The following is a 57671-nucleotide window of genomic DNA, read 5'->3' as shown; positions in this document are numbered from 1 at the left end:
GGGCGTGCAAGGCGCTGAGCGTTGATCGCACCAGCGTGCGCTACCGGAGTGTACGTCCCGATGACGCCAGCCTGCGGGAAGCCATGCGGGCCGTGGCCGGCGAGCGCCGCCGCTTCGGCTACCGGCGCATCCACGTCATGCTGAGGCGCCAGGGCATCGTCATGAACCAGAAGAAGCTGCGCCGGCTCTACCGGGAAGAAAAGCTCCAGGTGCGCCGGCGCGGGGGGCGCAAGCGCGCGCTTGGTACCCGGCGTCCCATCCTGGTCCCGGATCGGGTCAACGTCCGCTAGAGCCTCGACTTCGTGTCGGACGCCTTCACGGACGGACGGCGCTTCCGGGTGCTGGCCGTGGTCGACGACTTCAGCCGGGAGTGCCTGGCGCTGGTGGCCGACACCTCGCTCTCGGGCCTTCGGGTGACGCGCGAGCTCGACGCGCTGCTCGCTATCCGGGGCAGGCCTGCGACCATCGTTTCCGACAACGGCACGGAGCTGACCTCGATGGCTGTTCTCAAATGGTGCCAGCAGAGCGGCGTCGAATGGCATTACATCGCTCCCGGCAAGCCTATGCAGAACGGTTTCGTCGAGAGCTTCAACGGCCGCTTCCGTGACGAATGCCTGAACGAGACCCTGTTCTCGAGCCTGGGCCAAGCCCGTGCCGCCATCACCTCATGGAAGGAGGACTACAATGTGAACCGCCCCCACTCAGCTCTCGGCAATCGATCCCCTGCCGAGTTCGCGGCAACAATCGCACTGGAAACCGCGGCCGCCTGAGGCCAAAATCAACCCTCGGACTCTCCCCTAAACCGGAGGAGAAAAGGGTCTCAGGTCAAGTCAACACAAACGAACGCGCCAAACCGATGAGGCGCGGAGGTGGAATCTACAGGAGAAGGCCGCTTTTACCGCCCAAGAAACTCTCCAATCGCGCCATGGGGGCAGCGATCTCGATGCCGCGCGCGGCAAGCCAGGCGTCATTGTAGAGCGTGGAAGCGTAACGCTCGCCCGAGTCGCACAGAATGGAGACGATCGACCCCGTTCCGCCGGAAGCCGCCATCTCCTCTGCCAGTCTGAGCGCCGCGTAGACGCTGGTCCCCGTGGAGCCGCCACAGCGGCGGCCGAGCATGTCGCTGATAACGCGCATGGTGGCGACGGACAACGTGTCCGGAACCGTGATCATCCGATCGACCACGTCAGGAATGAATGAGGGTTCGACACGCGGGCGGCCAATGCCCTCGATGACGGATCGGCAGTGCTCCACCTCCATTACCGATCGATCCTCGTAGTGCCGATGGAACACCGATTCCGTGGGGTCGGCGATGCAAAGCCGGGTTGTGTGGCGCTGGTAGCGTATATAGCGCCCGATCGTTGCCGAGGTGCCGCCGGTGCCCGCGCCCGTCACGATCCACCACGGCACGGGATCGGGCTCGTGCGACATCTGGCTGAAGATCGATTCCGCAATGTTGTTGTTGCCGCGCCAGTCAGTCGCGCGCTCGGCGAAAGTGAACTGGTCGATGTAGAAGCCACCCGACTTGCGGGCGAGTTCGGCGGCCTCGCCATAGACGGTCTTGGGATTCTCGACGAGGTGGCAGCGACCACCCTGAAATTCGATAGCCGCGATCTTCTCCGGCGAGGTGGTGCAGGGCATCACCGCCACGAAATCGAGGCCGATCAAGCGAGCGAAATAGGCTTCCGATACCGCGGTCGAGCCGCTCGACGCCTCGACGATGAGCGTCTGGGGCCCGATCCAGCCGTTGCACAGCGCGTAAAGAAACAGCGAGCGTGCGAGCCGATGCTTGAGGCTGCCGGTCGGATGGTTCGACTCGTCTTTCAGATAGAGTGTGATCCCGGGTAGCGCGGGAAGCGGAACGCGGATGAGATGCGTGTCGGCGGAGCGATTGATGTCCGCCTCAATGCGCTGAATGGCGGTGCACAGCCAGTCGCGCGGCTGCGAGCTGGAGTGACATACAGGGTGAGGCGAGACCTGGGTGAGGTTCGTCATTTCAGACTCTCAGGTTGCAGACCGGATGAAGCTTGGAAGAGGTTCATGGCTTCGCCAAGTGTGCCGGCGCTGTGCGGCGCTTTACGGACGCACAGCAGATGGCTCCCGAGTCCGTCCCGGGAGTGGCGCTCGACCAGACTTGCGCCCCGCCCGCCATGGCCGGTTCAGATCGAACAAGCCATAGCGAGCGTTGGCTCCCGCATCACACGACGAGGTGGTGCCGACAGACTTCAAGCAGGTACGTGGGCTTCCTTTGCCTCGCCGACCTTGTTTGCGTCATGCGCGAACACCTGTTCGCCGCCGATCCATGTCTGGTTCGGCATCATGTCGCGCAACATGTCCGCAGGAACGGTCAGCGGATTGTCGTCGAACACGACGAAATCGGCGAACTTACCCGGCTCTAGGGAGCCGATCTCGTGCTCACGTCCGATCGAGCGCGCCGCAAAGCGGGTATACATCCGTAGCGAAGTCATCACGTCGAGGTTCTCGCCGTCCTTGAGCGTCTCGCCATTGTTCATCTCGCGCGTCACCATGGCCCAGATGCCGAACATGGGAACGTGCTGCTTCGGGTGAATGCCGATCGCGTCGGAGTTGCCGGGGACAGCGAACTTCTGGTCCATTACCATCTGGCGCATCGGGAAGACGTCGGCGCCGCGCACGGGACCAAGGTTCTTACGATAGCCGGCGGCCGTGGTGTAGATGAACGGCGGCTGCGGCACCGGCAGTACCCCCAGTTCCGCGAAGCGCTTGGCGCGCTCGTCCGTCCAGAGGCAGTTGCCGGCGTGCTCAATCCGGTGGACCGCGCCGTTCGCGGCCTTGCGCTCAGGCAGTGCGGCAAAGGCGTCCAGGACGACGTCCTGCGCCAGATCGCCGATCGCATGGACGCAGATCTGATAGCCCGCGCCATGCAGCTTCTTGACGATTTCCGCGAATTCCTCAGGCTTGAAGGACAGGTGCCCCTTCAGATCGCTATCCCAATAAGGCTCGTACATCGCCGCAGCGCGGGAGGTCAGGCCGCCATCGATGAACATCTTCATTCCGCCAAGCTTCAGCCTGCTTGGGTCCGCTTCGGCGAAGCGTGCGCCGATTTTCCCGGACAGCGCCTCTTCCAGCGGGCAGACAGAGGGCACCTTGGGATAGAGTGCGACGCGGATCTTCAGATCCTTGCGCCGTTCCATTTCAAGATAGGCGTCGACGCCGCCGCGGAACAGAGTGAATTCGGTGATCGCCGTGACGCCGTTCTCGAGAAAGCTGGCCTGAGCATTGGCGAGGGCGGGGCCGACCTCCTCGTAGGGCCAGTCCGGCGCGTTCAGCGCGTGCCACATGTCGTTGGATACACCGTTCGGGACACCGTTCGCGTCGCGCTCCAGATAGCCGCCGTCGGAATCCGGCGTGTTCGCGTCGACACCCAGAACCTCAAGGGCCTTGGAGTTGAAGACGTTGATGTGGAAGCTGAAGCGCACCACCACCGGATGCTCGGTGCTTGCACGGTCGAGATCCCAGCGAGTGGGATAGCGGCCTTCGGCAATGTGCTGGTTCTGATAATGCATGCCCTGGCCGAGGATCCATTTCCCCGCCGGCAAGGTCGCCGCCTTCTCGGCAAGACGCTCGACCATATCGTCGATGGACTTCACGAGCGGCGGCTTGACGTTGACGGCGATGTTCCAGCCATAGGCGATCATTTCCATATGGGTGTGGGCATCGATCAGACCGGGAACCACGGTCTTGCCGCCCATGTCCACGATGGCTGCGCCCTTCGCCTGCTCCTCGGAAGGATCGACCGCGACAATTCGGCCGCCGTCTATCAGCAGGGAACTGGCCGTGGTTTCGGCCTCGTCCATGGTCAGGATGGTGGCGTTGGTGACGAGGATCTTCCCGGTCGGCAGGCCGCTCACCTTCGTAGATTTCAGGTCGGCGATATCTCGGTTGCTCATGGGTCAGTTCTCCTTGGGCCAAGCGCCGCCGGATTGGCTCCGGTGCAGTGGCCTGATTTGGATTGATGAATGTGCGGGCGCCCGACGTGCCCGCGGGAAGTTGTGTCAGCCTTTGCTGAGAACGGTCCGGATGCCGACGAAGCGCTCGACCAGCAGCACGAGGACAAGCGCGGTGAGCGAGCCAAGGCTGGCCACGGCATAAAGGCCTGGCGTGTTGGAGACTTCGGCGCTGCCGAACAGATACACGGGGAAGGTGGTCATCTTGGATCCGGCGAGGAACATCGTCACCGCGACATCCTCGAATGACATGATGAAACTCATGAACATTCCGGCGATGATGCCGGGCCGCATCAGCGGAATGATTACCCGGATCAGCGTCATCAGCGGGCCCGCCCCAAGTCCGGCCGCCGCCTCGTCATACTGGCCGCTGAGCGCCGAAAGGCGGGCTACGGTCGGAACGAGCACGAAGGGGAAGGTGTAGATCGTGTGGGCGATCAACAGTCCGGTGAAGGTGCCAACCAGCGGAACGGCAAGGGCGCCCTGCCAGAAATAGAAGTACTGAAGGATGGCGACGCCGAGAATGATCGCGGGAAACTGCAGCGGGCTGCGCAGAGCCGCCTCGATCAGCGCCTTGCCGCGTAGGTTGCTCTTTACCATCGCGATCGCTGCCGGCACGCAAAGCAACGCCGATAGGATCGCACAGCAGAGGCCGAGCACGAGGCTTCGCAGGAACGTGTCGACGGCCACCTGGGGGATCTGCATATAAGAGACCAGCGACCAGTCCCGCGGCGGAAAGATCACCGTCGTCGAATTGAACGAGACGACCACGACCACGAAGAGCGGCATCACCAGAAAGGCCACGGCCAGCACGGTCAGCGCATGCATCGCGCCACAGAGCCCCGCATCCACAACGCGTGCGATCATGTTTTTCATGATGAAGAACCCCTCGCTCGGACGTTGCGGCGCCAGTGGGTAAGCAGAAGGATGACGATCGCGACCGCGCTGATCATCGCCACCAGCATGACCGACAGCGTCGCGGCGTAGCCGAAGTCGAAAAGTACCTGCGATGCCTGCTGGATCTGGATCGCGATCACGTTCACACGGCCGCCGCCGAGCAGAACCGGCGTGGTGAAATAGGCGGCGGTCGCCATGATCGCGATTAGCCCCACAGGGACGGCGTTCATCCAGGTCATGGCCAAGTGAACGGTCAGGAAGGTCTTCCAGCGCGACGCGCCGAGCCCGATTGCCGCCCGCTCGAAATCACGCGGCAAAGCCTCGATCACCGGAATGAGCCCGACCATCACCACTGGCACTTGGATGTGGATCATCCCGATCGCGACCGCGGTGAAATTGTTGATGAGCTGTAGCGGCTGCGAAATCAGGCCGATGGTTATCAGGGCATTGTTGATCGGCCCCTCAAACCCCAGCAGCACGCGCCAGCCCAGTGCACGGGCGATGGTGCTGGTGAACAGCGAGGCGATAGCCGCGACAAAGATGATCTTGCCGATGACGGCGTTCCGCCGCACGACTTGGAAGGCCAACAGATAGCCGAGGACTAGCGAGACAACGCCGGTCAAAATGCTCAGGAAGAGCGTGGTCGACAACGAACGGAGAACCGAAGCCGACCGCAACGCATCTGTGAAGTTGCGAAGCGACAGGGCGGAGGCGCCACCTGCATCGACGACCAGGCTGCCGCAGAGGAAATGCAGCACCGGGTAGGCGAAGAACACGACAAAGAACAGGGCAAGCGGGATGATACCCAGCCTGAACAGGGAGGACGAGGCGGGGTTCATTGCCGATCCTCCGGCAAATCCGCCGGCAGCAGGCGCGCATCCTGCGGCTGGAAGCTGACGAAGACGTCGGCGCCTTCTTCGAACACGGCATGTCGGTGCTGGACCGCGAGCAGGGAGCCAAGTCCCGGCGTTTCCAGCCGCAAATGGGTGTTCACGCCATAAAACATGCGCTTCACCACCTTGGCCGGTAACGCGCCCGGCCCGCAACTGAGGGCACAGGTGATGTCTTCCGGGCGCAGCGACACATAGCCGGCATTCGCGCCCGGCAGACTGCCCTCCACCTCGAACTCATGGCCGGTCTGTGTCATCCGGACCCGTGCCCTGTTGCCGTCGCGCGTCAGCACCTCGACCGGCAGCAGGTTGGTGGCGCCAAGGAATTCGGCGGTAAAGGCCGTCTTTGGCGCGTGGTAGAGCCGCCAGGGGTCGCCCGCATCGACGATGGTTCCGCCACGCATGACGATGATCCGGTCGGACATCGCCATGGCTTCCCGCTGATCGTGAGTCACGAGAACCGTGGTGAGCTGTAACTCCTGCTGCAGCGCCCGGATCTCTTCCTGCGCCCGTTCGCGCAGCTTGGTATCGAGCGCGCCCATCGGCTCGTCGAGCAGCAGCATGGTCGGGCGGATGACGATTGCGCGAGCCAGCGCCACGCGCTGCTGTTGACCGCCGCTGAGCTCGAACGGGTAACGCTCGAGATAGGTATCCATCTGTACCATCGCGAGGGCCTCGATGGCGCGCCGGCGACGCTCCGCCTTGGCAACGCCCCGGGTTCGCAGCCCGAACTCGACGTTCTCGACCGTGGTCAAATGGGGAAAGAGCACGAAATTCTGGAACACCATGCCGATGTCCCGGAACTGGGGAGGGGTGGAGGTGATATCCTTGCCATCGATGCGCAGCGATCCGCCAGCCGGCTTCAGATAGCCGCCAATGGCGCGCAGCAGAGACGTCTTGCCGGACCCCGAAGGGCCGAGCAGGGATATCAGTTCACCCTTCTCGATCGTCAGGTTGAGGTCGTCGATCGCAACCCAGCCGCCATAGGCGATCTTCAGGGAGTCGATCTCAAGTCTGCTCATTGCCACGCCCTCGTCGGATGCGCTTGTTGCTAGGGTCGCCAAAACGTTCGGGTGGCGTGCGTTTACGGGACTTCAGGACCGGGGCCGGCAACGGACGGCGGCGTCTAAGGGCCGGCCGTTGCCGCTTGCGGGATCGTCAGCGAAGAATGCCCGCCCACTGCGTGGTCCATTCACGCAGGTTGGCGAGGAAGGCCGGATAGTCGGGAAGGAACAGCTGTGAAGGATCCTTGATGATCCATTCAGCGGACGACGGATCGGCGGCCACTACGGCGTCGATCGCGGAAGAGGTCGGTGGCGTGCCGGCGATAAAAATGAACAGCGGAACCGAGGCCTTGGCAGCTTCGTCCGACAGGAATTCGTTCATCATCAGCTCGACCAGCTCCTTCTTGGGCGAGTTGGCCACAAGGACGAGGTTGTCCGGGTTGATCAGATCGGAATAGGTCTTGCCGTCCGAGTTGATGTCCCAGTGGGCATAGGCGACCGGGATGCCCTGCTTCTTTAGCGCGAGGCACCGGCCCTGGTTGTTGCCGACCGTCAGCCACACGTCACCCGCCGACATCGCCGCGTCCATGTCACCGGATGAGTTGAAGAAACCGTAGGCCTTCACCTTCGACGACAGCTTTTCGATGGTCGCGGACACGTTGCTATAATTGCCACCCGCCGACTTCGCGATGGCCGGGGCCGTGATCAGCCACTGTGCCGCCGTGGTCGAGGGGAACATCACGCGTCCCGCCAGCGCCGGATTGGACCAGACGCCGATGTCGTTAGGCGTGGCCAGTTTGAGCTCTTCGAACTTGTCAGTCCGGTAGCAATTGCCATAGCGGTAGGCCATGCTCGGAATGCCCGACGCGATCTGCAGGCTCTTCGGCACCTTCTTCATGTTGGGAATCTTGGCCGGATCCACCTTGCCGACGACACCCTCCTGTATCCCACGTGCGAGGTTCGCGGAATCCATCAGCATGACGTCGATGTCCGGGTTACCGCCGGAGGCGCGGATACTGGTGATGTTCTTCGACGGGCTGGACGGAATCCAGTTGATCGTTATGCCGGTACGATCGGTGAAGTGTTTCCCGAAGCTCGCGGCCCATCTGTCATTGAACGCACTTGAGTATCCCGCAAAAGAGATGCTCTGACCCGCGAAGCGACGGATATCGCCCGCATCTTGCGCCAGCGTGCCATGGGTCGCACTGAGCACCAGCGCCACCGACAGCCCGCAAAGGCGAAGCCTCGCCATTGAAAGGTAAGAAGAAGGTTTCTCATCGTTCATCGATTTATTCCATTCCCCTGCTGGTGCTTTCGCACGGTTTTACTAAGTGCCGTACTCCTCGTCGGTCACTGCGCCCTGCCAGTCGACGTTGCCGAAATGCAGGGCGATCTGAGTGACGAGACCGGTTTCACTGGCGCCGTGCCAATGCTCGACCCCCGGCTCTGTCCAGACGACATCGCCCGGATTGAGGATGACGCGTTCGCCGCCACGTTCCTGGATCCAACCTTCGCCGGAAACCGTGTAGATGAACTGCCCGCCTTCATGGGTGTGCCAGTGGGTGCGGGCTCCCGGCGGGAACATGATGTTGATCACCCGCGCGTTGCCGGCATTGAGGAGGATGTCGGACCAAACATCGCCCGTATTGGTCGCCGACCGAAGACCGGACGGCTCACCGTTCCGAATGGCCTTTCCGTGATACATATTTGATTCCTCTGCATTTTCCGTCCCGGACCCTCAGGTCACCCAGACGGACGAGTTAGTGCGCCGGGCGGAATTCGCCGAGCATCTTCCGGCTGGCGTTGTAGCCAGTCAGTCCGCTCATGAAGTTGCCTGGCCAGTTGCCGACGCCGCACATGAAGAGCCCCTCGATCGGGGTCGTGTAGTTCGAGCATCCCGGCATGGGGCGTGCGTCGAAGATGCGTCCGGGCACGATGTCGCCATGGGCACCGTTGCCCTCGGCCATGCCGTAGTTCTGCTCAAGGTCGACGGGCGTGTAAACGCTGATACCGTCGATGATGTCTTTGATGTTGCCGATGTTCCGGCTGAGCGTCTCGACAACGGCATTGCCGAGCGCCTCGCGCTGATCGTCCCAGCTCCCCTCCGCCAGATGGTAAGGGGTGCCGCGCACGCTCAGGCTCATGAAGTGGCAGCCGGGCGGGGTCATGTCTGGATCCGCGGCAGACGACACCACGCCTGAGATCGTTACCTGCTGCGACCAGCGGCCCATGGTGGCTTCGTTGTAGCTCTCCTGAAGCACGTCGATGCTGGGAACCACGCGGAAGTTTGTGCCGAGAAACTGAGTGTTTTCGTCGTCGGTCTGCGCGCGGTTGAAACGCGGCGTGCCCTTGAGAGCGAGGTGCACCTTGGAGGACGAGCCATGCATGGTCAGCTTCCTGGCCCGCTCCTCGACCTCGGGCGGCAGCTGGTTCGCAGGAACCAGTTTGGTCAACACCGTCTTCGGATTGATGTTCGCCAGTACGCGCGAAGCCTCGATCTCCTCGCCGGTTTCCAGCAAGACGCCCCTCACCTTGCCATTGTCGCAGAGAAGCTCGCGCACCGGGGATTCAAGGCGGATCTCGACGCCCAGGCTCTCATTGGCCCGGGCCATGGCCTGCGTGACGGCGCCCACACCGCCGATCGGCGACGCATTCTTCATCATCAGTTCGTTGCTGTCGAAAGCCACGCCGCTGCGGCGCATCGATTCTTCCTGCAGCGGCCGCTGCAGCAGTATGTAGCCGCTGCCCGGCGTGCGGGGGCCGACGAGATTGGTCGCCATCGCGGTGCCGGCCAGAAACGCCTTCAACCACGGCGATTTCAGGTGGCGGTCCAGCACATCGCTGACGCTGCCGAACATGACAAGATTGAAGGCTTCTTTGTCGGCGGGCTCCACGAAACGCGCCGCGACCTCTTCCAACGAGGGCGCGGGATCGTAGAACGACACGCCCATCTTCCTTGCCACGTCCTGATAGAACTGCATCACGTCGGCGAAGCCCTGCATGTCGCCAGGCTCGGCGAGCCGCTCCATCTCGGCCCGGCGACGCTCGCGCTCGGGCCACATGACCAGCGCATCGCCGTTGGAGAACAGGGTCAGCGAATTGAGCGCGGGATGGGTCAGCCTCAGCCCGTGTTTTTCCAGCTCCATATCGCCGACGATGCGCGGATCGAGGCTGTGGCAGGAGTTGGCGATGCTGCTGCCTCGGTAACCTGGGAATACTTCCTCGGTGATGCAGGTGCCGCCGACCTGGTAGCTTCGCTCCAGCATCAACACCTTCAAGCCCGCCCGCGCGAGATAGAAACCCGCGACCAGCCCGCTATGGCCGGCGCCAACGATGATCACATCATATTTCGACATTTCTGCCCGTCTCGATCTCGGCCAGTGTCGCCAGCGTGGCGACAACGCGCATGATGAAAATTCAATTGATTACAACGGCTTGATAGTGCGGGAGGCGATCCGCCAGCCGCGGGGGGCCTTCTTCAGAATGTCGGTGTATTCAGCCACGGCGATCGACTTGTCGGCCCGCTGGGACAGGGCCTTGCACAGCGCCTTGACGGTTCCGTCCTCACTGCCGGACAGCAGAAGATTGGTGATGTGGTGGCTGAGCGACGGAGCCGGAAAATTCCGGAACGCCGTCTTCAGCTCTTCCAGCCCGTTCGCGGTCAGGCGTCCGGGGTTGCTGAACTGGATGTCTTCAGCGAAAACCTCGCCCATCCGGTCGTATTCTTTGGAATCGAGTATGTAGGCGACCTTGTGGAGGATGTCCGTGATATCGATCCGGTCAATCTCGGCAATGCGTGCCATGTCGTTACGTCCGTAATTGCTGGAATGTTTCGGAAAATTCGGCCGCGACACGCTTGGTCGCCTCGATCGCGGCGACCAGAGCCTCCTGGCCAAAACGATGATCAGGGATGACGGCGGCGAGGGCGCCGACCAGCTTGCCCCGGATAAAGACGGGAGCCGCGACCGACCAGGAACCGCCGGTGGATTCATGATGGCTGAAGCCGTAGCCCTGCGTTCGGGTCTGCGCCAATTCCGCCTTCAGCTCTTCCACCGTTCGATCTTGCTGGCCGGGAATTTCGAAGCTCACCATGTCTCCAAGAACTTCGTCGACGGCCTCATCCGTGCTGAAGGCCAGCAGCACCTTTCCCGCCGCACCGCGATAGATCTTGCCCTTTTCGCCAGTCAGCCGAACGCGTCGGACCAATTGGCTGGACTCGGCTGAATCGATGCAAAGGCGGTCATCGCCAAACTGCACGAAGAAAGCAGAGGTCTCGTCCAGCTCGGTGCACAGGGCGCTGGTCGATTCCGCCGCCAGCATCCGCAGCGGCGCCCAGCGATCCGTCTCGTGCAGCAGGGTCGTCAGGGCCAGCCCCGGGACATAACGATTATTGCTTCCCTGAACGGCGAAGCCGTGAGCCACCAGCGTCCCGAGCAGCCGCGACGCCGTGCTCACACTGATGTTTGCCGCTGCCGCCATCTCGGAAAGGTTTTTCCCCTTTCGATTTAGGGCGGAAAGCAGGGCAAGCGCCCGTGCTACGGAGCGCACGCCCGACTTGTCGTCACTGCCCGATTTATCTTCGTTTTCCATTTGGCGAAAACCCGTTTTCATTTTCTACGCTATGAGCCGCCACTCTGTCTTGTCAACCGATTTCCTCTCTGCGAAAACATGATTCCGTACAGTGGAAACTTTTCAATCAAAACAGCCCGCTTTTGGGCAGAGCCGAGTGAAGTCAGCCATGCCGGACTATCCCGACACCCAACTCTTGATTGGCGAATCCTGGTCGGACTCCTCCACAGGAAAGACCATCGAGGTCGTGAACCCCGCGACCGAAGCCGTCATCGGTCACGTCGCTCACGCTGGCAGGGACGATCTCGACCAGGCGCTCGCAGCCACCGCGCACGGTTTCGATATCTGGTCAGTGACCTCCGCCTTCGATCGATCGAAGCTGATGCGCAGGGCCGCCGAGCTGCTGCGGGGACGTGCTGATCGGATCGCTGCGATCATGACCCTGGAGCAGGGCAAGCCATTGGCCCAATCGAAGGCTGAGACTCTGGGCGCCGCCGACACGATCGACTGGTTCGCCGAGGAGGCGCGGCGTACCTACGGCCAGGTCATTCCCGCCCGAGGCGCCGGCATCACCCAGCTCGCGCTCAAAGCGCCTGTGGGGCCGGTCGCGGCCTTCACGCCGTGGAATTTCCCGATCAACCAGATCGTGCGCAAGCTCTCGGCCGCGCTGGCGGCGGGATGCTCGATCATCGTCAAGGCACCGGAAGAAACCCCGGCCTCACCGGCCGAACTGATCCGCTGCTTCCTCGAAGCGGGCCTGCCGGCCGGCGTGGTCGGCCTTGTCTATGGCAATCCCGCCGAGATTTCCGAGTACCTGATCGCCCATCCGACGATACGCAAGATTTCCTTCACCGGCTCGACGCCCGTCGGAAAGCATCTGGCGGCACTGGCGGGCGCCCATATGAAGCGCGCGACGATGGAGCTCGGAGGCCATGCGCCCGCCATCGTCATGGAGGACGCCGATCTCGGCCTCGCCATTCCGCAACTTGTGGCCCAGAAGCTGCGAAACGCAGGTCAGGTCTGCGTCTCTCCCACGCGCTTCCTCATTCAGGAGAGTGTCGCCGACGAATTTGTCGAAGGCTTCGTCGAGGCGGCCGGGAATGTGGTGGTTGGCGATGGATCCAAGCCGGGCGTCGAGATGGGCCCGCTCGCCAATAATCGTCGCGTCTTCGCCCTGGAGGCGATGATCGCCGACGCCGTTGATCGTGGTGCCAAAATCGCCCTCGGTGGGCGGCGGATCGGCAACAAAGGGTACTTCTTCCAGCCTACCGTGCTGACCGACGTCCCGACGGACGCGGCGATCATGAATGACGAGCCGTTCGGCCCCGTAGCGATTATCAACCGCTATGGTTCGCGCGACGAGATCCTCGCCGAGGCCAACCGCCTACCCTTCGGGCTCGCGTCCTACGCCTACACGCGTTCGGCTGCGCATCAGGAAGCGCTGAAGTCGGTGCGGGCAGGGATGATGAGCGTGAACCATCTCGGTTTAGGCATTCCCGAGCTGCCCTTCGGCGGTATCATGGATTCCGGATATGGCTCGGAAGGCGGTTCCGAGGCGATCGAAGCCTATCTCGATACCCGCCTCTTCACGACGGCTAATCGCCAGTGAGTTGAAAATCGTTGCTGCCAGTTCATCATTCCGGTTCGTCGAATACTCGGCATTAAGGCGACTTTAGGGGCGGCAGGCAGCGCAGCGGCTGCTTTGGCAATCACTTAATGTCCGCTTCTGTGAAGGGTTTCGGATGCCGGCTCGATCACGACGGTTGGTCTGGGCACGCGGGCCGGCGTCGGAAAGCCTCCAGGGGAGGAAACCGCGGTCCGACGTGCGCGACGATTGAGGTCTTCGCGTTGCTATGGGGATTTGAGGTTCGCGATGGCAGCGCGGGGGCGATGCCGGCGTCGGTTGCCGGAAGATCCTCCGGTCCGGGAAGGTGCTGCGGGGCTGTCAGCGCCCGTTGAAGGGCGTGCTGCCCGCTTCGACAACGACGGCGAGCGTGGGATGGGCGGCACGAGGACGCGGCTCTCCTTTGCGCGCATGAGGCGGCCTGCAGCCGGAAGCTCGAACGCAGGCGGGAAAGCGCTTCTCATGAGGTGTCGACCCTGATGATGGAGGCACCGGCGGGATAGCCCTTTGGTGCCGTGCCTCGGGCGAAGGTCTCGATGATGGTCATGATGCCGGCGCAGCAACGGCAGCGCAGCGTGACCTCTGTTCGTTTCGCCTCGGCGGACTGGTCTTGACCTCGCGCAGGGCCGGCCTCCTCCTTCGCGAGAAGCGCGCGGATCCTGTCGATGTTGGCGGCGCGTACCGCGCTGGCGAACAGGCCGTAATGCCGGATGCGGTGGAAGCCGTCGGACAGGACATGGAGCAGGACGCGGCGGATGAACTCGTCCGCCGGCAGGGTCATGGCCTTGATCCAGCTGTTGCCCGAGGCAGCGGCACGGTCGCGATAGTGTTTCCAGCGGAAGGTGACCCCGCGGTCGTCCATGGCGAGGAGCCGGCTGTTGGAGATCGCCACGCGGTGGGTGTAGCGCGACAGATAGGCCAGCATCGCCTCGAAGGCAGATGTATCGGCCAGCGGAGCGAGATCGCCGAAGAAGACGAAATGATAATAGGGCACGAGCATCAGCTCGGCCTGGCGGGCGGCAAGCCAGTCCCGGGCCGTTGACCCCTGGCACTTGGGGCAATGCCGGTTGCGGCATGAGTTGTAGGCGATCTCCAGATGGGCGCAGTCGGCACAGCGCGCCACGTGCCCGCCGAGCACCACGGTGCGGCAGGACCGGATCGCCGACATCACCTTCAGCTGGCCACGGCTAAGATGCCCGGCATGCACCCTCTCATTAGGCGTCGCCATGGGTGTTCAGGATATCCGCGACCTCGAGCGCAGGCCGCGCCATGGACCGGCACGGCCTACAAGGGCGGCGTCAGCAGCGAAAGCAGGCTCTCCACCTCGCGCAGGGTCTTCAGGGCGACGCGAGTATAGACGGCCGTGGTGTCGAGCTGGCTGTGGCCGAGCAGCACCTGGATGACGGGATATCGGTCTTGCGCTCCAGCAGGTGGGTGGCGAAGCTGTCCGCAGGGTATGCATGGAGACGCGCTTGTCGAGCCGGGCGGCGGAGGCCGCCCTCCTGCAGGCCCGGTCGAGCTGGAGGGTGGTGATGGGCTGGCCCGGATCGCGGCCGGGAAACAGCCAGCCCTGTGGGCGCCGCTCCTTCCACCAGCGGCGCGAGAGATCAAGCAGATCGGGCGCGAGCATCACGTAGCGGTCCTTGCGGCCCTTGCCCTGCTCGACCCGGATCAGCATCCGCGCGCTGTCGATATCGGCGACCTTGAGATGGGCCACCTCCGAGACCCGCAGGCCGCAGCCATAGGCGATGCTGAGCGCTGCCCGGCACTTGAGGTTAGGGGCATGGGCGAGCAAAAGCGCCACTTCCTCGGTGCTCAGCACCACGGGCAGACGCTCCGGCGTCGGGATGCGCGCCATGCGATCGCCGAAGCCGGCCCGCCCGAGGGGGATGTGGAAGAAGAAGCGCAGCGCCGTGCAAGCGAGATTCATGCGGGCATAGCTGGCACTGAAGTTCGCGAGATGAAGCTGGTAGCGCCGCAGATCCTCGGGCTCGACCCGGTCCGGCGCCCGGCCGAGGAAGGCGGTGAACTCGACGACCTGGCGGACATAGTCGCGCTGCGTGTGCTCGCCGAACCGGCGGATCGTCATGTCCTCGATCATCCACTGCCGCAGCGGGCTGATGGCTGGCCGTGTGCTGGTGCAAGGCTCGGAAACGTCCATGGGGCTCTCCAAAGGTTGAGAACCCCCGCGATCGTCTCCCCACCTATGCCAGGTGCTACATGGAGAACATCTGCACGCCCATCATGCAGGGCGGTTACCGCGGCAGCGGTTTAGTGTTCAGTCCCGGTTCGATCTCCTCGGCAACGCCAAAGCTCTCCAGCCGCTTCACCCGGTCGATGAGGACAAGTCGGTTGGTCCGCACCAGATAGCTCTCGCCAGCGTCCGGCCGCAGATCGAGGACACCTGTTCGCGCTGCTCGGCGATCATCATTCGGTCCAGCCGCGTGAGGCGATCATACGCGACGGCCGTCAATGGACTACGACGCGCGCTCGACCAACACGGATACTCAGGAGTTGGAGCCCCCGGCGAACCCGGCGCGGTTCAACCGCCGGCCGCCTGATGAACGCGGCGGCCTATCTCGATGCGCGCGATTGCCATTGGTGGATCGACCTAAACGAAAGAGACTCATTTGAAATTCCCGTCTGGCTCGCTTTAGGCGTATCTGTGGGATGCGCAGGGGAATTTCCTTCTCGCAACCCCGCAGGTGTGTCTTGGCGGCCCAATTTGCGCTTCGCGCCCCACCTCACGTTCAAGGATCCGATCGTGACGACCGTTCCAAGTAAAGATGCAAAGCCGTCTTGGCGGGGTAATGCCGCGAGGATCCTTCCAATCCTTGTCATAGCTTTGGCTGCCGGCACCGGCGGTGCTTGGTACTGGCGGCAGAGCCAGCAGGGCAAGTTGCCCGAGGGGCTGGTGTCGGGGAACGGTCGCATCGAATCCGACCAGGTCGATATCGCCGCGAAGTCGGCCGGACGCGTCCGCGAGGTGTTGGCCCGGGAAGGTGATCTCGTCGCCGCGGGACAGGTCCTCGCCCGCATTGATACCGCCGAGCTGCAGGCGCAACGCGCCAAATATGCCGCCGACGTGACGTACGAGGAAGCCTCGATGCTCGAGGCAAAGGCGACCGTCGCGCAACGGCAGGCGGAACTGACCCTCAAGGAAGCAAAGCTCCGCCGAGCCCTCAAGCTGGTCGTAACAGGGGCGGTCAGCGAGGAGAGCCGCGACGAGGCGCAGAGTGAGCACGATTCCGCGCGCGCCGTTCTTGAAGCCGCCGAGAGGACCGTGACAGCGCGCGAGCGGTCGGTCGTGGCCGCGCAAGCTCTCGTCGATCAGATTGATGCCCAGATCGCCGATACCATTCTCGTGGCGCCGGTGCAGGGCCGCGTTCTTTATCGTCTCGCCAACCCCGGAGAAGTCGTTTCGGCGGGCGGCAAGGTCCTGACGATCGTCAACCTGTCCGAGATCTACATGGAGATCTATCTCCCCTCCGAGAAGGCCATGCGCGTAACGATCGGGTCGCCGGCGCGAATTGTGTTCGACGGTGCCGACTTTGCCGTCCCGGCCAAGGTGAGCTTTGTGTCACCGGACGCTCAGTTCACGCCCAAGCAGGTCGAGACGCGCAGCGAGCGCGACAAGCTGATGTTCCGGGTCAAGCTGCGCATGCCACCGAGCCTCATCGAGCGTCACCTCGACCAGGTGAAAACGGGTACTCGTGGCGTCGGCTATGTGCGCCTGGATCCAAACCCGCCCGATTGGCCGGACTTCCTGCAAAAGCGCGTTCAGGGCGATCCCGTTGATGCCGAGGATTGACGATGGTGGCTTCCGCGTCGCTGATCGCCGAAGTGTCCGGCGCGACCCATGTCTATGGCAAGGTCCGAGCGCTCGACAATGTATCGCTCGAACTGCCGAGCGGCCGGATGGCGGGCGTCATCGGGCCTGACGGTGCCGGAAAGTCCACGCTGCTCGGCCTGATCGCGGGAGCGCGAAAGATACAGACCGGATCGGTCGCGGTCCTCGGCGGCGACATGGGAAATGCGCGGCATCGCCGTTCCGTCTGCACGCGCATTGCCTATATGCCGCAAGGACTCGGCAAGAACCTCTATCAGGAGATCAGCGTCCGCGAGAACCTGACCTTCTTCGCAACCCTCTTCGGCCTGTCCGCGTCGGAGCGTGACGCGCGCACGCACCGCCTGGCTGCCGCGACCGGCCTGCTCCCCTTTCTCGATCGGCCTGCCGGAAAGCTGTCGGGTGGCATGAAGCAGAAGCTCGGCCTGTGCTGCGCGCTCATTCACGACCCTGACCTTCTAATTCTCGACGAGCCGACAACCGGGGTCGATCCGCTGTCGCGCCGACAGTTCTGGAACCTGATCGGTGATCTGCGGCGCGAGCGGCCGACGATGAGTGTTGTTGTCTCCACCGCCTATATGGACGAGGCGAGCCATTGCGATTGGCTCATTGTGATGGACCACGCACGAGTGCTTGCCTCCGGCACGGCGGACGAGCTGCGCGCAAAGACCGGCGAACAGGACCTCGAAGCCGTCTTTGTCGCCCTGCAGCCGGAACAGAAATCGGCGTCTCAGCGCCTGGTCATTCCGCCACGCGAACCGAGCACGGAACCTCCGGTCATTGTCGCGAAGAATTTGACCTGCCGCTTCGGCAGCTTCACCGCGGTCGATCGCGTCAGCTTCGCCATCGAGCGCGGGGAAATCTTCGGCTTCCTCGGCTCGAACGGCAGCGGCAAGACCACGACCATGAAGATGCTGACCGGACTTCTGGCGCCGAGCGAGGGCGAGGCCGAGGTATGCGGAAAGCCGGTCGATGCCAACGACCTGTCGGTCCGCCGGCGCGTCGGCTTCATGTCGCAATCTTTCTCGCTCTATGGCGAGCTCACCGTGCGGCAGAACCTCCTTCTTCATGCCCGCCTTTTTCATCTGGCCGCCGACCACGCCAAGCACCGCATCGCCGAACTCCTGGTCGATGTTGGTCTTGGCGACTATGCCGACGCCGAAGCCAACTCGCTGCCGCTCGGGGTGCGGCAGCGTCTTTCGCTCGCCGTGGCGATCGTGCACGATCCCGAGCTGCTGATCCTGGACGAGCCCACGTCGGGTGTCGATCCGCAGGCCCGCGACGAATTCTGGCGTCTGCTCGGCGATCTCTCGCGAAGCCGCAACGTCACGATCTTCGTCTCCACACATTTCATGAGCGAGGCGATGCGATGCGACCGCATCTCATTGATGCATGCGGGTCGCGTCCTCGTTTGCGACACCCCGCAAAACGTCATCGTCTCCAAAGGCAGCGTGGATCTCGAAGAAGCGTTCATCGCCTATATCGAGGACGCTGAGGCCTCTTCGTCCACGTCCGAAGCGGCGGCGGTCCCGGCGGAGACCCTGCGGAATGTCGAGGCTGCCTCGCCCGGCCGCTCGGCCTTCATGCCGCTGCGACGCCTCCTCGCCTATGCCAAGTGCGAGACACTGTCGCTTAGGCGCGACCCGGTACGGCTCGTCTTCGCCTTTCTCGGCTCATTCATCATGCTGTTGATCTTCGGCTTCGGTGTCTCCAGCGATGTGACCAATCTCACCTACGCGGCGTTCGACCACGACAACACGCCGGAGAGCCGGAACTATCTCGCCAATTTCTCGAGTTCTCGATATTTCACGGAAAAGACGCCGATCCGCAGCGTCGAAGAAATGCAACAGCGCCTGAAGTCAAACGACGTCACGCTGGCCATCGAGATTCCACCGGGATTCGGGCGCTTGGTTCAGCGTGGCTCGGATTGGCAGGTGTCGGCCTGGATCGACGGCGCCAACACCTCGCGCGCCGCCACCATCGAGGGCTACGTGGAATCGGCGCACAATCTCTTCTCTGAACAGAGAGACCGGGAGTCCAGCACCCCGGCGAGCTCCAACCCGAAGACCAACATGGTGTTTCGCTACCGTTACAACCCGACGGCCGAGAGCATCTACTCGATCGGGCCGGCTGTGCCCGCGATGCTGCTGATGATGTTTCTCGCTATTCTGACGGCTGTCAGCGTCGCCCGCGAAAAGGAAATCGGCACGATCACGAACTTCTACGCCACGCCCACGACACGTCTGGAGTTCCTGATCGGCAAGCAACTGCCCTATATCGGCGTCGGCATGATCAACTTCCTCATCATGACCGCCACCGTGGTGTTTCTCTTCGAGGTCCCGCTCAAGGGCGACGGTTTCACGCTGGCCCTCGGCGCACTTCTCTATGTGGCGGCGGCTACCGGCTATGGACTTTTCATCTCGACCTTCACGTCGAGCCAAGTCGCAGCCGTGTTCGCCGGAGCGGTGCTGTCATTGCTGCCCACCATGCAGTTCTCCGGCATGATGCAGCCCGTCTCGACGCTGGAAGGCGGCGCGCGCCTCATGGGGTATCTCTGGCCCACGAGCTACTACATGCATATGAGCGTCGGCGCGTTCACCAAGGGGCTTGGCTTCGGTGACATGGCTACCGATCTGTTGGCGCTGACCCTGTTTTGTCCGGCCTTCCTGTTGCTGTCCGCGCTCCTTCTGCGCAAACAGGAGAAATGAGGTGCGAAGCCTCTCCAATATATTCTGGCTCGGTACCAAGGAACTTCGCACTCTCTCGAAGGATCTGATGATGATTCTTTTCATCATCTATTCCTTCGGTATCAGCATCTATACGCAGTCGACCGGCGCGGGCGAGACCGTCAACAACGCTTCCATCGCGATCGTTGACGAAGACAACTCCAGCCTCTCACGATCGATTGCCGGACTTTTCTATCCCCCGTACTTCCAGACGGCCAAAATGATCAGCGCCGCCGATATCGATCGCACCATGGACGAAGGTCTCTACACCTTGGTCGTCGTCATTCCTCCGCGCTTTGAAGCGGATGTGCGGAAGGGGCGCGATGTCGACGTTCAGGTCAATGTGGACGCCACCGCAGTCCAGCAGGCATCCTTGGGCGCGGGCTATATCCAAAGCATGGTGACCGACGAGGTCAAGCGCTACCGACAGGAAACGGCACAAACTACGGGTCTCTCCTCCGATCTCGTCATCCGCCGCGCCTTTAACCCCAACGGCACACAATCCTGGTTCCGCGCAATCGTCGGCCTTGCCGATCAGCTGTCGATGCTGATCATTATCCTGACCGGGGCGGCGCTCTTGCGCGAGCGGGAGCACGGCACGATCGAGCACCTGCTGGTGATGCCGCTGACGGCCTTCGAGATAGCGCTCGCCAAGGTGTGGTCGAGCGGGTTGGTGATCTTCATCGGCTTCATCTGCTCTCTTCTCTTCGTGGTCGAGGGTCTCCTCGACGTTCCGATTGCCGGCTCGCGCGGTCTCCTGCTGCTCGGAACCATCATCTACATCTTCGCTACGGCGGCGATCGGCATCTTCCTCGGCACGCTCGCCCGCACCATGGCGCAGTTCGCCCTTCTGATGATGATGTTCGTGATGCCGATGATGATGCTGTCGGGCGGCATGTCGCCAATCGAGAGCCAGCCGCAATGGGTCCAGTACGTGACGTGGTTTTTCCCGTCACGGCACTATGTGAGCTTCATGCAGGCGATCGTGTATCGTGGCGCCGGCCTCGATATCGTCTGGAAAGAGTTTGTCACGGTCCTGGTCATGGGAGTGACATTTCTCGCGGTGAGTCTGGTGCTGTTCCGTCAGTCCGTTGCGACCTTGCGGTAGGGCGTGTGGGCACAAAACGACCGGGAACGTCGGGAGGCAGCGGCATCGCGCCATAAGTCAACGGCCTAGGCTTCATGACAATGCCCGCAGACGGACCGGCGAAGCAGGTCAACCCAACGATGGCGCCCAAGTCTATGCTTTATGCCCCTCAGAACGTCGCAACTTCAACGACATAGGTTTTCGCAGTGTTACCTTGGTTGGCGCACCATCCCTTTTGCACGCTAGGATGCCCAGCGGGCCTCTTGATACGGGAAAGTCGACATAAATTTCAGTAACGTTCAGAAATTATGCTTACATCTTGATATAAATACAGTTAGATCATTCTTGTTGCTATCGGTATCGAGACTATAATATCCAGATGCCTGCATATTTGCAATCACACGTTATGGACATTTGTAAATTTGTCGGCGGCACTGCGGATTTGGTCCAGGCACCTCGCGGCGACAACCATTCGCTCAACGTGAGGGTGTAGCAACAGGTTCAACCATGCACTGCCGGACAAAGCCGTGAAGCCAGTCGCGTAGTGCCGAGATGGCAGGGTCATTCCATCGGCGGGCTGGTGCGATGAAATAGTAAGCGCCCAGCCGGACATCGGCCCGGCATACCTCGACCAACTCGCCGGTCGTGAGCAACTCCCCGGCCATGAGATCGCTCACCAGAGCCACGCCTTGCCCCAGCCTTGCCGCCTCCACGGCGAGATGCCCGTGCCACAGCTTTGGCCCCTTCAGTGGGGGAACGCTGACGACCCCGGCATGCTCCAGCCAGTTTTCCCACTGCCGCATCGAACGCTCGTGGAGGAGCGGCAGCTTCACCAGATCGCTCGCTGTGCGGATGTGCCGGTGAGCCTCGTTGAACGCCTGGCTCGTAACTGCGAGGATGCGGGGCCGGTAGACGATTTCCCCGCGCAGGTCCGGCGGAAAATTGGGATATTCGAGGTAATTTATCTCGGCATCGACCTCCCCCTTGCTGAAGTCTGGTCTTGCGGAAATCGGCTGGAGAATGATCTCGCGGCCGCCGAGAAAACGCTCGATTTCCGGCAGTCGCGCCAGCAGCCGTCGCGAGGCAAGCCCTGCCATGCAACAGATATGGAGTGCATCGCTGCTGCCTCCCCACAGCTCGCCCGTAGCGCTGGCAATCAGGTCCAGCGCGCGGCTGAGCTGCCCGGAATAGCGCTTGCCCTCTCGGGTGAGGCTGAGGCCGCGCCCGGACTTCTGAACAAGCTTCACGCCGATCGCCGCTTCAAGGTTCTGGATATGACGCGAAACCACCGTGTGCGACACAGCGAGTTCGTCTGCGGCGCCTCTCACCGTTCCGTTCCGGCCGAATGTCTCAAATGCACGTAACGCCAGAAGAGGCGGCAGGCGGCGATGGAAGGTCTCAGGCATGGGCAGCAACTCCTGCAACGATGAACCATGGCGTTCCCCCTCACGTCGCGCCTTAGATGACACGTGTGGCCCGACGCTCGTCAAGTCGGTGACAGATGCGCGGGATGCACCAATGGGCAGGCTTCAAACTGCTTGTCGGAGGGGTGAAACGACCTAGGCTCGATGGCAGGACAGATGGGAAATCTCGCGTGGCCAGCATCTCGGGCAAAGCGTCAATCGTCGGTGCATATGAGTCGCCACGCCGGCAGGCGCCGCGCCTTCACCCCTTTGCGCTTCAGATGGAATGCATCGCCGGGGCGCTGGACGACGCCGGCATCGCGCTCTCCGAGGTGGACGGGCTCTGCGTGGCCGCCAGTGACTGGGCGGAAGGTGGCGGCGTCAGCAGCCTCACCGAGTTCGCCGAATATGCGGGCATCACGCCGACGTTCTTCGACAGCACCGATGTCGGCGGCTGTTCCTACATCGTCCATGCCGGCCATGCGGCGGCGGCGATCACGGCCGGCCTCGCGGATGTGGTGGTCATCAGCTATGCCGCCTGCCCGCGCTGGTGGCCGCTCGACACCCCGTCCTTCGATCCCTTTGTGCTGCCGGCGGGCCCGGGCCAGTTCGAGCTGCCCTATGGCCCGACGCTGATCTCGACTTATGCGATGTTTGCCCAGCGCCACATGGGGCTTTACGGTACGACATCCGAGCAGCTTGCCAAGGTCGCGGTCACCTTTCGCCAGCATGCGGCCAACAATCCCCATGCCCGCTTCACCGCGCCGATCACCATCGACGATGTGCTGGCGTCCACGCCGATCGCATCCCCCTTGCGCAAGCTCGATTGCTGCGTCGTCACCGATGGCGGCGGCGCCATCGTGATGACCAGCGCGGAACGCGCAAAGGATTGCCGCCGCCGTCCGGTTCATCTCTCCGGCTACGGAAGCGCGGCGGCCCGTACCCAGCTCAGCCAGATCGCACACGATCTTTCGACGCCGGCGACCATCTCGGGGCCGCGCGCCTTCGCCATGGCCGGCATCGGGCACGACGATATCGACGTCGCGCAGATCTACGACGCCTTCACCATCACCCCGATGCTCGCGCTGGAGGATCTGGGCTTCTGCGGGCGCGGCGAAAGCGGCGGCTTCGTCGATGACGGGCATCTGACGCTCGGCGGGCGTCTTCCGACCAATACCGACGGTGGCGGGCTGTCCTCGAACCACCCCGGCAAGCGCGGCATCTTCACGCTCATCGAAGGGGTGCGGCAGCTGCGGGGCGAAGGACCGGGCCTGCAGGTTCCCGATGCCGAGGTGGCTCTGGTCCATGGGCTGGGGGGCACCTTCTGCGCCGCTGCCACCGCCATTCTCACGGTTTGAGGCCGCAGCGATGACGAAGGGCATGTCTCCTGTGACCGATGTGACGTCCGATCCCTTCTGGGAGGGCGTACGCGCGGGACGGCTGATGATCCAACGTTGCCCGGTTACCGGCAAACATCAATGGTATCCGCGCGCCCATTCCATCCATGCCGTCGGCGCTTCGCCGGAATGGGTCGAGGCGAGCGGGCACGGCACCATCTTCTCGTTCACGACCATCCAGCGCGGCATGAGCGCGTTCGAGACGCCCTACACCTGCGTTCTGGTGATGCTCGAGGAGGGAGTGCTCGTGCTCTCGCGCCTGGAAGCGGAGCCGGGTGCCGACATCCGCGTGGGAATGCCGGTCGAGGTGTTCTTCGGCACCGTCGCGGGAACGCCGGATCTGCCGCTGTTCCGCATCAGGGAGGAACGTCCATGACCGTTGCCTTCGCCGCCATTGAGGTCGGCCAGCACCTGAAATCGGCCCGGGTGACGATCACCGAGGCGCATATCGTCCAGTTCGCTGGGCTGACGGGCGATTTCAACCCGCTGCACATGGATACCGAATTCGCCGCAGCGCATGGCTTCGGCAAGCGCGTCGCCCACGGCATGCTCGGCCATGCGCTGAGCACCGGCCTGCGCTCGCCCATCGACGAATGGGCGATCGAGGCGTTTCTGGAAACCCGGCGCCGCTTCGTGGCCCCCATCTTCGTCGGCGACACGCTGCACTACGAGGCCAATGTGCTGGAGGCGCGCCCCAGCCGATCGCGGCTGGGCGCTGGAATCGTGCGCATCGCCCTGACGCTCAAGAACCAGAGCGGCGAGCCGCTTCAGGAAGGCGAAGACGTTTTCCTCATCGGGCCCGGCGAGCAGGAGAAAGCGCCGTGACATCGCAGCGTCTCGAAGGACATGTCGCGCTGGTGACCGGCGGCGCCGGGGGTATCGGCAGCGCGATCTGCGAACGCCTCGCCGCCGAGGGAGCGCGGGTCGTCGTGACCGACCTCGTGCTCGATCAGGCCGTCGCCCGCGCCGAGCATCTGGCGGCGCAGGGCCATGAGGCCTGCGCGCTGGCGCTGGACGTCGCCAACCGCGCGAGTTGGGAAAGCGCCATGGCCGCGCTGCCGCTGGCGTTTGCTGGCGTTGATATCGTGGCAAATGTCGCGGGCATCGTGCGGGACCGCTCGCTGCCGAAGATGACGGATGACGAATGGAACCGGGTCATCGACATCAGCCTGCGCGGCACCTGGCTCGGCTGCCAGGCCGCTTTTTCGCTTGTCGGCAAGAGGGGCTGGGGCCGCATCATCAACACCTCGTCGACCGCCATTTTCGGAGCGTTCGGCCAATCGAACTATGCCGCCGCCAAGGCCGGCATCGTTGGCCTGACCCGGACCGTGGCGCTGGAAGGCGCGCGGCGCGGCATCATCGCCAACGCCATCGCCCCCGGTATCGTCGAAACCGCGATCTTGAAGGACGTGCCGCAGGATCTGCGCGATAGCTGGATCGCAAAGATGCCGCTGGGCCGGACCGCGCAACCTTCCGAGATTGCCTCCGTCGCGGCCTTTCTCGCCTCCGATGACGCCAGCTACGTCACCGGGCAGGTGATCGTCGTCGATGGCGGCGCGACCACGGGAGACTACTGACCGCCTTCCAGAGACGCTTGGTTCACAACAATGAGGGGAACCGACTGATGGCAGCTTTTAGCAGACGACACGTGTTGATGGGTGGCGCCGCCAGCTTGGCCGCCTCGGCACTCCGGATCTCTCCCGTGAGCGCCGCGGACGATGCGCTGTACGCGGCCGCGAAAAAGGAGGGCGCCCTCAATCTGTACTGGGGCTCCTACGAGCAGAAGACTATCGAAGAGATCCGCGATGCCTTCAAGGCGAAGTACCCCGGCATCGAGGTAAGCCTGCTGCGCCAGGCGTCGCAGACGATCTTCACGCGCCTGCGCCTCGAAATCCAGAACGACGCCGTGCAGTGCGACTCGATCGGCACGACGAACCTGCTGCATTACAAGGACCTGCAGAAGCTCGGCGCCATCCAGCCGTTCAAGCCCACCAATATCGACATGGTGCCGGAGGCGTTCCGCAGCATCGACCCTGAGAACACCTATCATGTCGGTGCCATCAGCCTGACCACGATCAACCAGTCCACCTCGGTCAACGCCCCCCCGACCTCCTGGACCGCGCTGCTCGACGCACCATGGGCCAACCAGATCACCACCGGCAGCCCGGCCTTCTCCGGCGATGTAGCGAGCTGGGTCGTCGCCATCCGCAAGAAGTACGGCGACGACTTCCTCCGGGCCTTCACCAAGCAGAAGCCGAAGGTCGGCCAATCGAATGTCGACACGGTGACCGACATTCTCTCCGGTGAGCGCAAGGTGGGTTCCGCCGCGCCGTTCAGCTACTCGCTGACCCAGCAGGCGGCGGGCAACCCGATCGGCGTCACGGTTCCATCCGATGACGCGATCCTCAATCTCGGCCTGACCGCGGTTCCCACCAAGGCGCCGCACCCCAATGCCGGCAAGCTCTTCACCGACTTCCTGTATTCGGTGGAAGTGTCGAACATCCTCGCCAAGAATTTCTGGCCGACCCTGCGCACCGATGTTCCCTGGGCCGAGGGGCGTACGCTCGAATCGATCAAGTGGTACCGCAACCCGGTGGACAATCTGGCCGCCGAAGTGGCGGAAGGCATTGCCAAGTGGAAGGAAATCGTCGGCTGACATCCAGCCGGTCGCTCCGGTCCGACGCCCTTCATGTCGCCGGACCGGTATCCACCTCGGATTGGCTCATGTTACGGCGGTACGCTGCCATTTTGATGAAACTGGAAATGTACCCATGGCCTCATCACCCTCGGTGAGCGCGGCGCGTTCCGCCTCGGTCGGCTATCGGCGCCACCATGCGTTCCGGTTGATCGTGCTTGTCATCCTGCTTGCGGTGCTGGCGCTGCTGATTGTCCAGCCGCTCGGCTGGATCGTGTTCAACAGTTTCCATGACGATGACACAGGCCAATGGACCCTGCGCAACTATGTGCAGATCTTCGCCTCCACATCGCGGTGGGTACCGCTGTTCAATTCGCTGCTGCTGGCAACGGCGGTCGCCGTCATCTCGACGCTGCTGGGCGTACCGTTGGCATGGCTGGTCGCCCGCACCGATATGCCCATGCGCGGATTCATCCACCTCTTGACCATGGCGGCCTTTGTCACCCCCTCCTTCATCGGCGCCCTTGGCTGGATTCTCCTCGCCGCACCCAATTCGGGCTGGCTCAATGTCGGCTGGCGGGCGCTGAGCGGTGCGGATTGGCCGCTGCTGAACATCTATTCGATGATCGGCACCATTTTCGTCTGCTCGATCTTTACCGTGCCCTACACCTTCACACTGGTCTCCAGCGCGCTGGAGGAAATGCCCGTCGAACTCGAAGACGCGGCCACGACCCTGGGTTCCGGCGTCGTAAAGACCATGTTTTCGGTCACCATTCCGCTGGTCATGCCGGCCGTGCTGGTAGGCTTTATCCTCTCCTTCATCCAGGGCATGACCCTGTTCGGAGTGCCGGCCTTCCTGCTGACGCCGAGTGGCACACTGGTGGTCACCACCAAGCTGGCCGAGTTCTACCAGCTCTTCCCGCCCGCGCTCTACATGTCTGCCGCCTATTGCATGCCGCTGATCGCGATCACCGGCATGCTGTTCTACGCCAGGCGCCGCATTCTCGGCCGGCGGCAGTTCACCACCGTGGGCGGCAAGGGGCGAGCCGGGCGGAAGATCCGGCTGAAAGGCTGGCGCCTGCCGGCGCTCGCCTTTGCCCTGATCGTCCCGATCACAGCGGTCGTGCTGCCCTATATCGCCATCGTGCTGGTGTCGCTGAGCCGGGCATGGGGGCTCGGGCCCATCCCCTCCAATCTCACGCTGCATTGGTATCGCTGGGCGATCTTCGAGAATGCCGAAACCCAGCGCGCCATCGTCAACAGCCTGCTCTATGCCGGGATCGCCGCCAGCTTCTGCATGATCATCGGCATTCTGGTCGCCTACATCGTCGAGCGGAAGCTCCTCCGCGGCGCTGGCCTGATCGCCGCGCTCGTCACCATCCCGATCATCATTCCCGGCATCGTGCTGTCGGTCGGTTTCTTCTCCGCCTATACGCGGCAGCCGCTGAACCTCTACGGCACGGCCACCATCATCATTGCGGCCTTCGTGGCGACGTTCCTGCCGATCGCCTATTCGCAGGCCGGGTCGATCCTCAAAGGCATCAGCCCCGATCTCGAACGCGCGGCGCGCAGCGTCGGCGCCACAGAGGCCCGCACCTTCGCCTCCATCACCGCGCCGCTGATGCGTGGCGGGCTCGTCGCGGGCTGGCTGCTGGTCTTCATCCCGATCATGCGGGAATTGTCGGTGGCGATCTTCCTCGTCTCGCCCCGAACCAATGTCATGACGACCTTGATCTACAACTACAAGGACGGGGGCAATTACGAGGCCGTCTGCGCCGCCAGCGCCCTGCTCCTGTTCGCCACGCTCATCGTCGTCCTTCTCGCGCGTTTCGTCACCGAGGGCGCCGCCTATCGCCGCCGCAACGCGGCCAGCCTCGGAGCTGCCCCATGAGCGATATCGACATTCGCCAACTTTCCAAGTCTTACGGTGCCTACCAGGCCCTCCAGTCCATCGACCTGCATATTCCCGATGGCGCCCTGCTGGCGCTGCTGGGGCCTTCGGGATGCGGCAAGTCGACGACACTGCAACTGCTGGCCGGCTTCGACACGCCGAGCGGCGGCGAGATCCGCGCCGGCGGGGAACTCATCTCCAGCCCGCAGCGCGTTGTTCCCCCCGAGCGGCGGGGCATCTCGCTGGTTTTTCAGAACTACGCCGTCTGGCCGCACAAGACCGTCGCGGAGAATGTCGCCTTCGGGCTGCAGCTGCGAAAGCTGGCCCGTGCCGAGCTTGAGGCGCGGCTCTCCCGGGCGCTAGAAGCCGTGCGTCTTACGCCGCTGCGCGATCGCTATCCCTTCGAGCTTTCCGGCGGACAGCAGCAGCGCGTCGCGCTGGCGCGGGCGCTGGCCGTGGAGCCGCGGATCCTACTGCTCGACGAGCCTTTGTCCAACCTCGACGCCCATTTGCGCGAGGAAATGCGCTTCGAAATCCGACGCGTGCACGACGAACTCGGCATCACAACGGTCTACGTCACCCATGACCAGGGCGAGGCTCTGGTCACGGCCGACGAGGTAGCGGTGATGAAGGGCGGCATCGTGCAGCAGCTGGGCTCGCCTGAGGACATTTTCGAGCGGCCGAGCAATGCCTTTGTCGCCTCGTTCATCGGCAGCAACAACGAGATCCCGGGGCGACACGAAGCTCCGGGCCAGCTGAGTGTCGCGGACACGCTCCTTCACGCGCAGGATCGCAGCGGACTATCCGGCCCCGGCAGGAAGGCGGTGCTCTGCATCCGTCCCTCGCGCGTCAGGCTGGGCGAGGCCGGTGGGGCCACCAACAATCTGAACGGCGTGGTGCATCGCTCGGCCTATCTCGGCGAGTATCGCGATGTGCTTGTCGAGATCGCGCCGAACACGACGCTGCGGGCCTTTGTCAGTCCGCATCTTCGCCCTCAGCCAGGGGAGCCCGTCCTTGTGCATCTGCCCCCGGAGCACTGCCAGATCTTCGCGGCACCCGACGACGCACCGGCGAGCTAGACCCCTTTAGGACGTCCCGATGACCTCTCAAGACATGGATACGCCCCATCTCGCCCGTCGGCGCGAAGGAGCCGTCGAATGGCTCGTCTTCAACCGGCCGCGCGTACGCAACGCGATGTCGGCGCGCATGGAGAATGAACTCGTTGCCGCGCTCGCGGAGATCGCCGATGACGACACGGTCCGGGCCGTGGTGTTCACCGGCATGCGCGGCGAAAAGCCGGCCTTCATGGCAGGCGCAGACATGGGCGCGCTGAGTGAGGCGGCGGATCCCGTGGCTGCCGTCGCACTGGAGCGCGAGGCGGAGCGCCTGATCGTCGCCATCGAGCAGTTGCGGGTTCCCACCGTCGCCGCGATGGCCGGCGCCTGCGTCGGCCAGGGCGCGCTCCTCGCCTCAGCCTGTGATGTACGGATCGCCGCATCGTCGCTGCGCTTCGGCTTCCCCATCGCACGCACCGTTGGCAACTGCCTCAGCCTTGCCAATTATGCGCGCCTCATCGCCATGACCAGCACCGCCATGACCCGCGAGATGATCTTCAGCGCCAAACTGCTTGGTGCCGAGGACCTGCTTGCGGTTCGAGCGATCCGCACGGTGGTGGGCGATGACGAGATCGACGCAAAGGCGCAAGAGGTTGCGGAGGCGCTGACCCAGCTCGCCCCGCTCACGCTCTGGGCGACGCGGCAGGCGCTGCTGCGCCTGCGCGACCATGGCGTGCCCGCCGATGCCGACGACGACCTGCTGGCCGCCTGCTACGGCTCGCAGGACATGCAGGAGGCGATCGCCGCCTTTCTGGGCAAGCGCACCCCGGTCTGGCAGGGCCGCTGAGGGCACAGCGGCCTACCACTTGGCCGCTCGGTTTCGGCGTTTTTAAGCAGGATGGCGGGCGCATCCCGCACCGCTCAGATCACCGCTTCGGCACGGAGAGCGTCGATCTCTTCCGGCGAGAAACCGAAATCGGCGAGGATTTCCTCGCTGTGCTCGCCCAGCGCCGGAGGCGCCTTCTCGTCGGGAAGCGGCGTGTGCGGCATCTGGATCGGCACGGAGACGAAGCGCAGCCCCGAGCCGGCGGGAACCTCCTTGACCATGTTGCGCGAGACTACCTGAGGATCCTGCAGCGCCTTGGGCACGGAATTGATGGCGCTGGCCGGCACGTCGGCCTCGTCGAGAATCGCCAGCCACTCGCCGCGACCGCGTGCGCGGAACAGTTCGGCAAGGATCGGTTCGAGCTCGGCATGCCGGTCGGCGCGTACCGAACCGGTGGGGAAACGCGGATCGGCCATAAGGTTCGGCCGCTCCAGCGCGCCGCAAAGCCGCTCCCACTGCTCAGCAGTGTCGACGCAGACCGCGATCGGCTCGTCGGCCGTCGCGAAGGCCTGAAACGGAGCAATGAGGGGATGACGGCTGCCCAGTCGCCGGGGCGTTTCGCCGGCATTCAGGAAGCGTGCGATCGCATTCTCCATCAGCGCCAACTGGCAGTCGAGCATGGCGACATCGACGAAGGTACCGCGCCCGGTGCGCTCGCGCTGCTGCAGAGCGGAGAGCACGCCGATCGTGGCGAACAGGCTGGAGCCGATGTCGCCGATGGAGGCGCCTACCCGTGCCGGGGGGCCCGCCTCTTCGCCGGTGATGCTCATCATGCCGGAAAGGGCCTGCGCGATGGCGTCGAAGGAGGGCTTGTGCCGATACGGGCCGGTCTGGCCGAAACCGGAGATCGACGCATAGACCAGCTGTGGGTTGAACGCCGCCACCGTCTCATAGCCAAAGCCGAGGCGGTCCATGACGCCGGCACGGTTGTTCTCGACGAACACATCGGCGCCCGTGAGCAGACGCGTCATCACCGCCTTGCCGCGAGGATGCTTGAGGTCGAGCGTGAGACTGCGCTTGTTGCGGTTCACGCTCATGAAATAGATGCTCTTCTCGTCCTTGAAGGGAGCGATGATGCGCGTGAAGTCACCCGCGCCCCGCCGCTCGATCTTGACCACGTCAGCGCCGAGAGCGCCCAGCAGCCATGTGCAATAGGGCCCGGCCAGCATATGCGTGGCATCGATCACGCGAAGGCCGGACAGGGGACCGGACGCCCCTTTGTCTGCGGGAGACGTGGCGTCTGCGCTCATGAAGGTAGGACTCCTCGAACCGCCGCCGCGCGCTGTGCTGCGTGCGGCGCTTGAAGCCCAACCTTCATCAAATGCCGATAGGTGGACAATCAGCTATTTCGCCCGCGTTGCGTGCATAGGATGCACCAGTGAGCAGGGTGGGCGCCGATGTCACGCAGTGAACCATAAATTGAGCATCACAATGGTATCCGCGGGCGCGGAGCATTTGTGCATTACGACAATCAATGGCGCAGACAGAAGCTGATGGTCGGTTCTTTCTGAGGCCGGTAATCTGGCCGCCTGTCTTCCGGATGTTGCGACCCATGACCAACCACCTGTTCGACACTTTCCGCGCCCGCCAGCCGGAGGGCGGCCGCGCGTTTATCGAGACGCCGGACGGCACCGTCCTCACCTATGCGGATACCGAGCGGCGTTCGGCGCAGTACGCCGATGCGCTGGTGGCGATGGGCCTCAGGCCCGGCGACCGGGTGGCGCTGCAGGTGGAAAAGAGCGTCGAGGCGATCTTCGCCTATCTCGGCACGGTGCGCGCCGGCGGCGTGTTCCTGCCGCTGAACACCGCCTATACGGCGCCGGAGGTGGAGTATTTCCTCGGGGACGCACGGCCGGCGGTGTTCGTCTGCGACCCAGCGCAGGAGGCGGCGCTGGCGCCCATCGCCGCGGCGCAGGGCGTCGCCCGCCTCCTCACCCTCGATGGCGCGGGCAAGGGCACGCTGAGTGCGGCGGCCGACGCGGCGTCGGCGACCTTCGCGGATGTGCCGCGCGGGCCGGACGACCTCGCCGCGCTGCTCTACACCTCCGGCACCACCGGCCGTTCCAAGGGGGCGATGCTCACCCACGACAACCTGGCCTCCAACGCGCTGGCGCTGGTCGACACTTGGCGCTTCACGCTCGACGACGTGCTGATCCACGCTCTGCCGATCTTCCACACGCACGGCCTGTTCGTCGCCATCAACGTCACGCTGGCCGCGGGATCGTCGATGATCTTCCTGCCGAAATTCGATCCGGAACTGATCCTCGGCCTTATGGACCGGGCGAGCGTCCTGATGGGCGTGCCGACCTTCTATGTCCGGCTGCTGAAATCGCCGAACCTCACGCCCGAGGCGGCGGCCGGCATGCGGCTATTCATCTCCGGCTCGGCGCCGCTGCTGGCCGAGACGCACCGGGAATGGCGCGCCCGCACGGGCCACGCCATCCTCGAGCGCTACGGCATGACCGAGACCGGCATGAACACCTCCAACCCCTATGATGGCGAGCGGATCGCCGGCACGGTGGGCTTTCCCCTGCCGGGGGTGGAACTGCGCGTCGTCTCCCCCGAGAGCGGCGAGGCGCTCGGCGCCGGCGAGATCGGCATGATCGAGGTGAAGGGCCCGAACGTCTTCAAGGGTTACTGGCGCCTACCCGAGAAGACGGCGGCCGAATTCCACGACGGCTGGTTCGTCACCGGCGACCTCGGCCTCACCGTGCCGGACGGCTATGTGCAGATCGTCGGGCGCGGCAAGGACCTCGTCATCTCGGGCGGCTACAACGTCTACCCCAAGGAGATCGAGGGCGAGATCGACGCCCTGCCCGGCGTCATCGAGAGCGCGGTGATCGGGATTCCCCATCCCGATTTCGGCGAGGGGGTGACGGCGGTGGTGGTCGCCCGCCCCGAGGCGACGCTGGACGAGGCATCCGTCATCGACGCGCTGGAGGGCCGGCTCGCCCGCTACAAGTTCCCCAAGCGCGTCATCTTCGTCGACGACCTGCCGCGCAACACCATGGGCAAGGTGCAGAAGAACCTGCTGCGCGACCAGTACCAGGGGCTTTACGGCGGGTAGGGGCGGGCGAAGTCGGCGTATGTTGATGCTGTTTGTGCCAGCCTATTTCGCTATCCTGACGTCTATTAGACTCGTTGCCGGCGATGTAGAAGCTGCGGCCGTGGCGTGCGTCACGAAAATCGCCCGCACTTCCAAGATCTACTAAAACCATTCGAACTCAACAACATAGGTGTTCGTAGTTCCACTCTGTTCGGCGCGCCACTTCTGTACAAGACCGCGAACACCCGGCTGGGTGGCGCGGTCGGCGAGTACGGCTCTCTCCAGCAGCGCCCTTGACCCGTGGATGCGCACCACGTGCTGGTCTACTTCCACGGCGTCGATAAGCGAGCGCAGATAGGCTTTGCGGAACGGTACCTCGCCCTCCGTGATGTTTGAGCGCATGAGCTGCCCGAAGCGGGCGAGCTTGTCCGGATCGAGCCGGCTTGCGGCGGCACCCTGATTCTCGATCCGCTCCAGCGCCGAATGTGCACGGTCCCGATCTGCCTTGAGCTTGGCAATCTGCTCCTTGAGCATCTCGTCGGGCTCAGTGATGCCGTCGGCGACAAGCTGGTAGAGCCGCCGGAGCTTGTCTTCCGCTGTCGTCCTCTCGCGCGAGAGTTCATCGATCCGCGCCTGAACCTCGGCATCGGTTTGCACTCGCCGGTCAATGACGGACTGTAGCAGCGCCTCCAGCCGCTCGGGCATCAGCACGCGTTCGGCCACATGGCGTGTGACCAGATGGTCGAGCTTGTCCATCGGCACCGTTCGTCCCTTGCAGGCGGATTTGTCGACCCGGCCGGAGGTCGAGCAGCTGTAATAGCGATTGACCCTGCCGCTCTTCGAGGTGCCGGTGCGCAGCGTCATGGCGCTGCCGCAACAGGCGCAATAGGCGGCGGTCTGGAGGCGCTGATCGGGGATGGACAGGTCAACGTCGGCCTGCCGTGTGGTGGAAACGCGGAGATAGAGGGCGGCCCGGCGGGTGATCGGCAAGGCTACGTTCATGGCCCAATCGCCTCCCTCAGGTCCCTTCGGCAGCATCGTCACCTCAGCAGCGCATCAATCTCCCGTCTGAGAAACGCCTCGATCGCATCGATTTCGTCAGAGCTGATCGGAACGCTCGACGGCCAGTCGTCGGTGACATGCACGACCTTGGAATCACGCTCGACGGAGTCAGCGGGCGCAAGGTTTTGCTCAGCATCCCGAAGGACGCGCGCATCACAGTGCGGGATCTTTGAGAGTGGTGCGCCAGCCAAGCTCGAAGCTGGCGATGGAGCATCACTGCCCACACTGTATATTGTCTTCGGACTGAGCGGACGCGAGTGGCGCATGCGCGGAGGATCACGGGCATCCCCCACTTGGCCAAGGCGCCAATTCTACGCCGCAGAACGACCGCGTATAGCAGCGCAAAAATACTTGTCAGATGCGGCGCGGGAGGTCTTCCCGGGAATACGCTTGGTGGAGCGGTCTGGCGGCAACGACCCATTGGCGTTCGACTGCCCTTGCAGCGACGTCTGATTTGCGCCCGAGGCTGTGTGAGAACTCACTGTGGCTCGTCGCGCAGGTTGTTGCCACGGCCCGCGTTATCTCCGTTCACCCGGTTATCGCTTTGAGGGTCGAGGCCACGCCGGCGACGGCGACGACGCGCTTGATGTTGTAGGCTAGGATCGCCAGGCTGGCTTCAGTGGAGACGTTCTTGAGGCCGCGCGTTCGGAAGTGGGTGGCGCCCATCCATCCTTTTATGGTGCCGAAGACGTGCTCGACGGTACAGCGACGGACCGGCATGGCTTCGGGCATCGCTTGAAGCCTGCGCTCCATGGCATCGAGCACCGCTTCGTGCTCCCATCGTCGGATGCGCTTCTCCTTGCCGGCCGTGCACAGAGGACGCGACGGGCAGGCGCCGCAGGCCTTCTGGTTGAAGTAGACGTTTATGAGCTTGCCGCCCTACACCCGGGCAAAGCGTTTCTGCAGCTGTTGACCGGCGGGGCAGCGATAGGTGTCGGTCTGCGGCTCATGCACGAACATAGCCTTGCCCAAGAAGCCGCGCGCCTGAGCCGGCGATGTGTTGGGCTTGGGCACCATCGGGATGATGCCGGCTTCGACGCAGGCGCGGATCTGCTCGCCCTCATAGTATCCACGATCTGCCAGGGCGATCATTTCGGCAGCGCCGGTCTCGGCCTGGGCGACTGTGGCCATCTCGAGCAGATGCGAGCGGTCATGACCGCGGTTGGTCACCGCATTGGCGACGACGATGTGGTGCCGGGTATCGACGGCCGCCTGAACATTGTAACCGACCACGCCGCGATGATCGCTGCCGGTTGCCATGGCGCGGGCATCCCGATCGGTCAGCGATATCTGCTCATCGGGGGAGGCTTCCAGCTGCCGGCCGATCGCCTCGAGTTCGCCAAGGCGCCCGCGCAGCGACGCCAGTCGCTCGGTCAGGTGCGCGATGCGCGGCGTCGCCGGGCGGGTCTCCGCCCTGTCGGTCTCCTCAAGCTCGGCGAGATAGCGCGCGATGCTCTCCTCGACATGGGCCTTGCGCCGCGCCAGCGTCCCCTTGGTATAGTTCTTCTCGTGCGTGTTCACCGCGCAGTCGGGATCCGTCGATCGCGACCATGCCACCACCGACCAGGCCAAGGGCACGGCAGATGGCAACGAAGCGCTGGCACGCGATCTGGATGGCACCGGCATTGTCGCTACGGAAGTCGGCGATGGTCTTGAAGTCAGGTGCCAGCTTGCCGGTCAGCCACATCAGTTCGATGTTGCGGCCCGCCTCGCGCTCCAGCTTCCGGCTCGAGGTCAGCTGATGCAGGTATCCATAGACATAAAGCTTAAGCATCGTGCGTGGCGCGTAGCCGGGCCTGCCGGTCGATGCCGGCTGCACGCGGGCAAAACCGAGCTCGGCAAGATCGAGTTCATCGACAAAGGAATCGATGATGCGGACCGGATTGTCGGGATCGACATAGTCCTCCAAACAAGCGGGCAGAAAGCTCCCTGATGACGGTCGGCAGCCTCGACAAACGTCCCATCTGGCACCGCCGAAGCAGTGCCTAAATGTAGCATAATCAGGGGTTTTCACACAGCCTCCGCCCCATCTCGGCCATTGATCTGGTAACGGCCGCGGCCCAAAAGCGGACATCAGCGAGAACGGCACGTAGGCACCTTTGCGCCGATACCGTTAAAGTCGGCCATTTGAGCGCAACTGCCGCTTGGCGGATTTGGCCTATTGAGGCTCGCCCTCTCATGCAGGCGTGATCTGCGGCCCGTTGGGCAGACGCTTTGCGAGCTTCCTGAGGTTCTGCGCTGCCGCGGCGAGGTGGAACTCGTCTCTGGCGCCATTCGGTCCGCGTAGTCACAATCGGTCGAGCCGCAGGATGCGCTTGAGGTGAGCGAACAGCATCTCGACCTTCTTCCGCTCGCGCCGCGAGGTGACATAGGCGTCGGTCGCGGCGATGTCCCTGGCCATGTCGCGGACGCCCTCGTGGCTCGAGCGCAGGATCTTGCGGGCCGGGGTGTTTGGGCAGCGCTGCGGCTTCAGCGCGCAGGCGTCGCAGTCGAGCTTGCTGGCATGGTAGCGTATAAGGCCGTTCTCATCGACGAGCGGGCGCTCGGTTCGATAGTCCTTCTGTTGCGGCCTCAGCTCCTTCCCGCCCGGGCAGATGTAGAGATCGCGGGCGTGATCGTAGGCGAAGTCGGAGCGGCTGAAGGTGCCGTCGCTGCGCGGGGACTTGTCGACGACCGGGATATGCGGCTCGATCCCGCGCTCATGCACCAGCCAGACGAGGTTCTCGGCCGAACCATAGGCGCTGTCGGCGGCGAGCCGGGCCGGCCAGAGGCCGAAGCGCTCCTGCGTCCGCAGCCCTGCTTAGAATGACCTTGGGGGGTAATCTATTGCTTTGAGAGAAACGCTTCGCGCCAGTGCAATCCGCTCTCCGTGTGAGAAGCCGGGATGTACTCGAGTCCAACGCAGCCACGATAATCGACGTCACTCAGGATCGAGAAGAACTGCTGGAAGTCGAAGGCACCGGTTCCCGGCTCATGGCGCCCCGGATGATCGGCAATGTGCACATGGGCGATCTTGTCGGCATGCCGTTTCACAAAAATGTGGGCGTCGATACCGGCATTGGTTGCGTGAAACGCGTCGAAAAGCAATTTGAGGTTTGGCGCCTCCACCTCCTCCAGCGCACGCAATGCCTTGTCCGGATGGTCGATGAAGTAGTCGGCGAGAGTGGCGACACCGATCGGTTCGATCAGCAGTGTCATCCCGCCCTTCGCAGCTTCGGCGCAAGCGAAACGGAGATTGTCGATATAGGTTACCCAAGCGGTGTCGCGTTGTGTTGGATCAGAGATGACGCCCGACATCACATGTACATAGCCGCTGCCGGCGGCTTGGGCATAGTGGAGGCCAACAGCGACGCTGGCACGGAAATCCGTCACCCGAGACGACAGGGCAGCAAGGCCCTTCTCACCGCGCGTCGCGTTGCCTACCGGCAAGGCCATCTGAACAAAAGTGAGATTGTGCGCGGCGCACAGATCGCGCACCTGCGTGGCGGGCAATGCATAAGGACCGGGATGCTCGATATGGGCGAAGCCCGCCCGCGCGGCCGCGGCGAAGCGTTCCTCAAGCGTGTACTCGGTGAACATGTAGCCGAGATGCGCACTGTAGATCGGGGCTGTCATGTGACTGCACCTCACGCCGGGAGTTGCGATGCGCAGCCGAACGCCTCGGCGAGCTTTGAAAGGTCGCGCATCGTGTCGTCCGGCAGGCTGAGGCCATCGTGGCGGTTGCGCTCGTCGTTGCGGGCTTCGAGTTCGCCCGGATAGACGATCTCGTCATATCCCTTTGCCAGCGGCACGGCTTTCAGTTCGGCGATCAACTGCTCCATGCGTTCGCCGAAGGCCTCCAGCGACTGGAACGCCGCGATGTTGAGCGCGATGATGAAATGGCCGGTGCCGCCACGCTTTTCCGCCTGATACGGGCCGGTGACGCCGATGCCGAACGCACTGCCGCTGAGCACGCCGGAGAGCATGTCCATCATCACCGCGATGGCATAGCCCTTATGTTCGGCCATCGGCAGGGTCACGCCTCCGAGCGCCTCCTCGGGATCGGTCGTCGGCTCGCCGGCCGCGTTGATGGCCCACCCTTGCGGGATCGCCAGCTTCTTCTGCCGCGCGAGGTAGATCTTGCCGCGCGCGACCCCGGTATTGGCGATGTCGAGCACCATCGGGGCGTGCAGGCCGGCAGGGGCGGCCCAGGACCATGGATTGGTGCCTACCGTCTTCACTCGCCCGCCCCATGGCGCCATGGCCGGGCTGGCATTGGTCGACAGGAAGCCGACACAGCCAGCTCGCGCTGCCTCAAGCGTGAAGTACATCGCCGTGCCGAAATGATTGGAATTGCGCAGGGCAACAGCACCGACGCCGTGAAGTTTGGCGCGCCGGATCGCGTCCTTCATGCCAAAAGCCGTGACAACTTGGCCCATGGCGTCCTGACCATCGACGACGGCGATCGCGCCGGCATCGACAACAAGCTCCGGCCGGGCATGGGTCTTCACTACGCCTGATCTCAGCCGCGCCACATACCAGGGCAGCCGCATCACACCGTGGGACTGGTGGCCCCAGAGATCAGCTTGAACCAAGGTGTCAGCGCAGAGTTCGGCGTCCGCCCGGTTCAGGCCGGCCGCCATGTAGATCGCCGTCGAAAAGTCGAGAAGCTCGCCGGCCTTGATGGTGTGGGAGTTGGGCATGGCAGGTCTCAAGCCGTGGTGTATTTCGCCCGGCGCCGGCGCAGTAGCACTGGCACGACGACGAGGAGAAGGCCGGTCAGCAGCAGCCCCAGCGAGATCGGATGGGTGACGAAGACCGAGAGATCACCCTGGCTGATTGCCAGCGCCCGGCGGAACTGCTGCTCCGCCATCGGGCCGAGGATCAGACCGACGATGCAGGGCGCGACGGGGATATCGAGCACACGCATGCCGAAGCCGATCAGCCCGATGACCCAGAGGATCACGAGGTCGACTAGATTATTGTTGAGCGTGTAGGCGCCCATGGTCGCGAAGATGAGGATGCCGGCATAAAGCCAGGGGCGCGGGATCGCGAGCAGCTTCACCCACACGCCAGCCATGGGCAGGTTGAGCACCAGCAGCAGCACATTGCCGATATAGAGGCTGGCGATCAGGCCCCAGACAAGGCTCGAATTGTTCTCGAACAGCAGCGGGCCGGGCTGCAAACCATATTGCTGGAACGCGGCGAGCATGATGGCCGCAGTCGCGGAGGTGGGCAGGCCAAGCGACAGGAGAGGGGCCAGCACGCCGGCTGCGGAGGCATTATTGGCCGCTTCCGGGCCGGCGACGGCCTCAATCGCGCCGTGGCCGAACTCCTCGGGGTGCTTGGAGAGCCGCTTTTCGGTCAGATAGGACAGGAAGGTCGGGATTTCGCTACCGCCCGCAGGTAGCGCCCCGATGGGAAAGCCGATCAGCGTGCCGCGCAGCCATGGCTTCCACGAGCGTGCCCAGTCCTCCTTACTCATCCATTTGGAGCCCTTGAGATCGTACATCTCCTCAGGCTCGTAACGATGCCGCGCGGCGTTGTAGAGCGTCTCGCCGACCGCGAAGAGGCCGACCGCCACCACGACCACGTCAATGCCGTCGAGCAGTTCCGGTACGCCGAGCGAGAAACGTGCTTGCCCGGTCTGCAGGTCGATGCCCACGAGGCCGAGCGCGAGGCCGAAGAACAGACTGGCGAGCCCGCGCGGCAGGGAATCACCCAGCACCGCCGTGACCGTGGTCAGCGACAGCACCATGAGGGCGAAATATTCCGCCGGTCCGAATGCGAGTGCGATGCGCACCATTAGCGGCGCGACGAAGGTCAGCGCGACCGTCGCGATTGTGCCGGCGACGAAGGAGCCGATCGCCGCTGTCGCCAGCGCCTGAGCGCCGCGTCCCTTGCGCGCCATAGCGTGCCCGTCGAGCGCGGTGACGATGGACGCGCTCTCGCCGGGCGTGTTGAGCAGGATCGACGTGGTCGATCCGCCATACATTGCGCCGTAAAAGATGCCGGCGAACATGATGAAGGCGCTGGTCGGGTCGAGATTATAGGTGACCGGCAGCAGCAGCGCGACGGTGAGCGCCGGGCCGATGCCGGGCAGGACGCCGATCGCGGTGCCGAGCGTCACGCCGATTGCCGACCACATGAGGTTGTAAGGCGTGAGCGCCACGGTGAAGCCGTGGAGCAGGGCGCTGAGCGTATCCATAATGATCTACTTCTGAAGGGCGTCGAGCAGCGGCTCGAAGAGCGAGCCGACGGGAAGCTCGAGATCCAGACCCAGGTCGAACACCACGAGAGTCAGCGTCGTCAGCGCGAGACCGATCAGGGCATTCGTGAGATGGCGGCGGCTGCCGAAGGCGCGCGCTGTCATGACAAACAGCAGCGTACCGGCGAGTATCCAGCCGAGTGTTTCCAGCAAAACGATCTGGAGCAGCAGGCCGCTCGCCACCAGCGAAAAGGACGGCCAGTCGATCTCGATTCCATCGGCCTTGACCGGACCGGTGGTAACGGCCTCAAGCTGCAGCCACAAGCCGACAAGGATCAGTCCTGCGGCAACGAGGCCGGGGAACAGGCGGGGGCCAACGGTTGTCGCCGCCCCCACCCCAGGCATTGTCCAGGTTTCGAAGGCGATGAAGACGCCAAGCGCCAGTACCGCCAGACCGAAGGCGACCTCTCCAAGTCGCAGGCCCTTTTCCGTTGTCATCGCCGGTTCTCCAGATCGACTACTGGGTCAGGCCGACGTCTTTGAGCGCCGTCGCCACGCGAACCTGTTCCTGCTTCAGGAAGCTCGCGAACTCGGCAGGGGGGAGATAGGTATCGATCCAGCCGCGCTTCTGCAGCACCGCCTTCCATTCCTGGGTCTTGACCATTGCCGCGATCATCTCGGTGAGCGCCTTCTTCTCGTCCTCCGAGGTCGAGGCATGAACGGCAAGGCCGCGCCAGTTCATGATAGCGAGATCGACGCCGCCCTCTTTCAGCGTGGGCACTTTCACGTCTGGCATGCGCTCGCCCGACGAGATCGCCAGCGCGCGGAGCTTGCCAGCCTCGATCTGACTGCGGAATTCCTCGAAGCCGCTGATGCCGACCGTGGCATGGCCGCCAAGCGTGGAGGCGAGCACTTCGCCGCCGCCGGCGTGCACGACATAGTTGACCTTGGTCGGATCGACGCCCACGGCTTTGGCGATCAGGCCGACCATCACATGGTCGATGCCGCCGATAGAACCGCCCGCCCACGATACCGCCTGCGGATTGGCCTTCAGCTTGGCGATGAGATCCGCGAGCGTCTTGATGTCCGAACTTTCGGGAACAACGATGACATTGGCTTCGCCCATCAGCCGGGCGAGTGGCACGACCTGATCGAGATTCACCGCCGATTTGGTGGTAATGATGCCGCCGACGAGCGCAAAACCGAACACCAGAATGCTCGGTGCCCGCTTGCGGCTGGTGATGAACTGCGACAGGCCGACCGTGCCGCCGCCGCCGGCGACGTTCTGAACCTGAATGCCGGAGGCCAGCTTCTTCTCCTGAAGCACGGCCTGCATGCTGCGCGCGAGCTGGTCATAACCGCTGCCCGGAGCACTGGGGGCGAGGAGTTCAAGCCCCTTCACCTCCTCCGCTAGCAGCGGCGAAGCGCCTACCGTCAGCGATGCGATGGCTGCGGTCGTGAGAAAGGAGAACTGGCGGCGATCCATAGTGATCATTATTCCCTCCCTGGGGTATGTGATTGTTTGAATTGGCGTCTTTTCTTCTCTTGGGAGCTCCGTCAGGCGGACCTCTGGTCACTCGCGCCTATTTGGCGTCGTGTTCTGCATCAATGGTGCGGGTGTCGCCCGTGGCGACGATGGTGCGGGTGGCGTCGACGGACGCGTAGGTCCAGAAGATCTTCATCGGCTCGGTCGCCGACGCGTTGCGGAAGTTGTGCGGCACGTTCGCCGCGATCCACGTGGTCTCCTGTGGACCGAGGTGGTGCTCGACACCGTCGAAGTTCGCGATGGCATGACCCTCCAGCACCATCACGCTCTCCTCGCAATTATGGGTGTGGATCGGGATCGACGCGCCGCCCTCAAAAGCGGTGATGCCGTTGATCAAGCTGGTCGAACCGATGCGGCGGGTGACGAGCGGCACGGTGCGCGCGCCGCCGCCACGCTCGCGCGGCTTGATTTCGGAGGGGCGAAGCACCGCACCGGTCGGATGGGTATTGGTCATTTCACGCTGCCTTCACGGGACCGACCCAGAGGGTCTTGAGGTTCACGAATTCGCGGATGCCGTACGAGCCGAGCTCCCGGCCATAGCCGGACCGCTTGATGCCGCCGAAGGGCAGACGCGGATCGGAGGCGACCATGCCGTTGATGAAGACGGCGCCGGCGTCGATGCGCCGTGCAAGACGCTGCGCCTGCTCGACATCCGCGGTCCAGAGCGCCGCGCCGAGGCCGAACTCGGTGTCGTTGGCGAGGCAGATCGCCTCGTCAGCCCCGTCGACGCGGATGATGGCGGCGACCGGCCCAAAGGTTTCCTCGCGGAAAGCCGCCATCTCCGGCGTCACGTTGTCGAGGACGGTTGCCGGATAGAAGAAGCCTGGCGCGTCGACGATCTGGCCGCCCATCTTCAGGACCGCGCCAGCTGCCACGCTGCGCTCGACCTGATCGTGGAGCGTGGCGCGCAGATTGGCGCGGGCCATAGGCCCGATGGACACGCCCTGCTGGAGCGGGTCGCCCATCCTGAGGGCGGCGGCATGGCGGCAGAACGCGTCGACGAAGCTGTCCGCCACCGCATTGTCGACGATGAAGCGCTTGGCGTTCACGCAGCTCTGTCCGACATTCACATAGCGGGCCTTCACCGCCATGGCGGCGGCGGCCTCAATGTCGGCGTCGGCGAGCACGATGAAGGGATCCGACCCGCCGAGCTCCAGCACCTGCTTCTTCAGCGCCTTGCCGGCCTGCGCCGCGACGATTGCGCCAACCTCGGTCGATCCGGTGAGGGTGACCGCCGCAATGCGATCATCAGCGATAAGGCCCGCGACGGAACTCGGCTCGACGAGCAGCGTGCGGAACAGCCCATCGGGACACCCTGCTTCGAGCATCACCTCTTCAATCGCCAGTGCGCAGCGCGGCACATTGTTGGCGTGCTTGAGAAGGGCGCCATTGCCCGCGGCAAGCGCAGGGGCGGCAAAGCGGAAGAACTGCCAGAAAGGGTAGTTCCACGGCATGATCGCCAGCACGACGCCGAGCGGGTCGAACACCACGGCGCTGTGAGACGCAGACGAAGCGACGATCTCATCCGCAAGGAAGACCGGCGCTTCATCGGCATAGAAGTCGCAGTTCCACGCGCACTTTTCGATCTCGCCCTCTGCCTCGACCAGCGGCTTGCCCATCTCCTCGGTGATCATCCGGGAATAGGTTGCCTTGTTGGCGCGCAGCACGCTCGCCATGCGTCGCAACAGACCGACGCGTTCGAGAACGGGAACCTGCCGCCATGCCGCCTGTGCGGTTGCGGCGTTGGCGAGCGCGTCTTCCACATCCAGCGCGGTGTGGAGCGGATAGCGCGCCAGTTCGGCGCCATCGGCGGGGTTGATCGATACGAGCATTTCGGAACCGTCAGTTTGAGCGTTGGAACTCAGGCGGCCTGTCCAGCGGCTGACGAGCGTGCAATGGCCGCGCACACAGCGTCGGTGAAGGCTTCCGTGGAAAGCGTGCCGCCGAGATCGGGGGTACGGGTCGCTGGATCGACAAGGACTTTGCTGACCGCGTGGTCGAGTGCCGCCGCAGCGTGGATCAGCGGCTTGCTGCCATCACGGCGCCCACGCCAGTCCAGCAGCATCGCAGCCGAGAGCATGAGCGACGTCGGATTGGCGATACCCCGGCCGGCGATATCCGGTGCTGAGCCGTGCTGTGCCTGCGCCACGCAGATGCCGTCGCCGATGCTGATGGATCCGCCAAGGCCAAGGCTGCCGCATAGCTCGGACGCTTCATCCGAGAGGATGTCGCCGAACATGTTGGTGGTGACGATGACGTCGAAACGGTCCGGCGTGCGGATGAGGTGAGCGGCGGCGGCGTCGACGATCAGCTCTTCCAGAACAACCTCCGGATAGCCAGCAGCGACCTTGTGCACTTCCCGCAGGAACAGGCCATCGGAGAGCTTCAGCACATTCGCCTTGTGAACCGCCGTGACCTTCTTCCGCCGCCCACGGGCCAGCTCGAACGCGGCGCGGGCGACCTGCTCGGAAGCACGCGCGGTGATCTTGCGCACCGAGAGCGCCATGCTCTCGTCCGGCATGAACTCGCCGGTGCCGGCCACCATGTTGCGGTCGGAGTAGAACCCCTCGGTGTTCTCGCGAACGATGATGAGGTCCATCGGCCGGCGGAGAATGCTTAGATCGCTGAGGGAGCGGCAGGGGCGGATGTTCGCGAACAGTTCGAAGCGGGTGCGAAGTTCGCCTGAAGGATTGATGCCGCCTTCCTGCCGTGACGGGTACTCGTAGTGCGACACCGGGCCGAGAAGCACACCGTCGGCGGCGCGGACACCGTCCAGCACGGCGTCCGGCAGCGTGGTGCCCCGCTCGCGCAGCGACTTAAGGCCGATGTCGGCCTCGCTCCAGCGGACATCGATAGCGCAATGATCGTTCAGCACGCCGAGCGCGCGCAGCGTCGCGGCGGTGATCTCCGGCCCGATTCCATCACCCGGCAAAACGAGCAGCTGCACGGTCAGCATCCTCCCAAACAGTATGGTTTTTTATGTTGTTGAAATACCAAATAAAGCCAAATTTGGTACTTTGCAAGTGATAAATACCAAATTGAATTTGTGTCGCTGACGGTCTGTGTCAAAAGGGATTTCGAGGGATTCCATGCCGATGCAGATCACGCCTCTGACCCAGCAATTGGCGGCACAGATCGCCGAGCACATTCGCGCCGAGCGTCTGGAAGAGGGCGAGCACCTCACTGAGCGCGGGCTGGGAGAGCTGTTCAAGGTCTCGCGCTCGCCGGTGCGCGCCGCGCTCAAATTGCTGGAGAAGTCGGGGATCGTGCGACCCGGTGGGCGCGGTGGTTTCGTAATCGCCCGGCTCGACGCGGAGACCTTCCGCAAGCTCGATCATGTACCGAACTATGACGACGAGCAGATCTATCTCGATATCGCGGATGATCGCGTATCTGGTCGGCTACCTGATCGCGTCACCGAAAGCGAGCTGTTGCGGCGCTATAAGCTCACGCGGGCGCGGCTAACTCATATTCTTCGGCGCATGGCGAACGAAGGATGGATCGAGCGTCTGCCCGGCCATGGCTGGGAATTCCTGCCGGTGCTGACGTCACTTCAGGCCTATGAGGACAGCTACCGATTCCGGCTACTGATTGAGCCCGCCGCAATCCTGGAGCCGCGCTTCCTTCTCAACCGCCCGGTGCTGGAACATTGCCGAGACCAGCAGCAGTGGCTGGTCGACGGCGCGATCTATGAAGTGTCGGATGCGCGGCTTTTCGAGCTCAATAGCGGGCTGCACGAAGCCATTGTCGAATGCAGCCGCAACAGTTTCTTCATAGACGCACTCAAGCGGATCGACCGACTCCGCCGCCTCATCGATTATCGGCAGATGCTCGATCGTGACAGCGCCCGCGGTCGATGTCAGGAGCATCTCGTCCTGATCGACCTGCTGCTCGCCGGCAAGCGTGTCGAGGCGGCGGAGTTCATGAAACAGCATCTTGAAGAGCTCAGCACGCTGAAGGTGCGTGCCCGCAATATCCGTCCTAATTCGGAAAAGCATATGGCGGTTCGAAGCCGCTCGGTCTCGTCCTAGGCCAACGAGCCGTAAGTGTCGCCCTGTTCTTTGCGCGTCGAAAGATGTCGTGACCGCGCCATGAGCAGAAGTTGGATCGCTGCCCGAGAGCGGACGTTTGGCTTCGCGCCCCCATTTCGGCCCTAGCAGGCTTCCATCAACGCTCCCGGAAGCTGCCGTTCCAAGGGCGATCTGCGCATACGTTGGTTCGAGCGGCTTTCGGGACAGAGCTGATGGATTGTGCCTATTTGCAGCAGCTCTACTCTATGCTGACGTAGTCCTGAAACTCCCGCGATATTGCTGGGGCGTGACGTTGAGCCTCCGCTGAAAAGCGCTGCGCATCTGGTCGGGGCTGGCAAATCCGCAGTCGAAGGCGACGGCCTTGAGCGCCAGATCCGAGGCTTCCAAAAGGTTACGGGCCCGGTCCAGACGCACCCCTTCCACGAACTCGTGCGGCGTGACACTCAGTTCGCGCACGAACAGCCGCGCGATGCTGCGCGGGCTGACCCCGGCCAGCGCAGCAAGGCGCTCTACGGGAAAAGCCTCGCCGATATGGTCCATGACATAGGCCTGTACCTTGCCCAGTGGGGTTTCGGGATCTCCCGTAGATTGCAGCAACGGACTGAATTGCGACTGGCCACCTTGTCTCTGGGCAACAACGACCAGCGCCTTGGCACAGGCAAGTGACAGCGCGGGGCCGTGGTCTTCGCCCACCAGAGCAAGGCTAAGGTCGATGCCTGCCGTCACCCCGGCGGACGTTACCAGGCGGCCGTCGCGTGCATGGATACGATCGTGCTCGACGCGGGCTTCGGGAAATTGGGTGGCCAGCAGGCCTGAGCAGAGCCAGTGGGTCGTCACGGTCCGCCCATCGAGCAGGCCCGCACGGCCAAGCGCGAACGCGCCGGTACAGATCGAGCCATAGCGTTGAGCCGCAACGCCCCATTCCTTCAGCCAGGCTGACATAACGTCATCGTTCGGACTGTCCGCGAGGTTGGGCCCGCCTGCCACCAACACCGTGTGAAACGCACGATTGGCCTGATCAAAACTAAGATCGGCGACCATTAGCATGCCGTTGGAACTGCGCAGGGGATCTGTGCTGCCTGCCACTAGGACGCAGTTATAGTGTTCCTCCTCCGGCAAAAAGCCATTGGCCGCAGCAAAAACATCAAGGGGCCCGGCGACATCGAGCGCCTGAACGCCTTCGTAGATAACGAGTGCAACGTTTCTTCTTGCCATCGGTGTCCATGTCCTTCGTGCCGAGCGACGCCCGGCAGTTCCGGACTTCAGACGGGCTTGAGGCGTCTGGGGCAGGTTATCGCAGATGGTTGGCAGTTTTCAGAGGTCCACTGTCATTGCTGCCATGCTGGATTGCTGCGATTGAGAAGGGGCAGAGCGAAAGGCCCTCGTCCAGAGCCTTCACCACCATCGTTTCAATCAGCGGCAATGAGCGCCGGCACCGCCCATTTTCGGGAACGCCGGGGTGTGCCTGCCATGCACGGAGAGAGACATTGACCAAGACCCATCACGCAATCTCCGCCATCAGCGGCATCGCCATCCCCAATAGCACTCTGGCCCACGCTATCACCGAGTTCGTTCGCGACACCGAGACCGAGTTGCTCTTCAATCATTCGAGCCGCGTGTTCTTCTTTGGCGCCATTGCTGGGCAACAGCGCGGCCTGACGTTCAACCCCGAGCTGCTCTACGCGGCCACCATGTTCCACGATGTCGGCCTGATGCCGTCGCACAGCAGCGCCGATCTGCGCTTCGAGGTGGACGGAGCGAATGCCGCCCGCGATTTCCTGCAAAGCTACAACCTCGACCCTTCCGACATCGAGAAGGTGTGGACCGGCATTGCGCTGCACACCACGCCCGGCGTGCCCGAATTCATGCATCCGGTGATCGCACTCACCACCGCAGGCGTCGAGATGGACGTGCTGGGCTTGACCTATGATCGCTTCCCCGATGCCACCCGCGAGGCTGTAGTCGGTGCCTTCCCGCGCACTCCTGCCTTTAAGGAAGACATCATCCAGGCCTTCTACGACGGCATCAAGCACAAGCCTGACACCACCTTCGGCAACGTCAAGGCCGACGTGATCGCTGACAAGGAACCGCATTTCCATCGCGGCAACTTCTGCTCCGTCATCCGCTGCTCGCACTGGCACGGCTGAAAACCTTCAACCCGCTTACTTTCAAGGAAAAAGACAATGACTGTATCCAACGTAATTCTCGTTCATGGCGCATGGGCCGACGGCTCCAACTGGGCCAAGATCATTCCGCTGTTGACTGCCAAGGGCATGACCGTCACGGCCGTCCAGCTCCCGCTCACCAGCTTCGAGGCCGATGTTGCCGCCGTCGGCCGCGCCATAGCTCTGGCGCAGGGCGATGTGGTTCTGGTCGGGCACAGCTATGCCGGTGCCGTTATCGGCGAGGCGGGCAACAACCCCAAGGTCACGCGGCTCGTCTACATCGACGCCTTTGCACCCGATGCCGGGGAATCCGCCGGCTCGCTGTTCGGCCAGTTCGAAGCTGCCCCGCTCAATGACGAGATCCGACCCGACGCGGAAGGCTTCCTGTCGCTGACGCCGAAGGGCATCGCCACGCTGTTCGCCCAGGACCTCGACCCCATCGAGCAGGCGGTGGTCCATGCCACGCAGGGCCCGATCAACGGCGCGGCGCTCGGCGGCACCCTGACGCAGGCCGCATGGCGCACGCGTCCGACCTTCTACCTTATCGGTACCGAGGATCTGGCGATCCTGCGCGTGGATCAGGAACGCATGGCCAAGCGCATGAATGCGACGATCCAGCATGTCGCTTCCAGCCATATGCCGATGCTGTCGCATCCGGACATCGTGACCGACTTCATCGTTCAGGCCGCCGCCTGACCCGCACCAGCGGACCATTATGGCCGCGACGTTCGCACCTGTTCCGGAGCAATCTCATGAGCACGTTATCAAATACCGTCAAGCTTCATGTTGAGGATCTCGGGACAGGCGATCCGGCGCTCGTCTTCCTCCATTACTGGGGCGGCTCGTCGCGCACATGGCGGCATGTCACGCAGGCGCTGGCCCCCGCCTTTCGCACCCTCGCGATCGACCAGCGCGGCTGGGGCCAGTCTGAAGCGCCGCCAAGCGGCTACGCGCTGGCCGACCTCGCCGCCGATGCCGAAGGCGTCATCGAGGCACTCAACTTGCGAGACTACGTGCTCGTCGGCCATTCGATGGGCGGCAAGGTCGCTCAGTTGATGGCCTCGCGGCGGCCGCAGGGACTTGCCGGCCTCGTTCTGGTCGCACCATCGCCACCCCAGCCGATGCGCATGCCTGCTGAAGCGCGGGAGGGGATGGCGCAAGCCTATTCAAGCCGCGAGGCGGTCGAAGCGACGATCGATAACGTGCTGACGGCAAAGCAGCTCGTGGCCGCCGACCGGGAACAGGTCATAGAAGACAGCCTGCGCGGTGCGCCGCAGGCGAAGGCGGCCTGGCCCCGGGCGACGAGCCTGGAAGACATCTCGGACAAGGTCGCCAACATCACGGCGCCGACGCTGGTCGTCGCCGGCGAACTGGACCGCGTCGACAGCGTCGATCTGTTGAAGGCGGAACTTCTTACCCGCGTTCCTCACGCCGTTTTGCAGGTGCTGCCCGGGACGGGACACCTGTCGATGCTCGAGACCCCCAGGACGCTCGCCCGGATCATCGCGAACTTCGCGAATTCACTGTCGACGGCGACACATGCCGGTGTCGAGCCGTGACCGCTTACCCATGCCCACCAACCGAAAGGAACCAACCCATGTCTGAACTTCTCGCAGAATCCGAATACACATCCACCATCGACGCGCCGATCGAAGCGCTTGATCTGACCGAGTGGGTCTTCACGCTCGCCGACGATGAATATCAACTGTGCTCTCAGGCGCATATCGCCGCAGGCGCAAGCACGGATCCGGCAGGCAAGCGCGTCTCGATCAACGTGGAGAAGGTCGGCAACCTGATCATCTCCCACTACAATGAAGATGTATCCGAGAAGGATCATTGCCGCCTCGTCTCGACCAGCGACGTTCTCACCGCGCAAGGCGGCCGCACGAAATTACACATCACATGGGAATTGAAGGCTGCACCCGCCGAAAACGGACGCTGTACGTTTCTCAACCGTGTCGCCGTGCACGCAACGCCGGAGTTCCTGAAATTCCTTGCGGATAACAAGATCGATGCCACGCAGGCACAGGCCGCCATGGCGAAAGACCTGGAGGCGCACAACGCTGAGGAGACGCCGCTTTTCGCCAAGAGCATTGAGCGAATGGCGCGCCGCCGATAAGCGCCGATGCCTACGAACACGGTTTAACGATCAGGTTGGGTTGGCATGATAACTGGTCCATAACTGGTCCGCGAAGGTGTGGTGTTTATCCGCGACTTGGATGACACCGCACCAATTCGTTGAGCCTGCGTCGGGCCACGAACGGTCCATTCCTGTCTTTCCATTTGGGCGGCGGTGCGGGCGCCCACCCCGCCTCGGTCAACATGTTCGAGTGCGTCCGCTATCAGCGCTCATTTTCTGAGAACTGCCAGTCCGCTCCCGGCCCCATCTGAGACCACTCTGGCAAGTAGCCAGATGCTCTCAGTCAGAGAAGCAGGCTAGCCCTCTCGGGGCCGCCTGCCGCTCGGCAACAGGATCAGATTGCTTGACCACCTGAAACCTCGATGCGCTGTGCGGTGACCCAGCGGTTGTCATCGGAGAGCAGGCTCGCGACCATCGGGCCTATATCGTCGGGCACGCCAACACGGCCGAGTGCGGTCAGCCCGGCGAACTGGGCGTTCAGATCAGGGTTGTCGCGTACGACGCCCCCGCCGAAATCGGTCTCGATGGCACCCGGAGCAACAGCGTTCACAGCAATGCCGCGCGGGCCGAGTTCTTTGGCCATATAACGGGTCAGAGTCTCGACCGCGCCTTTGGCCGCTGCATAGGCCGAGAAACCGGAATAGGAAAACCGGGTCAGGCCGGTCGAGAAATTCACGATCCGTCCGCCATCGGCGATGAGCGGCAATAACGCCTGGGTCAGGAAGAATACTCCCTTCACATGCACGTCGAACAATCCGTCGAACTGCGCCTCGGTCGTCTCGCCGATCGGGGCGAATTCGCCATGACCTGCGTTGTTGATCAGATGGTCGAAGGTGTCGCGTCTCCAGATCTCGCGCAAGCTGTCGCGCAGTGTGTCGGCAAAGACGGGAAAGCTCGCGATCTTCGACACATCGAGCTGGAGGGCGACGGCCTTGCGGCCCATGGCTTCGATTTCCGCCACCACCTCACCGGCCTGGGCGGCATTACCACGATAGGCCACGATGACATCATCACCATGGCGCGCGATTGAAAGAGCGGTGTTTCGGCCAAGGCCGCGGTTGGCGCCGGTGACCAGTGCGATTTTGCTCATGTCTTGTTCCTCATCGTGTTCGGATGAGCGGAAGATGGAGCGGATAGGTGTGGCAGAGTTGCCTGTTCCTCGCGCACTTTTGCCTATTTCTACGAAAGCTGAGGACGGAGCTTGAAAAATGCCCTGTATCCTTGCCTGATACCGTAATGCAAAATCCTGAAGCCTTTCCGATGCGCAGTCTTTTCGACCTTGTTCGCCGCCACGCGGATGACCGTTCCGACCGATCAGGTTTCGCGCCCACGCCCTGTCGAGGTCTGGGAGCGGTTCGGGTGCTCTATCCGGGCGAATTGCAGGTGACCGTGCAGAAGCCGTTGATTGCGATCTGCCTACAGGGCCGCAAACGGGTGACCATGGGCACGAACAGCTTTGACTATGGCGCGGGCGAGGCCTTGGTCATCACGGCCGATGTTCCGACCATCAGCCAGATTCTCGAAGCGAGCCCAGCGGCCCCCTATTACGCGCTGGCGCTGGAACTCGACGCGGCATTGCTGCGTACGCTGACCACCGAGGCCGATTTGCCTCCCGTCGATACCGCCCCGATCTGCATCGAGCCGGCCGACGCTGATGTGATGGATGCCGCACTACGGCTAATGCGGCTCATGGACCGCCCCGCAGCATTGCCGGTGCTGGGTGAGGCGCTCTTGCGCGAGATGCATTATTGGCTGCTGACAGGGCATCACGGCGCTGCGATTCGGTCGCTCGGCGGCACCGATACCCACGCCCATCGCATTGCCCGGGCAGTGGCGCTGATCCGCCAGGACTATGCCAATACGCTGCGCATTGGGGATCTGGCGGCTGTGGCGGGGATGAGCGAATCCTCTTTCCATCAGCATTTCCGAGCTATCACCACGCTCTCGCCGCTACAGTTCCAGAAGCAATTGCGGCTAATCGAAGCGCGGCGGTTGATGCTGATGGATAGCCAGGGGATTGCCCATGCTGCCCACCGGGTTGGCTATGAGAGCGTGCCGCAATTCACCCGCGACTACGCGCGCCTGTTCGGTTCACCTCCAGGCCGTGACATGCGTGAGGCGAGACTAAGTGCATGAGATCGGCGCGTCGACCAGCGAGACTTAGTCTCTCCTCAGGATTGCGCCAGCGCCATTGAGCTGTGAACGGCAGCAATCCGCTTTACTTAGCCCGATCGCGGACCGTCGTCTGACGGCCCCTTCCTATTTCTCCATTGGCCATGGTGGCCAAAGGGAGAAATGACGTGGGTATCTCAAAGTACGACCCAGCCGCAAAAGGTCGGCCAGCCTGGAATGCAGGCAAGCAGGTCGGCGCCAAACGAGCGCTCAAAGTGAAGCAAATCTGGTTGATCCGGTTTTTCCTCGATCGCGAACAGCGGATGCGGGACCGGGCATTGTTTGACCTCGCGATCGACAGCAAGCTTCGCGGTTGCGACCTCGTCAAGATGAAGATCGGATCGCTTGTCTCCGGCTCGGCAATACGAGCCCGATCAATGGTGATCCAGCAGAAGACCGGCCGCCCCGTCCAGTTCTAGATCACCGCAGATACGAGGGCAAGTCTACTCGCGTGGCTCGAACGTCGTGGTGGCAGTATCGACGACTACGCGTTCCCGAGCCGGGTCAACCACGAAGGGCACCTCAGCACTCGACAGTACGCGCGATTGGTCGATGAATGGGTTACGGCGATTGGACTGCGTCCCGAGGAATACGGAACGCATTCGCTCCGCCATACGAAGGCCGCCCTCATCCACAAGGCAACAGGCAATCTCCGAGCTATTCAGATTTTGCTTGGACACACCAAAATCGAAAACACCGTTCGATACCTTGGTGTCGATATCGATGATGCGCTTACGCTTGCCGAGACAACTGAAATCTGACCCGCGCGGCCTCGCTGAACATGGCGAGGCCGCGTTCAGCAACGCGCCCCGCATCCGGTCGTTAGCCGGAGCGGCGGAAAATCCCAAAAGCAGACATTGGTTGGAAAAGGCAAGTAGTTACCTTTGCGCCAGAAGATGAAGCGCCAAATACCAGCACCCGTCCTTCCAAGGTCGAACGTCACCCCGGTCTAACCGAAGTTCCTGTATACATCAGCACATTCTGGCTCCGCGCCCGGTCCTGGTCTTTCACAATATGACCAGCACGAAGCAGGCGCGAGGCGCAGCTTCCTCAACTTGGCAGGCCGAATTGCTGGCGCAGCGCCTTGTCAAACAGCCGCGCGGGCATGAGGCGACGCAGCAGGCTGACCTGTTTCGCCACCTTGCCGACCGGGTAACGCAGCCTGTGGCGGGATGTGGTGGCCGCCTGAAGCACCGCCTCCGCCACCTCTTCGGGCGAGACGGCCTTCGGCAACGACTTCCTGATGAAGTCATGCACCCACGCGCGGCCGCCATCATACTCCGGCTTCTTGGCATCCGGCTCTAGCGCGCTCTGGTCGAAATTGCCGGTCACCGTTCCGGGCTCGATCAGGCAGACGCGGACATTGAAGGCGCGGACCTCATGGTCGAGCGACTCGGAATAGCCCTCAACGGCGAACTTGCTTCCGGCATAATGGGCCGAATAAGGTGCGGGGATGAATCCGAGCGCGCTGCTGAGATTGATGATGCGGCCCTTCCCGCGTTCCCGCATCGACGGCAGCACCGCGTTGATAAGCCGGACAACGCCGAACAGATTGACGTCGTAAAGGCGCTGAACTTGCGCGGCTGAGGATTCCTCGGCGCCCCCGAACATGCCGACGCCGGCATTGTTGACGAGAACGTCGATGCGTCCGGTTCGTGCGAGCACCTGCGAAATGAGGGCGGTGACGGAAGCGTCATCCGTCACGTCGCACGCCAGCATTGTAACCTCGCTCGGGGCGGTTTCGCCCGGTTTGCGGCTGGTGCCGAAGACGGTGAAGCCGGCCCGCGCCAAGACTTCGGCGCTCGCCCGGCCGATGCCGGACGACGCCCCCGTCACAAGAGCGGTTTTCGGAGAGTGTGAGGACATAGCTGCTGATCCGGTTTGCGGGACGAGGGAACGGGTCCGCCATCGCGGCCCAAATAGTCGCCGCCGGCCGACGCCGCAGGGCCGGCCATGCGTCAAGGTGAGGCGACGCCGCCGTCACTTCAGCCGGACGACGACCTTGCCTTTTGACCGTCCGGTGTCGAGATAGGCCAAGGCCTCGTTGGTCGCGGCGAACGGGAAGACCCGGTCGATGATCGGCCGAATGGCCCCGGCCTCGATCAGCGCCGTGATCTGGCTCAACTGCTCGCCATCCGCCCGCATGAACAGGAAGGAATAGGCGAGCCCCCGGCCTTTCGCCTTCCGGCGAATGCCGAAGCTCAGAAGGCGCATGAGCTGCCGCAGCCCCCAGTTCAGCCCCTTCTGCCGGGCGAAATCGGCGTCCGGCGGACCGGAGATGGAAATCAGCTTGCCGCCGGGCTTCAGCACGCTCAGGGACTTCTGGAGCGTGGCACCGTCCAGGCTGTTCAGGACGACATCGTAACCCGACAGGACCGTCTCGAAGTCCTGCTTCTTGTAGTCGATGACGACATCGGCGCCGAGGCTTCGGACCAGATCGACATTGGCGGTGCTGGTCGTCGTCGCAACCGTCGCGCCGAGATGCTTGGCGAGTTGGATGGCGAATGTCCCGACGCCGCCCGATCCCGCATGGATCAGGATCTTCTGCCCCTTGCGCAAACTGGCGCGGTCGACCAGGACCTGCCAGGCGGTGAGCCCGACCAGGGGGATGGACGCCGCCTCCTCCATGGTCAGATTGGCGGGCTTCAGCGCGAGATCGCCCTCATGGATGGAGATCCGCTCCGCGAAGGTTCCGATGCGGCCATCGCGCGGACGGGCATAGACCTCATCGCCCACCTTGAAACGGCGGACCCTGGACCCGACCCGCGCGACGACGCCGGCCATCTCGTGCCCGAGGACAAAGGGTGGCCGATAGGGAAGGATTGGCTTGAAGGCGCCGTCGCGGATCTTGGAATCCAGAGGGTTCAGGCCGGCGGCGTGGATGTCGACCAGGACATCGTCATCCCCCACTGCCGGCTCCGGCCTATCGCCGAAGTGCAGGGCGCCACGCTTCTTGTATTTGTCGAGGATGAAGGCCTTCATGAGGGTCTGCTCTCTGGGTTCCTGCGCAAAGGCTCAGTCGGCCGCCCGGTAACGCGCCGCGGCGTGTTCCTGGCGTGTGTTCGGCAGCATGGCCTGACGCGCGGCCTGGAAGGCGTTCCATTGCTCCACATCGGGCAACGGCGGGATGGTGACGGCCTCGCGGCGGTCGAAACCGACCATCGCCGCGTCGACAAGTTCTTCGACGTCCATCACCCCGGCCATGGCGTCGACGTCCACCCCGGCGTGCTCCCAGATTTGGGTGCGCGTGGCGGCGGGGAGCACCGCCTGGACATAGACGCCCTTCGGGCCCAGTTCGACGCTAAGCCCCTGCGACAGGAACAGCGCGAAAGCCTTGGTGGCGCCATAGACCGTCATGGCGAATTCCGGCGCCAGCCCGACCACCGAGCCGATATTGACGATCGCGCCCGCGCCGGCCTGTGCCAGACGCGGCGCGATGGCACTGGCCAGCCGCAGGACGGCGGTGGTGTTGAGTGCGAGCAGCTGCGCAACGGCGTCAGTGCTCTGCTCGATGAAGCTGCCTCCAATGGCCGTTCCGGCATTGTTGATGAGGATGCCGATGCGGGCGTCGCCGCGCAGGCGGGCCTCAACGACCGCGAGGTCGGCGGGCTGTGTCAGGTCGGCCGTGACGATGTCGATCGCCACGCCGGTCTCTTCACGCAGGCGAGCCGCCAGCGCTTCCATGCGCGCCGTGTTGCGGGCAACCAGCACCAGATCATGCCCACGGCGGGCAAAACGCTCGGCATAAGCCGCGCCGATGCCGGTCGAGGCGCCGGTGATAAGAACGGAGGGTTGTGCGGCCATGGGTTGTTCTCTCTTCAATTCGTGGTCATATACATGATGATGATCATGATTAATCCTAAATATGACGATCATCATGTAACTGTCAATGACGGACGTCGGAGGATTCTGAAATGAAGGTCAGCCGCGAGCAGATGGCGGAGAACCGCCGCCGCATCCTCGACGCTGCCAGCGTGCTGTTTCGCGACAGGGGCTTCGACGCCGTCAGCGTCGCCGAGGTGATGAAGGCCGCCGGGCTCACCCATGGCGGCTTCTATGGGCATTTCGGTTCAAAGGATGATCTGGTCGCGCAGACGCTGGCCCATGTCCTCGCGGCTGACGCCGGCGGGGACACCGAAATCCGCGCCTATCTCGAGGCCTATCTGTCGCCGCGCCATCGCGATAACCCGGCCGCGGGTTGCCCCACGGCGGGGCTTGCCGCAATCATCCGCCACCAGACCCCGGCGGCACGCGAAGCGATGACGAAAGGGTTGCGCTCGCAGATCGGACGCATCGAGACGTCGCTCCCGCTGGCGAACCCTGCCAACCGGCGTCAGACCGCAATTGGAAGCTGGGCGGCGATGGTCGGAGCGGTCATCCTCGCCCGCGCCATTGACGACCCCGCTCTTTCGGACGAGATCCTGGAGCAGACCCGCGCCTGGATCGAGGCGGGGATCGAGGACGGGTCAGCCCTGTAATTCCGTGGCCCACGAACGGAATTTGTATCGCATCCCCAGCTGGCGGTAGACCGCCTATTAATTTGACACGACCTCGAAGCGGACGTTCCGAAGATAGCCTTTTTGGTCGGTTTCGCCCTCGGCAATTCATCGGGGCGATATGTCCGCTTTCGTTCGAAGCCCCCAATAGCGGACAGTTTCCCACCGGCCCCGAAGCCGTATGTCAGCAAAGCGCCGCCATCTCGGCCGTAGAGATCGGATTAGCGATTTTCTGAAAGCGGACGCTGCCTTTTACCGCTCCGGAGGCCGTGGTGCGCCATCAGCGGACCGTCGGGCGAAACCACTCGAATGGCCGCTTGGAGCCCGACAGCTGCCGTTGAGATAAAATGGTCTGTCCGCCGGCCACAACGTCCTGATGTCATACCCAATTAAGGGAACAAGCGCCCCGCCGTGAAGCGCTGGCCGGATCCAGCGAAAAACTCTCCCAATGCTGCGCGACATGGCCGAGCCGGGCGCCGAGGAGGCCGGCGAGCAGCGCCCACCAGGGCGCGCACCCCAGACCGGGGCCGACACGGCGGTCGAGCAGCGCCGTCATCAGCAGGAAGGCACCGATGCCGAGAACAGCGGCAAGTCGATCGCCGGCAAAGACGAAGGGGCCGAGGCTTATGGCGCTCATGAGGGGCGGGGCTCTGGGCTCGATCGGGTCGAGCGCGGCAGGTGCCGGGCGCAGCTTAAGCGGGGCTTAAGCTGCCGGCCCGCCGGGGCGCATGATGCGGGCGAACTGCGCGGCGCTGCGGTTGCGCGGGCGCGGCGCGGCGGCCGGCTCGACCACCGGCGGGGCCGTTGACGGCGTCAGGATCGTCGCGTCGCCGGCACCGAACTGCGCCTCGATGCTGCGCACACACTGCGCCACGCCAATATCAGCCAGCCGGTAGAACACTTGCTTGGCGGCGCGGCGGGTGGCCACC

General features: G+C 63.5%; 47 protein-coding genes and 7 pseudogenes (1 of these 54 running past the window's edge). 22 read left to right on the top strand and 32 right to left on the bottom strand.

What is annotated here, in order from left to right:
* Positions 1-770, top strand: a pseudogene (locus tag FHS55_RS22190) (IS3 family transposase) (it extends 330 nt beyond the left edge of the window).
* 106 nt (positions 771-876) lie between these two features.
* On the opposite strand, the gene FHS55_RS22185 reads toward FHS55_RS22190, so the two are convergent.
* The 10 genes from FHS55_RS22185 to FHS55_RS22140 all read right to left on the bottom strand — a co-directional run bounded on the left by FHS55_RS22185 (position 877) and on the right by FHS55_RS22140 (position 11367).
* On the bottom strand, positions 877-1995 hold the full coding sequence (locus FHS55_RS22185) for a PLP-dependent cysteine synthase family protein (protein WP_183192048.1): 1119 nt from the start codon (positions 1993-1995) through the stop codon (positions 877-879).
* Between the two features lie 230 nt (positions 1996-2225).
* Positions 2226-3929: an amidohydrolase gene (locus FHS55_RS22180; protein ID WP_183192047.1), complete on the bottom strand. Its 1704-nt coding sequence runs from the start codon at positions 3927-3929 to the stop codon at positions 2226-2228.
* A gap of 105 nt (positions 3930-4034) precedes the next feature.
* The gene (locus FHS55_RS22175; protein WP_183192046.1) at positions 4035-4862 is read right to left on the bottom strand and encodes an ABC transporter permease; all 828 of its coding nucleotides are present in this window, start codon (positions 4860-4862) and stop codon (positions 4035-4037) included.
* The gene (locus FHS55_RS22170; protein WP_183192045.1) at positions 4859-5722 is read right to left on the bottom strand and encodes an ABC transporter permease; all 864 of its coding nucleotides are present in this window, start codon (positions 5720-5722) and stop codon (positions 4859-4861) included. The genes FHS55_RS22175 and FHS55_RS22170 overlap by 4 nt, the downstream gene beginning before the upstream one ends.
* Positions 5719-6795, bottom strand: coding sequence for an ABC transporter ATP-binding protein (locus tag FHS55_RS22165; protein ID WP_183192044.1), 1077 nt, complete (start codon positions 6793-6795; stop codon positions 5719-5721). The genes FHS55_RS22170 and FHS55_RS22165 overlap by 4 nt, the downstream gene beginning before the upstream one ends.
* A gap of 136 nt (positions 6796-6931) precedes the next feature.
* Complete coding sequence (locus tag FHS55_RS22160; protein ID WP_183192043.1) at positions 6932-8062, bottom strand: extracellular solute-binding protein; 1131 nt, start codon at positions 8060-8062, stop codon at positions 6932-6934.
* A 42-nt stretch (positions 8063-8104) separates the two neighbouring features.
* A complete protein-coding gene (locus tag FHS55_RS22155; protein WP_183192042.1) occupies positions 8105-8482 on the bottom strand; it encodes a cupin domain-containing protein in 378 nt (125 codons plus the stop codon).
* A 55-nt stretch (positions 8483-8537) separates the two neighbouring features.
* Positions 8538-10133 (bottom strand): phytoene desaturase family protein, encoded by a 1596-nt coding sequence (locus FHS55_RS22150; RefSeq protein WP_183192041.1) that lies wholly within the window; start codon positions 10131-10133, stop codon positions 8538-8540.
* Positions 10134-10202: 69 nt separating this feature from the next.
* Complete coding sequence (locus FHS55_RS22145) at positions 10203-10580, bottom strand: nuclear transport factor 2 family protein (RefSeq protein ID WP_183192040.1); 378 nt, start codon at positions 10578-10580, stop codon at positions 10203-10205.
* A gap of 4 nt (positions 10581-10584) precedes the next feature.
* On the bottom strand, positions 10585-11367 hold the full coding sequence (locus FHS55_RS22140) for an IclR family transcriptional regulator (RefSeq protein ID WP_183192039.1): 783 nt from the start codon (positions 11365-11367) through the stop codon (positions 10585-10587).
* A 148-nt stretch (positions 11368-11515) separates the two neighbouring features.
* On the opposite strand from FHS55_RS22140, the gene FHS55_RS22135 reads away from it, so the two are divergent.
* The gene (locus FHS55_RS22135; RefSeq protein WP_183192038.1) at positions 11516-12955 is read left to right on the top strand and encodes an NAD-dependent succinate-semialdehyde dehydrogenase; all 1440 of its coding nucleotides are present in this window, start codon (positions 11516-11518) and stop codon (positions 12953-12955) included.
* 475 nt (positions 12956-13430) lie between these two features.
* Here the strand turns inward: FHS55_RS22135 and FHS55_RS22130 are convergent.
* Together FHS55_RS22130 and FHS55_RS22125 are read right to left on the bottom strand one after the other, a co-directional pair.
* Positions 13431-14241 (bottom strand): annotated as a pseudogene (locus FHS55_RS22130) (transposase zinc-binding domain-containing protein).
* Between the two features lie 13 nt (positions 14242-14254).
* Positions 14255-15131: pseudogene (locus FHS55_RS22125) on the bottom strand (tyrosine-type recombinase/integrase).
* 399 nt (positions 15132-15530) lie between these two features.
* Here FHS55_RS22125 and FHS55_RS22120 point away from each other — a divergent pair.
* From FHS55_RS22120 to FHS55_RS22110, 3 genes are all read left to right on the top strand, one after another.
* On the top strand, positions 15531-16781 hold the full coding sequence (locus FHS55_RS22120) for an HlyD family secretion protein (RefSeq protein WP_210287129.1): 1251 nt from the start codon (positions 15531-15533) through the stop codon (positions 16779-16781).
* Between the two features lie 2 nt (positions 16782-16783).
* Complete coding sequence (gene rbbA / locus FHS55_RS22115) at positions 16784-19525, top strand: ribosome-associated ATPase/putative transporter RbbA (protein ID WP_183192037.1); 2742 nt, start codon at positions 16784-16786, stop codon at positions 19523-19525.
* Positions 19526-19592: 67 nt separating this feature from the next.
* Positions 19593-20651: an ABC transporter permease gene (locus FHS55_RS22110; protein WP_210287128.1), complete on the top strand. Its 1059-nt coding sequence runs from the start codon at positions 19593-19595 to the stop codon at positions 20649-20651.
* A 455-nt stretch (positions 20652-21106) separates the two neighbouring features.
* On the opposite strand, the gene FHS55_RS22105 is transcribed toward FHS55_RS22110, so the two are convergent.
* Complete coding sequence (locus FHS55_RS22105) at positions 21107-22036, bottom strand: LysR substrate-binding domain-containing protein (RefSeq protein ID WP_183192035.1); 930 nt, start codon at positions 22034-22036, stop codon at positions 21107-21109.
* Positions 22037-22314: 278 nt separating this feature from the next.
* Here FHS55_RS22105 and FHS55_RS22100 point away from each other — a divergent pair, with 278 nt between their 5' ends.
* From FHS55_RS22100 to FHS55_RS22065, 8 genes are all read left to right on the top strand, one after another.
* Positions 22315-23391, top strand: coding sequence for a thiolase C-terminal domain-containing protein (locus tag FHS55_RS22100; protein ID WP_210287127.1), 1077 nt, complete (start codon positions 22315-22317; stop codon positions 23389-23391).
* A gap of 22 nt (positions 23392-23413) precedes the next feature.
* Positions 23414-23806, top strand: a complete 393-nt coding sequence (locus FHS55_RS22095; RefSeq protein ID WP_210287126.1) for a Zn-ribbon domain-containing OB-fold protein — start codon at positions 23414-23416, stop codon at positions 23804-23806.
* Positions 23803-24255 (top strand): MaoC/PaaZ C-terminal domain-containing protein, encoded by a 453-nt coding sequence (locus FHS55_RS22090; protein WP_183192032.1) that lies wholly within the window; start codon positions 23803-23805, stop codon positions 24253-24255. The genes FHS55_RS22095 and FHS55_RS22090 overlap by 4 nt, the downstream gene beginning before the upstream one ends.
* The gene (locus FHS55_RS22085; RefSeq protein ID WP_183192031.1) at positions 24252-25007 is read left to right on the top strand and encodes an SDR family oxidoreductase; all 756 of its coding nucleotides are present in this window, start codon (positions 24252-24254) and stop codon (positions 25005-25007) included. The genes FHS55_RS22090 and FHS55_RS22085 overlap by 4 nt, the downstream gene beginning before the upstream one ends.
* Positions 25008-25132: 125 nt before the next feature.
* Positions 25133-26086 (top strand): extracellular solute-binding protein, encoded by a 954-nt coding sequence (locus tag FHS55_RS22080; RefSeq protein WP_210287125.1) that lies wholly within the window; start codon positions 25133-25135, stop codon positions 26084-26086.
* Between the two features lie 115 nt (positions 26087-26201).
* A complete protein-coding gene (locus FHS55_RS22075) occupies positions 26202-27956 on the top strand; it encodes an ABC transporter permease (protein WP_183192029.1) in 1755 nt (584 codons plus the stop codon).
* A complete protein-coding gene (locus FHS55_RS22070; protein WP_183192028.1) occupies positions 27953-29035 on the top strand; it encodes an ABC transporter ATP-binding protein in 1083 nt (360 codons plus the stop codon). Before FHS55_RS22075 ends, FHS55_RS22070 begins: the two co-directional genes overlap by 4 nt.
* Positions 29036-29054: 19 nt before the next feature.
* Positions 29055-29858 (top strand): enoyl-CoA hydratase, encoded by an 804-nt coding sequence (locus FHS55_RS22065; protein WP_210287124.1) that lies wholly within the window; start codon positions 29055-29057, stop codon positions 29856-29858.
* Between the two features lie 74 nt (positions 29859-29932).
* Here the strand turns inward: FHS55_RS22065 and FHS55_RS22060 are convergent, their stop codons facing one another.
* Positions 29933-31147: a CaiB/BaiF CoA transferase family protein gene (locus FHS55_RS22060; RefSeq protein WP_183192027.1), complete on the bottom strand. Its 1215-nt coding sequence runs from the start codon at positions 31145-31147 to the stop codon at positions 29933-29935.
* 302 nt (positions 31148-31449) lie between these two features.
* Here FHS55_RS22060 and FHS55_RS22055 point away from each other — a divergent pair, with 302 nt between their 5' ends.
* Entirely contained in the window at positions 31450-32964 is a 1515-nt protein-coding gene (locus FHS55_RS22055) for a malonate--CoA ligase (RefSeq protein WP_183192026.1), read from the top strand.
* A gap of 141 nt (positions 32965-33105) precedes the next feature.
* On the opposite strand, the gene FHS55_RS22050 is transcribed toward FHS55_RS22055, so the two are convergent.
* The 11 genes and pseudogenes from FHS55_RS22050 to FHS55_RS22000 all read right to left on the bottom strand — a co-directional run bounded on the left by FHS55_RS22050 (position 33106) and on the right by FHS55_RS22000 (position 44685).
* Positions 33106-33945: a recombinase zinc ribbon domain-containing protein gene (locus FHS55_RS22050; protein ID WP_246340386.1), complete on the bottom strand. Its 840-nt coding sequence runs from the start codon at positions 33943-33945 to the stop codon at positions 33106-33108.
* Positions 33946-34533: 588 nt separating this feature from the next.
* A pseudogene (locus tag FHS55_RS22045) lies at positions 34534-36003 on the bottom strand (IS1182 family transposase).
* A gap of 178 nt (positions 36004-36181) precedes the next feature.
* Positions 36182-36796: pseudogene (locus tag FHS55_RS22040) on the bottom strand (transposase); the annotation flags it as partial.
* A 32-nt stretch (positions 36797-36828) separates the two neighbouring features.
* Positions 36829-37620: a hydroxypyruvate isomerase family protein gene (locus tag FHS55_RS22035; RefSeq protein ID WP_183192025.1), complete on the bottom strand. Its 792-nt coding sequence runs from the start codon at positions 37618-37620 to the stop codon at positions 36829-36831.
* A gap of 11 nt (positions 37621-37631) precedes the next feature.
* A complete protein-coding gene (locus FHS55_RS22030) occupies positions 37632-38687 on the bottom strand; it encodes an Ldh family oxidoreductase (RefSeq protein WP_183192024.1) in 1056 nt (351 codons plus the stop codon).
* 8 nt (positions 38688-38695) lie between these two features.
* The gene (locus tag FHS55_RS22025; protein WP_183192023.1) at positions 38696-40192 is read right to left on the bottom strand and encodes a tripartite tricarboxylate transporter permease; all 1497 of its coding nucleotides are present in this window, start codon (positions 40190-40192) and stop codon (positions 38696-38698) included.
* Positions 40193-40198: 6 nt separating this feature from the next.
* Positions 40199-40690, bottom strand: coding sequence for a tripartite tricarboxylate transporter TctB family protein (locus FHS55_RS22020; RefSeq protein WP_183192022.1), 492 nt, complete (start codon positions 40688-40690; stop codon positions 40199-40201).
* Between the two features lie 19 nt (positions 40691-40709).
* On the bottom strand, positions 40710-41687 hold the full coding sequence (locus FHS55_RS22015) for a Bug family tripartite tricarboxylate transporter substrate binding protein (RefSeq protein WP_183192021.1): 978 nt from the start codon (positions 41685-41687) through the stop codon (positions 40710-40712).
* Between the two features lie 88 nt (positions 41688-41775).
* Positions 41776-42192, bottom strand: a complete 417-nt coding sequence (locus FHS55_RS22010; RefSeq protein ID WP_183192020.1) for a cupin domain-containing protein — start codon at positions 42190-42192, stop codon at positions 41776-41778.
* A gap of 1 nt (position 42193) precedes the next feature.
* Entirely contained in the window at positions 42194-43570 is a 1377-nt protein-coding gene (locus FHS55_RS22005; protein ID WP_183192019.1) for an NAD-dependent succinate-semialdehyde dehydrogenase, read from the bottom strand.
* Between the two features lie 29 nt (positions 43571-43599).
* Complete coding sequence (locus FHS55_RS22000) at positions 43600-44685, bottom strand: isocitrate/isopropylmalate dehydrogenase family protein (protein WP_183192018.1); 1086 nt, start codon at positions 44683-44685, stop codon at positions 43600-43602.
* Positions 44686-44827: 142 nt separating this feature from the next.
* Between FHS55_RS22000 and FHS55_RS21995 the strand changes: the two genes are divergently transcribed.
* Positions 44828-45769: a GntR family transcriptional regulator gene (locus tag FHS55_RS21995; protein ID WP_246340383.1), complete on the top strand. Its 942-nt coding sequence runs from the start codon at positions 44828-44830 to the stop codon at positions 45767-45769.
* 243 nt (positions 45770-46012) lie between these two features.
* Here the strand turns inward: FHS55_RS21995 and FHS55_RS21990 are convergent, their stop codons facing one another.
* Complete coding sequence (locus FHS55_RS21990) at positions 46013-46984, bottom strand: GlxA family transcriptional regulator (RefSeq protein WP_183192017.1); 972 nt, start codon at positions 46982-46984, stop codon at positions 46013-46015.
* 272 nt (positions 46985-47256) lie between these two features.
* Here FHS55_RS21990 and FHS55_RS21985 point away from each other — a divergent pair, with 272 nt between their 5' ends.
* Genes FHS55_RS21985 through FHS55_RS21970 form a run of 4 tightly spaced genes read left to right on the top strand, consistent with a single transcriptional unit; the run spans position 47257 to position 50053 of the window.
* Positions 47257-47916, top strand: coding sequence for an HD domain-containing protein (locus FHS55_RS21985; RefSeq protein ID WP_246340381.1), 660 nt, complete (start codon positions 47257-47259; stop codon positions 47914-47916).
* A 36-nt stretch (positions 47917-47952) separates the two neighbouring features.
* Positions 47953-48630 (top strand): alpha/beta fold hydrolase, encoded by a 678-nt coding sequence (locus FHS55_RS21980; RefSeq protein ID WP_183192016.1) that lies wholly within the window; start codon positions 47953-47955, stop codon positions 48628-48630.
* Between the two features lie 56 nt (positions 48631-48686).
* Positions 48687-49493: an alpha/beta fold hydrolase gene (locus FHS55_RS21975; protein WP_183192015.1), complete on the top strand. Its 807-nt coding sequence runs from the start codon at positions 48687-48689 to the stop codon at positions 49491-49493.
* A 38-nt stretch (positions 49494-49531) separates the two neighbouring features.
* Positions 49532-50053 (top strand): hypothetical protein, encoded by a 522-nt coding sequence (locus FHS55_RS21970; protein WP_183192014.1) that lies wholly within the window; start codon positions 49532-49534, stop codon positions 50051-50053.
* 355 nt (positions 50054-50408) lie between these two features.
* On the opposite strand, the gene FHS55_RS21965 is transcribed toward FHS55_RS21970, so the two are convergent.
* Positions 50409-51164, bottom strand: coding sequence for an SDR family NAD(P)-dependent oxidoreductase (locus FHS55_RS21965; protein WP_183192013.1), 756 nt, complete (start codon positions 51162-51164; stop codon positions 50409-50411).
* 146 nt (positions 51165-51310) lie between these two features.
* Here FHS55_RS21965 and FHS55_RS21960 point away from each other — a divergent pair, with 146 nt between their 5' ends.
* Together FHS55_RS21960 and FHS55_RS21955 are read left to right on the top strand one after the other, a co-directional pair.
* Entirely contained in the window at positions 51311-52210 is a 900-nt protein-coding gene (locus tag FHS55_RS21960) for an AraC family transcriptional regulator (RefSeq protein ID WP_343056321.1), read from the top strand.
* Positions 52211-52374: 164 nt separating this feature from the next.
* Positions 52375-53007: pseudogene (locus FHS55_RS21955) on the top strand (tyrosine-type recombinase/integrase).
* 289 nt (positions 53008-53296) lie between these two features.
* On the opposite strand, the gene FHS55_RS21950 reads toward FHS55_RS21955, so the two are convergent.
* The 3 genes from FHS55_RS21950 to FHS55_RS21940 all read right to left on the bottom strand — a co-directional run bounded on the left by FHS55_RS21950 (position 53297) and on the right by FHS55_RS21940 (position 56050).
* Entirely contained in the window at positions 53297-54112 is an 816-nt protein-coding gene (locus FHS55_RS21950) for an oxidoreductase (protein ID WP_183192053.1), read from the bottom strand.
* 114 nt (positions 54113-54226) lie between these two features.
* Positions 54227-55228, bottom strand: a complete 1002-nt coding sequence (locus FHS55_RS21945) for an NADP-dependent oxidoreductase (RefSeq protein WP_183192011.1) — start codon at positions 55226-55228, stop codon at positions 54227-54229.
* Positions 55229-55261: 33 nt separating this feature from the next.
* On the bottom strand, positions 55262-56050 hold the full coding sequence (locus FHS55_RS21940; protein ID WP_183192010.1) for an SDR family NAD(P)-dependent oxidoreductase: 789 nt from the start codon (positions 56048-56050) through the stop codon (positions 55262-55264).
* A gap of 110 nt (positions 56051-56160) precedes the next feature.
* On the opposite strand from FHS55_RS21940, the gene FHS55_RS21935 reads away from it, so the two are divergent.
* Positions 56161-56724, top strand: a complete 564-nt coding sequence (locus FHS55_RS21935) for a TetR/AcrR family transcriptional regulator (protein ID WP_183192009.1) — start codon at positions 56161-56163, stop codon at positions 56722-56724.
* 397 nt (positions 56725-57121) lie between these two features.
* On the opposite strand, the gene FHS55_RS21930 is transcribed toward FHS55_RS21935, so the two are convergent.
* Positions 57122-57379: a hypothetical protein gene (locus tag FHS55_RS21930; RefSeq protein ID WP_183192008.1), complete on the bottom strand. Its 258-nt coding sequence runs from the start codon at positions 57377-57379 to the stop codon at positions 57122-57124.
* 66 nt (positions 57380-57445) lie between these two features.
* Positions 57446-57671, bottom strand: a pseudogene (locus tag FHS55_RS23270) (transcriptional regulator); the annotation flags it as partial.

It is taken from the genome of Ancylobacter tetraedralis, assembly GCF_014195655.1.
GTDB lineage: Bacteria > Pseudomonadota > Alphaproteobacteria > Rhizobiales > Xanthobacteraceae > Ancylobacter > Ancylobacter tetraedralis.
This window is presented reverse-complemented; position numbering and strand designations above follow the sequence as displayed.

Coding starts and splice junctions, on each gene's coding strand:
- FHS55_RS22015 (WP_183192021.1), bottom strand. CDS start 41,687: ATGATCACTATGGATCGCCGCCAGTTCTCCTTTCTCACGACCGCAGCC.
- FHS55_RS22095 (WP_210287126.1), top strand. CDS start 23,414: ATGTCTCCTGTGACCGATGTGACGTCCGATCCCTTCTGGGAGGGCGTA.
- rbbA (WP_183192037.1), top strand. CDS start 16,784: ATGGTGGCTTCCGCGTCGCTGATCGCCGAAGTGTCCGGCGCGACCCAT.
- FHS55_RS22090 (WP_183192032.1), top strand. CDS start 23,803: ATGACCGTTGCCTTCGCCGCCATTGAGGTCGGCCAGCACCTGAAATCG.
- FHS55_RS21965 (WP_183192013.1), bottom strand. CDS start 51,164: ATGAGCAAAATCGCACTGGTCACCGGCGCCAACCGCGGCCTTGGCCGA.
- FHS55_RS22150 (WP_183192041.1), bottom strand. CDS start 10,133: ATGTCGAAATATGATGTGATCATCGTTGGCGCCGGCCATAGCGGGCTG.
- FHS55_RS22065 (WP_210287124.1), top strand. CDS start 29,055: ATGACCTCTCAAGACATGGATACGCCCCATCTCGCCCGTCGGCGCGAA.
- FHS55_RS22035 (WP_183192025.1), bottom strand. CDS start 37,620: ATGACAGCCCCGATCTACAGTGCGCATCTCGGCTACATGTTCACCGAG.
- FHS55_RS22105 (WP_183192035.1), bottom strand. CDS start 22,036: ATGCCTGAGACCTTCCATCGCCGCCTGCCGCCTCTTCTGGCGTTACGT.
- FHS55_RS22155 (WP_183192042.1), bottom strand. CDS start 8,482: ATGTATCACGGAAAGGCCATTCGGAACGGTGAGCCGTCCGGTCTTCGG.
- FHS55_RS21950 (WP_183192053.1), bottom strand. CDS start 54,112: ATGTCCTCACACTCTCCGAAAACCGCTCTTGTGACGGGGGCGTCGTCC.
- FHS55_RS22020 (WP_183192022.1), bottom strand. CDS start 40,690: ATGACAACGGAAAAGGGCCTGCGACTTGGAGAGGTCGCCTTCGGTCTG.
- FHS55_RS22170 (WP_183192045.1), bottom strand. CDS start 5,722: ATGAACCCCGCCTCGTCCTCCCTGTTCAGGCTGGGTATCATCCCGCTT.
- FHS55_RS22025 (WP_183192023.1), bottom strand. CDS start 40,192: ATGGATACGCTCAGCGCCCTGCTCCACGGCTTCACCGTGGCGCTCACG.
- FHS55_RS22180 (WP_183192047.1), bottom strand. CDS start 3,929: ATGAGCAACCGAGATATCGCCGACCTGAAATCTACGAAGGTGAGCGGC.
- FHS55_RS22005 (WP_183192019.1), bottom strand. CDS start 43,570: ATGCTCGTATCGATCAACCCCGCCGATGGCGCCGAACTGGCGCGCTAT.
- FHS55_RS21930 (WP_183192008.1), bottom strand. CDS start 57,379: ATGAGCGCCATAAGCCTCGGCCCCTTCGTCTTTGCCGGCGATCGACTT.
- FHS55_RS22075 (WP_183192029.1), top strand. CDS start 26,202: ATGGCCTCATCACCCTCGGTGAGCGCGGCGCGTTCCGCCTCGGTCGGC.
- FHS55_RS21960 (WP_343056321.1), top strand. CDS start 51,311: ATGCAAAATCCTGAAGCCTTTCCGATGCGCAGTCTTTTCGACCTTGTT.
- FHS55_RS22175 (WP_183192046.1), bottom strand. CDS start 4,862: ATGAAAAACATGATCGCACGCGTTGTGGATGCGGGGCTCTGTGGCGCG.
- FHS55_RS22100 (WP_210287127.1), top strand. CDS start 22,315: ATGGAATGCATCGCCGGGGCGCTGGACGACGCCGGCATCGCGCTCTCC.
- FHS55_RS21975 (WP_183192015.1), top strand. CDS start 48,687: ATGAGCACGTTATCAAATACCGTCAAGCTTCATGTTGAGGATCTCGGG.
- FHS55_RS22070 (WP_183192028.1), top strand. CDS start 27,953: ATGAGCGATATCGACATTCGCCAACTTTCCAAGTCTTACGGTGCCTAC.
- FHS55_RS22160 (WP_183192043.1), bottom strand. CDS start 8,062: ATGAACGATGAGAAACCTTCTTCTTACCTTTCAATGGCGAGGCTTCGC.
- FHS55_RS22030 (WP_183192024.1), bottom strand. CDS start 38,687: ATGCCCAACTCCCACACCATCAAGGCCGGCGAGCTTCTCGACTTTTCG.
- FHS55_RS22050 (WP_246340386.1), bottom strand. CDS start 33,945: ATGAACGTAGCCTTGCCGATCACCCGCCGGGCCGCCCTCTATCTCCGC.
- FHS55_RS21940 (WP_183192010.1), bottom strand. CDS start 56,050: ATGGCCGCACAACCCTCCGTTCTTATCACCGGCGCCTCGACCGGCATC.
- FHS55_RS22185 (WP_183192048.1), bottom strand. CDS start 1,995: ATGACGAACCTCACCCAGGTCTCGCCTCACCCTGTATGTCACTCCAGC.
- FHS55_RS21980 (WP_183192016.1), top strand. CDS start 47,953: ATGACTGTATCCAACGTAATTCTCGTTCATGGCGCATGGGCCGACGGC.
- FHS55_RS22165 (WP_183192044.1), bottom strand. CDS start 6,795: ATGAGCAGACTTGAGATCGACTCCCTGAAGATCGCCTATGGCGGCTGG.
- FHS55_RS21945 (WP_183192011.1), bottom strand. CDS start 55,228: ATGAAGGCCTTCATCCTCGACAAATACAAGAAGCGTGGCGCCCTGCAC.
- FHS55_RS21990 (WP_183192017.1), bottom strand. CDS start 46,984: ATGGCAAGAAGAAACGTTGCACTCGTTATCTACGAAGGCGTTCAGGCG.
- FHS55_RS21995 (WP_246340383.1), top strand. CDS start 44,828: ATGCCGATGCAGATCACGCCTCTGACCCAGCAATTGGCGGCACAGATC.
- FHS55_RS21970 (WP_183192014.1), top strand. CDS start 49,532: ATGTCTGAACTTCTCGCAGAATCCGAATACACATCCACCATCGACGCG.
- FHS55_RS22120 (WP_210287129.1), top strand. CDS start 15,531: ATGAACGCGGCGGCCTATCTCGATGCGCGCGATTGCCATTGGTGGATC.
- FHS55_RS22110 (WP_210287128.1), top strand. CDS start 19,593: ATGATGATTCTTTTCATCATCTATTCCTTCGGTATCAGCATCTATACG.
- FHS55_RS22010 (WP_183192020.1), bottom strand. CDS start 42,192: ATGACCAATACCCATCCGACCGGTGCGGTGCTTCGCCCCTCCGAAATC.
- FHS55_RS22135 (WP_183192038.1), top strand. CDS start 11,516: ATGCCGGACTATCCCGACACCCAACTCTTGATTGGCGAATCCTGGTCG.
- FHS55_RS21935 (WP_183192009.1), top strand. CDS start 56,161: ATGAAGGTCAGCCGCGAGCAGATGGCGGAGAACCGCCGCCGCATCCTC.
- FHS55_RS22060 (WP_183192027.1), bottom strand. CDS start 31,147: ATGAGCGCAGACGCCACGTCTCCCGCAGACAAAGGGGCGTCCGGTCCC.
- FHS55_RS22145 (WP_183192040.1), bottom strand. CDS start 10,580: ATGGCACGCATTGCCGAGATTGACCGGATCGATATCACGGACATCCTC.
- FHS55_RS22140 (WP_183192039.1), bottom strand. CDS start 11,367: ATGGAAAACGAAGATAAATCGGGCAGTGACGACAAGTCGGGCGTGCGC.
- FHS55_RS22055 (WP_183192026.1), top strand. CDS start 31,450: ATGACCAACCACCTGTTCGACACTTTCCGCGCCCGCCAGCCGGAGGGC.